The following is a 55,462-nucleotide window of genomic DNA, read 5'->3' as shown; positions in this document are numbered from 1 at the left end:
CCGGTTGCGCTGATCGAAGCATGCTTCGCTGACTCTGACCGGTTGCGCTGACCGAACCATGCTTCGCTGGCATAGGCTGGTTACGCTGACGCATCGCCCGCTTTGCACGCGATCTGCAAATAGTGGAACGCCCCATTTCACCGGCCGCGCCTGCCGCAGGGCATCGTGCTTTATCATTCGCATAGCAAAATCAGTCAGCCTCCGCGGGCTCCGCTCTTGCGCCCCCGCCCTTTGAACACCGCCATGACCACACAAGACACCCTCACCATCGCCGGGCGCGCCTATTCGTCGCGCCTGCTCGTCGGCACCGGCAAGTACAAGGACTTCGAAGAGACCCGCGCGGCGCTGGACGCCAGCGGCACCGAGATCGTCACGGTTGCCATCCGCCGCACCAACATCGGCCAGAACGCGGGCGAACCGAACCTGCTGGACTACGTCCCGCCGTCCAAATTCACGCTGCTGCCCAACACCGCCGGCTGCTACACCGCCGACGACGCGATCCGCACCTTGCGCCTGGCGCGCGAGCTGCTCGACGGCCATGAGCTCGTCAAGCTGGAAGTGCTGGGCGACCCGCACACGCTGTTCCCGAACATGCCCGAAACCCTGAAGGCCACCAAGACGCTGGTCGACGAAGGTTTCAAGGTCATGGTCTATTGCACCGACGACCCCATCCAGTGCCGCATGCTGGAAGACATGGGCGCCGTGGCCGTGATGCCGCTGGCATCGCTGATTGGCTCGGGCATGGGCATTCTGAACCCGTGGAACCTGCGTTTGATCATCGACCAGGCCCGCGTGCCGGTCGTGGTGGACGCGGGCGTGGGCACCGCCTCGGATGCGGCCATCGCCATGGAACTGGGCTGCGACGCCGTGCTGATGAATACCGCCATCGCCGCCGCGCGCGACCCGATCCTGATGGCCAGCGCCATGAAGAAGGGCGTGGAGTCCGGCCGCGAAGCCTTCCTGGCCGGCCGCATGCCCAAGAAGCTGTACAGCGGCGCGCCCAGCTCGCCCACCGAAGGGCTGATCACCGGCGGCCCGGGCGCGGCGAAATGAGTTCGCGCCAACAGGACGGCAGCGCCCGTCCCATTCCCAACGCGCTGACCATCGCCGGCGTCGACCCGTCCGGCGGCGCGGGCATCCTGGCCGACGTGAAGGCCATGAGCGCGCTGGGCGCCTACGGCTGCGCCATCATCGCGGCGCTGACCGCCCAGAACACGAAGGGCGTCACCGGCATCTCGGCCGTGCCGCCCGCGTTCGTGGGCCTGCAAATCGACACCCTGTTCGCCGACGTGCGCATCGACGCCGTCAAGATCGGCATGCTGGGCCAGTATCCGGTCATTGAAGTCGTGGCCGAAAAGCTGGCCAAGTGGACCCCGGCCCATGTGGTGCTGGACCCGGTCATGGTCGCCAAAAGCGGCGACCTGCTGCTGGAGAACGACGCCGTGGGCGCGATGCGCGAAGCGCTGCTGCCGCAGTGCACGATGTTGACCCCGAACCTGCCCGAAGCCGGCGTGCTGCTGGAAGAGCGGCCGGTTGAGACCGTCAAGGAAATGCGCCGCGTGGCCGAGCGCCTGCGCAACAAGCTGGCCCATTCGGGCGAACGCTGGGTACTGGTCAAGGGCGGCCACCTGCCCGGCAACGAGACCATCGACTTGCTGCACGACGGCGACCGCATGATCGAACTGCCCGGCCACCGCATCGAGACCGTCAACACGCACGGCACGGGCTGCACGCTGTCGGCCGCGCTGGCCGCGTTGCTGCCGCAAATCGGGGACGTACCCGAGGCCGCGCGCCGCGCCAAGGCCTATCTGACCGAAGCCATCCGCCACGCCGAGCGGCTGTCGGTCGGGTCCGGCCACGGCCCCGTCCACCACTTCCACGCGTGGTGGTGAACGCCAGCTGCGCTGGCTAGACGCGGGTGAAACGCGGCGCTCTACGGAGCGCCGCTGTCGTTTCCGGCCCGCGAATCAGACCGATTCCCGCCGTTGAAACATCTGCCGAATGGAGCCGCCGTCACAGGACGCTACGAATCGGTACAATGGCCGGCTGATTCCTCTGTTTTTTCCTGACCGTCATGAACGCTTCGACCCTGCCCGACGTAGAACAAGCCCGCTTCAATATGGTGGAACAGCAGATCCGCCCGTGGGACGTCCTGGACGCCAACGTGCTGCAAGCGCTGTTCGATGTGCGCCGCGAACAATTTGTTCCGCCGGCCCTGCGCGCCCTGGCGTTTTCCGACCTGGAACTGCCGCTGGAAATCAACGCGGTCAATACGCGTCAGACCATGCTGGCCCCCAAGGTTGAAGCTCGCCTGGCGCAAGAACTGCAACTGACCAAGTCCGACTGCGTGCTGGAAATCGGCACCGGCTCCGGCTATCAGGCTGCGCTGCTGGGCTATCTGGCCCAACAAGTGACCTCGGTCGAAATCGACAGCCGCCTGGTCACGTTCGCGCAGCAAAACCTGCAAATGAACAACGTCACCAACGTCAAGGTCGAAACCGGCGACGCCCGCAATGGCTGGGGCTCCACCGAATACGACGCCATCCTGGTGACGGGTTCGGTGCCGGTTGTGCCCGACGCGCTCAAGTACCAGCTGCGCGTAGGCGGCCGCCTGGTTGTCATCGTGGGCCAGGCCCCCGTCATGACGGCCTGTCGCATCACCCGCACCACCGCTGCCAGTTTCGAAACGGTGAACCTGTTCGAAACCGTGGTGAAGCCGCTGCGCGGCGCCACGGTATCCCAGTTCAAGTTCTAAACCCCTAGCTTGCCGCCCCGCGCCTGCCCCCAGCCGGGGCGTGGCGCATCAACGGGGTGGTCCGGCGTATCGTTGAAAATCATGCGCGTCCGATTGCTTACGGCTTTACTGGTTTTTACCTGCGCCGCAAGCGTCGGCCCGTCGCCCGCGTTTGCGCAGAACCTGATCCAGGTCTGGCAAGCCGCCCTGGGCAATGACCCGACTTACGCCGCCGCCCGCGCCAACTACCGCGCGGGCCTGGAAAAAGAGCCGCAAGCGCGCGCGCTGCTGCTGCCGCTGATTTCCGCCGAAGCCGGCGGCGCCTACCAGGAAACCCGCAGCACCCGTGGGCTGGGCGTGTCCTACAGCGGCGGGCGCGGCGTATGGGATCTGGCGCTGACCCAGCCTCTGTTCGATTGGGGCCGCTGGCAAAACTACGAGCAATCCAAGCTGATCGTGGCCGACGTCGAAGTGCAATTGCAGCAGTCCTACCAGGACCTGCTGCTGCGCGTGGCCGACGCCTACTTCAACGTGCTCTACGCGCAAGACACGCTGACCGCCACCGAGGCCGAAAAGGCCGCCGTTGCCGGGCAGCTGGAGTCCGCCAAACGCAATTTCGAGCTGGGTAATTCCACCGTCACCGACACCTTCGAGGCGCAGGCGCGCTACGACCTGGTGGTGGCGCAGGAATTGCGGTTGCAGAATGACCTGGACGTGCGCCGCGATGAGCTCGCCAAGATCATCGGCACGCAGCCGGGCGCACTGGCCGAACTGCCGTATGGCGTGCAACTGCCGTCGCCCCAACCCGCCCGCGTGAATGACTGGAGCACCCAGGCCGAGTCCTCCAGCCTGGAAGTGCTGCGCGCGCAGCTGCTGACCCGCATCGCGGGCCGTGAAATCCAGATCGCCAAGAGCGGCCACTACCCCAGCCTGAACCTGCGCGCCACCAGCGGCAGCGCCAGCGACGCCGTCATGCGTAACGCCGCGCCGGGCAAGCCGATCGACAACACGATAGGCGTGGTGCTGTCGATTCCGCTGTATTCGGGTGGCGGCGTGTCGTCGCAAGTGACCGAGAAAGTGCAGCTGGAACAGAAGGCCCGCTACGATTTTGAAACCGCGCGGCGCCAAGCCGTTCAGGCCGCGCGCCAGTACTACACCGGCGTCACCAGCGGGCTGGCGCGCATCCAGGCATTGGAAGCCGGCGAAAAATCCAGCCGCGCCTCTGTGGAAGCCAACCGCACCGGCTACGAAGTGGGCGTGCGCATCAACCTGGACGTGCTGAACGCCCAGCAGCAGCTGTACGCCACGCAGCGGGATCTGGCGCTGGCGCGCTACAGCACGGTGCTGTCAGGGCTGCGTTTGAAAGCCACCAGCGGGATTCTGGCGGAAACGGATCTGGAAGCGATTAACCGCTTGCTTCGGGAACCGCGTTGAACGCCCGTCAGGCGCCCTGAATCTTCTTCACCAGCGCCGTCGTTGACCGTTCGAATTCAAATGGAATCGCCACTGCGCGGCCGCCCCAGGTTTTGACCAGCGCGGTCTCGGGCAGCTTTTCCATGTCGTAGTCGCCACCCTTGACGATCAAATCGGGCTTGAGCTCGCCGATCAGCGCTTCGGGCGTGTCTTCGTGGAATGACGTGACGACGGTCACAAAGCCCAGCGCGGCCAGCAGTGCGGCGCGGTCTTCCATGCGGTTCAGCGGGCGCTCGGCGCCTTTGCCCAGGCGGCGCACCGATTCGTCGGTGTTCACCGCCACCACCAGCGTCGCGCCCAGTTGCGCCGCTTGATCCAGATACGTCGCGTGCCCGCGATGCAGGATATCGAACACGCCATTGGTAAACACCAGCGGCCGCGGCAAGCGGCCAGCAGCGACGGCGGCGACGCATTCATCGCGGGAAAGGACTTTGGATTCAAAACGGGCGGCGGACATGCGGCGATTATATCCGCCCGTCCGCCGCCCGATGGCAGCCTGATTGCCGGCCCGTCGGCAGCCCGATAGTCGGCAATAGCGCCTGAAACTCAGGCGCCGCCGAGGATGATCTTCTTTTCCTTGGGAACGATCAGCGCCGTCATTTCCTTGCGGTAGCGGTTCAGGTCCTTCACCGTTTCGAAGCTGCGGTCCATCAGCTTGGACAAGATGTGCAGAATGCGCGAGGCGACCTTCTGTTCCCAGATGCCGTCAAAGCGGATCTGGGTGTCCAGCCAATGCTCCAGCCAGCCCGGCTCAGGCAGACGCGACTGCACCGTGTCGTTCGGGAACAAGTCCTTGTTCACGTGCAGGTTGGTCGGGTGCAGCGCCTGCTGCGTGCGGCCGGCCGAGGCCATCAGCACGCCAATCTTCGAGAACGCCAGGCGAGCTTGCTCGCTGGTGTCCTGGCCACGGTCATGCAGCGCGCGGCGCATGTATTGCAGGTAGGCGCCGGCGTGGCGGGCTTCGTCCTGCGCCACGGTCTTGTAGATGGCCTTGATGACGGGTTCCGTGTGCCATTCGGCGGCGCGGCGGTACCAGTGGTTCAGGCGGATTTCGCCGCAGAAGTGCAGCATCAGCGTTTCCAGTTCGGGGGCCGCGTCGAATTCAAAGCGCACGTTGTGCAGCTCTTCTTCGGTGGGCACGAGATCAGGGCGGAAACGGCGCAGATACTCGATCAGCACCAGCGAATGCTTTTGTTCCTCGAAGAACCAGACCGACATGAATGCGCAGAAATCGCTGTCGCCGCGGTTGTCGCGCAGGAACATTTCTGTGGCCGGCAAAGCCGCCCATTCGGTGATGGCGTTCATCTTGATCGTTTGAGCCTGCTCGTCAGAGAGCTTGCTGCGATCGAAATCCCCCCAGGGGATGTCATGCGCCATGTTCCAGCGCACGGCTTCCATGGTCTTGAAGAGTTCAGGATAAAGCATGGGTCTGCCCTTGTATTCGTCCCGCTTGTGGGGCGATAGAAATTAATGAATGGCGCGCGCGTCTCTTCGGCGTGACGCTGCATTCATCCACCGCAGCGCTATTTTTCGCCGTCTCCCGCGAAGCTATGATGACCGTTTCATGAATGAAACATGACAAGGTTCGTCTAGATCATCGCGCCGCCTATCGGGTCAAGGCCCATATTGCGACCCCAATCGCAAGAGCCAACACCCCAACCAGCGCTGCAACCAGCCGGTTGTTCTGTTCCTGGGCGCGCCGCAGGTGAATCATTTCGGCCAGCAGGGCGGGCGAAACGTTCGGGCGGCTCAGGTGGTCATGGACCAGCCTGGGCAAAGCGGGCAGCATTTGCGACCACTGCACCGCTTCTTTTTCCAGGCTTTGCCGCAAGCCCTTGAGTCCGACACGCTGGCGCATCCAACGTTCCAGATAGGGCTTGGCGGTCTTCCAGAGATCCAGGTTGGGATCGAGCTGTCGGCCCAACCCCTCGACGTTCAGCAACGTCTTTTGCAGCAGCACCAGCTGCGGCTGGATCTCTACATTGAACCGGCGCGAGGTCTGGAACAGGCGGAGCAACACCTGCCCCAGCGAGATCTCGGACAACGGCCGGTCAAAGTACGGTTCGCAAACGGCGCGCACGGCGCCTTCAAGCTCTTCTTCGCGCGTGTCGGCGGGCACCCAGCCTGACTCGATGTGCAGTTGCGCCACACGCCGGTAATCGCGGTGGAAGAAGGCCAGGAAATTCTGCGCCAGGTAATTTTTGTCGAACTCGGACAGCGAACCCACGATGCCGAAGTCCAGCGCGATATAGCTGCCAAGCGTCCCAGGGCGATCCGACACGTAGATGTTGCCCGGGTGCATGTCGGCGTGGAAGAAGCCGTCGGTGAACACCTGCGTGAAGAAGATTTCGACGCCCGTGCGCGCCAGCGTCGGGATGTCGATGCCGGCTTCGCGCATGCGTTCAACCTGGCCCACCGGCATGCCGTACATGCGCTGCATGGTGAACACCGTGGACGCCGTGTATTCCCAGATGACCTCGGGCACGATCAGCATGTCGCCCCGGCCCGATTCAGGGCCGAAGTTGCGGCGCAGCTGGCTGCAATTGGACGCTTCGCGCACCAGATCCAGCTCGTCGTGCAGGTATTTGTCGAATTCGGCCACGACTTCGCGCGGCTTCAGGCGGCGGCCATCGTCGCCCAAGCGCTCGATGATGCGCGCCACGATCTTCAAGAGCGACAAGTCTTTTTCGATGATGCTCAGCATCCCCGGACGCAGCACCTTGACGGCCACTTCGCGGCCGTCATGCAGCACGGCGAAGTGAACCTGGGCGATGGACGCCGAGGCCACCGGGTCCACATCGAACTGCGCGAACAGTTTTTCGGGCGGCGCACCCAGCGCGGCCTCGATGCAGGCGGCGGCCTGCGCGGACGGGAACGGCGGCACGCGGTCTTGAAGCAGCGCGAGCTCGTTGGCGATGTCGGCGGGGATCAGGTCGCGGCGGGTGGAGAGCACCTGCCCGAACTTCACGAAGATGGGGCCCAGCGATTCCAGGGCCATCCGCAGGCGCTGCCCGCGCGGCTGGCGCGGCCGCGTGCCCAGGCGGATGACGCGCAACAGGCAGGTCGCCAGTGGATGGTTCAGGCTGGAGAGCACGAGCTCATCCAGGCCATAGCGCAGGGAAACAACGATGATGCGAAGCAGGCGCAGCAGGGGAAACATGGATCAGGCGCCCCGCTTTGCGCTGGCCGAAGCCAGACGGGTTTGCAGGGCGGTGGCCGAACGCGTCAAGGCATCAGTGCGAGCGTTCAGCTCGGCTAAGTCCAGGCGCCATTGTTCCAGCGCGGGGCGGCCCACCAGCACGCCGCTTTCTTCGGCCAGGTATTCCGAGACGTTTTCGGCCAGGCGCGTACCCACCGTGCGCGCCCCATTGGCCGCGGCGCGCGCGCCGCCCACGATGCGCAGTGCGGCGATATCGCCCACCACGCGGGCCAGCGCGTCTTCGGGGTCCGGGCGAAGCTGCTTGGACAGGTCCGCCACCACTTGGGCCAATGCCGCGTCGCCCGAGATATGGGTGGCTTCGGCGAAGTCAGGGGTTTCACGGTCAGCGCCCAGGCGCGGCAACGGCAGCTTTTCAGGGGCCACGGTCAGCGTCACGTCGGGCACGACGGCGGGGTCAGCCTGCGCCGCAAGGCCTTCGCTGTCGATCGTCAGGCCCAGCGTGAAACCGCCCAACGCAAAGCGCACGGTCTTGCCGGCATGCCGCGCCAGACGCTCGCGCGCCCAGTCCTCACGCCGCAACAGGGCGTTGAGCGCGCTTACAGCCAACCGCGAGGGAGTGGGCAGGAACGAAAAAGGCAGCATGACGGTCTGCAACACCGCGTGGCGGGGTTGCCGGAATTAGTAGGTAAATCGGGAGTGTAACGGGTTAGATGGGCGCGTGTTTAGTGCGAAAGGCACATGGAAAAACCGGCCCTTGTGGGGCCGGTTCAAGCGGATGCCCTTTCGGGCATCCGGCAACGGAGGACAGAGGCAGTCCCGGCCAGCCAGCGTTTAGCTGGCCAGATCCACCGGAATCTGCTGAATGCCAGCCAACAGCCAGCCGCCATTGGCAGGCTTGAACAGGTTCCAGACTTCTTCGAAGCGGAAGGCTTCGGCGCCGGGGGCCTCACGCAGCATGCCGGAGAAGCGCACGCTGGCCAGGTGGCCGTCGGACACGGATTCGATGCCCAGCATTTCGGCGTTCAACAGCACCACTTCGGTCTTGTTGGGAGCCGCGCCGCGCTCAGCCAGCTGCGGCTTGAGTTCGGTGATCAGGTCATCGGTCAGGAAGTCGCGCAGGCCATCGGTGCTGCCGCTGTCCCACACAGCCTGGATGCGAACGAACTGCTCCTTGGCTTGCTTCAGGAAGTTGGGCGTATCGAAATCACCCGGCACGAACCAGTTGTTGTCCTCGCCCGCTTTGGGCAGAACTGCCGGAGGCGCGACCGGTGCGGCGGCAGCCACAGGGGCGGCAGCAGCGGCGGGTGCGGCGGCAGCCGGCTTCAGGGCTTCACGCCACATCGGCTGCGGTTGCTGGCCCGGTGCGTTGTTGGCGCCATTGAAGGCACCTTGCGTCGCGGTACGCGGACCGGCGCCACGCAGACGGCGGATGATGAACATGACGGCGAAGACAACGGCGGCGATCAGCAGCGCGGAGCCCAGGAATTCAGCGAAGGCGCCCGACAGGCCCATGCTGGACAGCAAGGCGGCGATACCCAGGCCAGCAGCGATGCCGGCGATGGGGCCGAGCCAACGCGACGCGCCGCTCTTGGCGGCAGCGCCCGCGGCGCCGGCCGTGGCTGCGCCGGCGGCTGCCGGAGCGGCGGTGGCGCCAGCCGTGTTGTTGGCGGCGGCCGGCGGCGTGGTCGCCTGGCGCTGCTGGGTCACATTGGAGGATTGACGGCCGACGCTGCTGCCACCACCTGCACGACGGGCTTCGGCGTCAAACGACGCCGTCACCAACGCCGCGCCGGAAACGGCGATGAGCGCCGCGGCGACAAACCGCGAAAGACAGAATTTGGTCATAGAGTTTGCTCCCTCGTACTCGCGCCCCCGCTGCCCCGAGCAGCTGGGAGTCCCACGGACAGCGGGACCTAATCGCGACTTTTCTTACAGTAATCTGAACGTCGTAAGAATAACGGACAAGACGCCGCCCCACAAGTTCCCCGTGGGGTGAAGAAATATCCTGTGGACAGGCCGGGTTTCAGCCCAGGCGCACGCCCTCGTGCAAGGCGGCGATGCCGGCAGTCAGGTTGAAATACTGAACCCGTTCCAGACCGGCGGTGCGCAGCATATCGGCCAGGGTTTCCTGGTCGGGATGCATGCGGATGGATTCCGCCAGGTAACGGTAGCTGGCTTCGTCCTTGGCGACCTTCTTGCCCAACCAGGGCAGCACGTTGAAGGAATACCAGTCGTAGGCGGGCGCCAGCGGCTTGGCCACGCGCGAGAATTCCAGCACCAGCAGCTTGCCGCCCGGCTTCAGCACGCGGGTCATTTCGGCCAGCGCGCGGTCTTTGTGCGTCATGTTGCGCAGGCCAAAGGCCACGCTGACGCGGTCGAAATAACCCGTGGGGAACGGCAGGCGCTCGGCGTCGCAAACGGCGGTGGGCACCAAGAGGCCGGCGTCAGTGAGGCGGTCGCGGCCCACGCGCAGCATGGAATCATTGATGTCGGTCAGCCAGACCTCGCCGGTAGGCCCCGCGCGCTTGGCGAAAGCCTTGGCCAGGTCGCCCGTGCCGCCGGCGATGTCCAATACCTTCATGCCGGGGCGGATGGCGGCGCGGCCAATGGTGAAGGCCTTCCAGACGCGGTGCAGGCCGGCCGACATGAAATCGTTCATGACGTCGTAACGCTGGGCGACCGAATGGAAGACTTCAGCGACCTTGCGGGCTTTTTCGCCTTCCGGCACCGTTTGGAAGCCGAAATGCGTGGATTGGGCGTTGGAGTCGGCGGAATGTTGCGATTCGGAGGGGTTTTGCATGGTGAATTCCCGATATATCCTGGCAATGGTAGCCTATCGGGCGCGCGCCGGCGGGCAGAGAACCTTCCCCGGAAGCACCCTGCGGTCACATACCTGAAATATTGCGGCCATACTATCGCAATGTTCGCGCCGCGCCGGCGCTCAGAAGTGTGCCCAAATTCGCCATGTCCAGCACCATCCTCGTCGTCGAAGACGAACCCGCAATCCAGGAACTGATCGCCGTCAACCTGTCCTTCGCGGGGCATAAAGTGCTGCGCGCGTTCGACGCCGACCAGGCCCAGACCCTGATTCGCGCCGAACTCCCCGATCTGATCCTGCTGGATTGGATGTTGCCCGGCACGTCCGGCCTGGCCATGGCGCGCAAGCTGCGCAACGACGAGCGCACCCGCGCCGTCCCGGTCATTATGCTGACCGCCAAGGGCTCCGAGCAAGACAAGGTAGACGGCCTGGAAGCCGGCGCCGACGACTACATCACCAAGCCCTTCTCGCCGAAAGAGCTCATGGCCCGCATCAAGGCCGTGTTGCGCCGCCGCGCGCCCCAACTAACCGATGACGTCATCGACGTGGGCGGCCTGAAGCTGGACCCGGTCACGCACCGCCTGTCGGGCAATAGCCAGTCTTTGCAGATCGGTCCCACCGAGTTCCGTCTGCTGCACTTCTTCATGACCCACCCCGAGCGCGTGTTCTCGCGTTCGCAACTGCTGGATCAGGTCTGGGGCGACCACGTGTTCGTGGAAGAGCGCACCGTTGACGTCCACATCCGCCGCCTGCGCAAGGCGTTGGAACCCAGCGGCCACGATGCGCACGTTGAAACCGTGCGCGGCAGCGGATACCGGTTTACGGCACAGCTTCCGACGCGGTAAAACTCCCGCACGATGATCTGGCTGCGCACCCTTTTCCTGGTCGCCCTGTGGGCGGTGATTTCACTACTGGCGCAATGGCTCATAGGTGATCCATTCGGCTGGATCGTGTTTTCCGCCGCGTTGGCCGCCATGCTGCTCTGGCGCAGCTGGCGCCTGACGCTGGTTTCCCACTGGGCCAATCACCCGGACACCTCTCCTCCCGCCTCCGTCGGGCCTTGGGACGACATCCTCGCCCCGCTCTACCGCTACACCCGCGCCCGCGCCCGGGAACTGGCTGAAACCCGCGACACCATGCAAGGCATGCTGGCCGCCGCCCAGGCGCTGCCGGACGGCGCGGTCACGATGAATGAAGAATTCCAGATCGACTGGTGCAACCGCATGGCGCGCCAGCATCTGGGCCTGCGCCTGCCGGCCGACCGTGGCCACAATCTGCTGAACCTGCTGCGCGCGCCGGAATTCGTGGAATACGCGCACCGCTCGTCCTGGCCCGACCCGATCCTGGTGCGCCTGGGCCAACAAGGCCAGGAACGGCTGATGATGATGCAGCTGACGTCTTACGCCAGTAATCAGCGCCTGCTTATTACCCGCGACGTCACGCAGATTGAACGCCTGGAAACCACACGCCGCGATTTCGTGGCCAACGTCTCGCACGAGCTGCGCACGCCGCTGACCGTGCTGGCGGGCTTTCTGGAAACGCTGCGCGACATGCCGGCCGATGCCTTGCCCGAAGAACAGCGCGCGCAGTACATCGACATGATGCATGAGCAAGCCCAGCGCATGCAGGCCATCGTTGAAGACCTGCTGACCTTGTCCACGCTGGAATCGTCGCCGGGCAGCGACCCGCGCGCGATCAACATGAGCGCGCTGCTGCAAAAGGCGCGTCAGCAGATCGAAGCCTTGTCGGGCGGACGTCATGTGCTGGAATGGCACATCGACGAAACGCTGGACGTGCTGGGCGCCGAAACCGAGCTGACCTCTGCGCTGTCGAACCTGCTGACCAACGCCGTGCGCTACACGCCCGACGGCGGGACGATCACCGTGCGCTGGGAACGCGAGCCCGATGGCGGCGCGCGCTACAGCGTGCAGGACACCGGCATCGGCATCCCCGCCCGCCACCTGCCGCGCCTGACCGAACGTTTCTACCGCGTGGACCGCGGGCGCTCGCGCGCCGTGGGCGGCACGGGCCTGGGCCTGGCGATTACCAAGCACATCGCCATGCGCCACGATGCCGAATTGCTCATCACGAGCGAGCCCGGCAAAGGCAGCGTCTTTGCGCTGCGCTTCCCCTTCGAACGTATCGCTATCGACGAACCGGCCTGACCGGTTTGCTCGTACCACCCGCGCCGCACAGCCGGCGCGGGTGGTAAATTTCCGGCCATGCGCATCCTGGTCATCGAAGACGAACCCAAACTGGCCGACTACCTTAAGAAGGGGCTGTCGGAACAGAGCCATATCGTGGATCTGGCGCGCGACGGCGTCKACGGTCTGCATCTGGCGCTGGAGGGCGCGTACGACCTGATCGTGCTGGACGTGATGCTGCCCGGCGTGGACGGCTTCGGCATCCTGGCATCGGTTCGCGCACAAAAAGACACCCCCATCCTGATGCTGACGGCGCGCGACGCCGTGGAAGACCGCGTGCGCGGCCTGGAAGGCGGCGCCGACGATTATCTGGTCAAGCCCTTTGCGTTTTCGGAGCTGCTGGCGCGCGTGCAGGCGCTGCTGCGCCGGGGCCGCACGCAAGAACCCACGCTGCTGCGCCTGGCCGACCTGGAGCTGGACCTGGCGCGCCGCCGCGCCCAGCGGGGCGGCCGCCGCCTGGACCTGACCGCCAAGGAATTCAACCTGCTTGCCCTGCTGCTGCGCCGCCAGGGGCAGGTGTTGTCACGCACCACGCTGGCCGAACAGGTGTGGGACATGAATTTCGACAGCGACACCAATGTCATCGACGTCGCCGTGCGCCGCCTGCGCGGCAAGCTGGACGACCCGTTCGACGCCAAGCTGCTGCACACCGTGCGCGGCATGGGCTATGTGCTGGAGTCGCGCCCCGAGCCCAAACCGGCATGAAGCCGCCGCGCATGCGTTCGATGCAGGCGCGGCTGACGCTGCTGTTGGGCGCCATTGCATTGCTGGTATCCAGCCTGGCCGGGGCGACGTTGTTCTGGGCGCTCAAGCGCGAAGTCGAGCGCCAGGAAATCACCGAGGTCAGCGGCAAGCTGGAATTGATCGACCACCTGATCGACATGCAGAACAGCGCCAGCGGCCTGCACGATCTGGCCGCCACGTTTGACGAGATGCGCGCCGGCCAAGGCCAGTTGGGCATCTGGATCGTGGACGCGCAGGGCCACGCCGTGTACGGCGGCCCCGCCCCTGAAACGCTGGGCACGGCTGACGACGGCAGACAAGTGGTGCTGCAAACCGCCGATGGCGGGCGCATGCGCGGCTTGCGCGTGGCCATGAACGACCGCATCCTGCCGGGCGCCGAACTGACCGTGGCCGTCAGCACGCGCACCAGCTCGCAGTTTCTGTACGCCTATGGCACCGCGCTGGTGTTGATCTGTGCGCTCTGGGTGGGCGCGACCGTGGTGCTGGCCGCCTGGGCCGTGCGCCGCAGCATGGCCCCCACGCGCCGGCTGTCGGAGCAGGCCGCCCGCATCCAGCCCGACAATCTGGCGCGCCGCCTGCCGCTGGAAGACACCGACCGTGAACTGCACGACCTGGTGCGGTCCTTCAACCGCACGCTGGAACGGCTGCAATCGGCGTATCAGCAGATGGAAGGGTTCAACGCCGACGTTGCGCATGAACTGCGCACGCCGCTTGCCACGCTGATCAACGGCACGCAGGTGATGCTGTCATCCCCGCGCGACGCCGCCGAGTTGCGCGACGCGCTGGAATCCAATCTGGAAGAGCTCGAAGACCTGAAGACGCTGGTCAACGACATGCTGTTCCTGGCGCGTGCGGACCGCGGGGAACGGGCGGCGGACCTGGCGCCGGTGTCGCTCGCGGCCGAAGCCCGGCGCGTGGCGGAATACTACGAAGCCACGTTGGAAGCCCAAGGTGTGCATCTGCGCTGCGAGGGCGATGCGACGGTGGCCGCCAACCCGGGGCTGGTGCGCCGCGCCTTGGCCAATTTGATCTCCAACGCCATCAAGGCTACGCCCGCGGGGCGCGAAATCGTGCTGACGTGTTCAGCGTCGGCGGCAGGCGCGCGGGTGCAAGTGCGCAACCCCGGCACGCCCATTCCGGCCGCCGACCTGCCCCGCATCTTCGACCGCTTCTTCCGGTCTGGGCATACCCGCGCGCCGCGCAGCGAAGGGCACGGGCTGGGGCTGGCCATCGTGCGCGCCATCGCCCGCATGCATGGCGGCGATGTGGACGCGGTGTCGGATGCGTCTGGCACGGTGGTGGGCATCACGTTGCGCGGGCCGGAAACGTCCCCGCGCCCGCCGAACATTACAAAACCGTAATCCAGGCGACAGAATCGGGTCACCCCGGCTTTCCTACAGTGTCATCACGGTCACTCCTGTAAGGATTTTCGTGAAAGACGCTCTGATTCGCCTTAGCCAGGCTGCTGCCCTGGCCCTGCTGTTCACCGGCGCCGCGCAAGCCGCAGGCGGCCACGATGGCCACAACATGCCGTCCATGACCATGCCGGCCGCAACAGCCCCGATCGGCAAGCCGGGCGACGCCGCCCGCGCCACGCGCACCGTCAATATCGACATGAACGACGCCATGCGTTTCACGCCCGACCGTATCGAGGTCAAGGCCGGAGAGACCGTGCGCATCACGGTGCGCAATGTCGGCAAGATTCGGCACGAGCTGGTGCTGGGCACCGACGCCGATCTGAAAGCGCACTACGACATGATGATGAAGGACCCCGGCATGCGCCACGAGGAAGCCAACGCGGTGTCGCTGGAGGCGGGCAAGACCGGGCAGATCGTCTGGCGCTTCGACAAGGCGGGTACGGTGTCTTTCGGCTGCCTGGAACCCGGCCATTACTCGGCCGGCATGAAGGGAGCCGTGTCGGTGCTTTGACGCCCGGCACAGACTACCCATGCGCACACTTCCCCCTCTTGCCCGCCGGAGATTCGTGCAGGGCGTGGCGGCCGGCGGCGCGCTGGCGGCGCTTGGCGGCTGGCGCGCGGCGCTGGCACAATCGCCGTCGCTGTCCCCGCTGCAGTCGCCATTGCACCCTGCCTCCGCCACCGAATTACGCGGCACCGAGTTTCATCTTGAAATTGGCGAAACGCCGGTCAACTTCACGGGCGCGGCCCGCATCGGCACCACCGTCAACGGCCAACTGCCCGCGCCCATCCTGCGCTGGCGCGAAGGCGACACGGTGACGCTGCACGTCACCAACCGGCTGCGCGAGCAAACGTCCATTCATTGGCACGGCATTCTGCTGCCGTCGAACATGGATGGCGTACCGGGCCTGAGCTTTGACGGCATCGACCCGGGCCAGACCTTCACCTACCGTTTCGACGTGCGCCAAAGCGGCACGTATTGGTATCACAGCCATTCGGGCTTTCAGGAACAGACGGGCCTGTACGGCGCCATCGTCATCGACCCGCGCCGCCGCGACCCCATCGCGTCCGACCGCGACTACACCGTGCTGCTGTCCGACTGGACAGACGAAGATCCGATGCGGCTTTTCAACAAGCTGAAGGTGATGCCCGACTACTACAACGGCATTCAGCCCAGCGTGCAAAGCCTGCGCACCGACGCGGACGGCCGTGGCTGGCGCGCCGCGCTGTCTGAACGCCTGATGTGGGAACAGATGCGCATGAACCCGTCGGACCTGGCGGATGTGTCGGGCGCAACCTACACCTTCCTGACCAACGGCGCGACGCCCGCGGGCAACTGGACCGGGCTGTTCGCGCCGGGCGAACGCATCCGGCTGCGCTTCATCAACGGCTCGGCGATGACGTACTTCGACGTGCGTATTCCAGGTTTGAAGATGACGGTGGTGGCGGCGGACGGGCAGGATGTGCGCCCGGTGGACGTGGAAGAGTTCCGCATCGGCGTGGCGGAAACGTATGACGTAATCGTCGAGCCGCAAGACGACCGCGCCTACACGATCTTCTCGCAGGCCATGGACCGTTCCGGCTACGCCCGCGCCACGCTGGCCCCGCGCGCCGGCATGCAGGCAGACGTGCCGGCGCTGGACCGCGTGCAGCTGCTGGGCATGATGGACATGGGCATGGCGCACGACATGGGCGGTGGAGACCATGCCGGTGCGGGCGCGGCTGCCAATGCAGGGGCCGGGGCAGACGCAGCCGCCATGGACCACAGCGCCATGCCCGGCATGGACCATGGCATGCAGCACGGTTCCGGCGCTGGCCAGGGCGGCATGGTCGAAGTGAAGCATCCCTACCCCGCCGAGCGCGGCGTGGGCAATTCGATGCTGCCCGACGTGGTGTCAACGCGTCTGGACGATCAGGGCGTGGGCTTGCGCGACAACGGCCGCCGCGTGCTCACATACGCCGACCTGCATTCCATCCGCGAACCCGCCGACAACCGCGCGCCCTCGCGCGAGATCGAGCTGCATCTGACGGGCAACATGGAACGCTACATGTGGTCGTTCAATGGCGTGAAGTTCTCGGACGCGAAACCCATCGTGCTGCGCTACGGCGAGCGCGTGCGCTTCGTGCTGGTCAACGACACGATGATGACGCACCCCATCCATCTGCACGGCCTGTGGAGCGACCTGGAATCGCCCGACGGCGCGTTCCAGGTGCGCAAGCACACAATCACGCTCAACCCGGCGCAGCGGCTGAGCTACCGCGTCAGCGCCGATGCGCGCGGGCATTGGGCCTACCACTGCCACCTGCTGTATCACATGGAGGCCGGCATGTTCAGAGCGGTCGTGGTGGAGTAAGCGATGACGCCTAAGACAAAACGATTGGGCGCCTGCGCCCTGGCGATGATGCTGGTGGCTGCGGGTGCGCACGCGCAAACCGCAGCGACCGATCACGGCGCGATGGACCATGCCAGCATGCCGGGCATGGACCACGGCGCGACGCGTCCGGCGCCAGCCGCCATAGACCATGCCAGCATGGGTCACGGCGACTCCGCAGCATCGAATGCGCCGCCCCCCATCGGCAGCCTGCCGTCCAGCGATGGCGCGGGCGATCGCAGCTACGACAGCTACGGTATCCATCCGCACATGATGGACAACGACCCCACGTGGCAAGTGCTGTTCGACAAGTTCGGCATGTCGCGCAACCGCGATGGACAGAATGCGCTGGATTGGGATGGCCGCTTCTGGTTCGGCACGGCCACCGACCGGCTGGTCGTGAAGAGCGAAGGCGAACGCGAAAACGGTGGCGGCTCGGACGGAAAGGTTGAAGCGTTCTGGAGCCACGCGGTCTCGCCCTTCTGGGACCTGCAACTGGGTGCGCGCCGCGACATCGGCACGGGCCCCAAGCGCAACTGGGCCGCCATTGGCATTGAAGGCGTCCTGCCGTACAACATCGAACTGGAGACGACCGGCTATGTGGGTTCGTCGGGCCGCACGGCGCTGGCGCTGAAGGCCGAGTACGACCTGCTGCTGACGCAACGGCTGATCTTCACGCCGGAACTCGAAGCCAGCCTGTACGGAAAATCCGACCCCGAACGCGGGATCGGGTCGGGGCTGTCGACGGGCTCACTGTCGTTGCGGCTGCGTTATGAAGTCACGCGGGAATTCGCGCCCTACATCGGCGTATCCTTTGAGCGAAAGTTTGGCCAGACGGCAAGCTACGCCTCGGACGCTGGGGCCAGCCGCTCGCAGACGGCCGTGATGGCCGGTGTGCGGTTCTGGTTTTGACACCCCCCGCCTTTTCGACATTTACCCTACGGAGCATCATGAACGCATCCCGAGTTACGCGCCGCCTGGTTATTGCCGCGGCGCTGTTCACCCCGCTATTCGCCCCCGCGATCACGGCGGCGCAAACGCCCGTCAAGGTGGACGTCTGGAAGACGCCAACCTGCGGCTGTTGCGAAGACTGGGTCAAGCACATGCGTGACAACGGCTTCACCGTGACCACGCACGATGTGCAAGACACCGGCCCGATCCGCCGCAACGCGGGCATGGCGGACTACGGTTCCTGCCACACCGCCATGGTTGAAGGCTATGCGGTCGAAGGCCATGTGCCGGCCAGCGATGTGCGGCGTCTGCTGCTTGAAAAGCCCGACGCAGCGGGCCTGGCCGCCCCCGGCATGCCGCTGGGTTCGCCCGGCATGGACGGCCCGGAGTACGGCGGCCGCAAGACGCCGCACGACGTGGTGCTGGTCGACAAGCAGGGCGGCGCCAAGGTGTTCCAGGCGTATCGCTAGGGCGCGGGGGTGGGGGTGGGAAGGCCATTGAAACAATTCATCCACACCGTCTCAATGGCTACTCCTTGCACTGCAGCAAAAATGCGCCACAATAAATAACACGCATTTCTCACCCACCCCCTGGCAGTCATGGCAAAAATCGTCCTGTTCGAGAACATCCACCCGAGTGCCCGCGCGGTCTTCGAAGCCGCCGGCTACACCGATATCGTCACGCACGCCGCGGCCCTGCCGCCGGCGCAGATGCACGACGCCCTGCGTGGCGTGCACGTGGCGGGGATTCGTTCTCGCACGCACCTGGATGCCGCCTTGCTGGCCAGCCCCGACCTGCGCGTCGTGGGCTGCTTCTGCATCGGCACCAATCAGGTCGACCTGGATTCGGCCATGCAGCGCGGCATTCCCGTGTTCAACGCGCCCTTCTCCAATACCCGTTCCGTTGCCGAACTGGTGCTGGGCGAAGCCATCCTGCTGCTGCGCCGGATTCCGGAAAAGAACGCCCGCGTGCATCTGGGCCACTGGGACAAGAGCGCGTCAGGCGCGTTTGAAACGCGCGGCAAGACGCTGGGCATCGTGGGCTACGGCAACATCGGCTCGCAGATCAGCACGCTAGCCGAAGGCTTGGGCATGCGCGTCATCTATCACGACGTGGAAGCCAAGCTGCCGCTGGGCAACGCGCGTCCGGCCGGAACGCTGAACGACCTGCTGGAGCAGGCCGACGTGGTGACGCTGCACGTGCCGGGCGGCAAGTCCACCGAAAACATCATGAACGCAGAGACCATCGCGCGCATGCGTCGCGGGGCCATCCTGATCAACGCGTCGCGCGGCACCGTGGTCGACATCGACGCGCTGCACGCCGCGCTGAAGTCCGGCCACCTGGCGGGCGCTGCGCTGGACGTGTTCCCCACCGAACCCAAGGGCGCGGACGAGCCGCTGGCAAGCCCGCTGATCGGCCTGCCCAACGTCATCCTGACCCCGCACATTGGCGGCAGCACGCAGGAATCGCAAGAGAACATCGGCCGCGAAGTGGCCGAGAAGCTGGTGCGCTTCATGCAGGCCGGCACGACCAAGGGCGCGGTCAACTTCCCCGAACTGCCGTATCTGGAACCGGCGGGCGCCACCCGTATCCTGCACGTGCACCGCAACGCCCCGGGCGCGCTGGGCACGCTGGACAACCTGATGGCGCAACACGGGTTGAACATCGTCAGCCAGACGCTGCAAACCAAGGGCCAGATTGGTTATGTGATTACGGACGTGGAAGGCCAGGTGGATGACGTGGTGATGTCCACGCTGCGCAGCCACCCGATCACGGTGCGTTGCGACCGGCTGTAAACCGGGCGAGGTTGATCGCTTGATTGCGGATGGCGTTGTGGCTGAATTTGCCATGACGCCATTCTTGTTTATGGCACGCCTTCACCGGCTGCCGCCACCAGGCATTCCGCCATCTTTTCCCGCACGCTGCCCGCGTCGAACGGCAGCCGGCCGATGATGCCGATGTCGCGGTGAAACGCCTGGTCGCCCAACGGCACCAGGCGCAAGCCCGTCATGTCCAGCCCGCGCAGGCGCGGCAACAGCGCCACCCCCAGCCCGTGACGCACCAAATTGGCGATGGCTTCAATTTCATCGAGCTCCACCGCTTCGTGCACATTCAAGCGGTGCTTCTTCAAGAAAATATCCACCACCCGCCCGCCGAATGACGCCCGGTCATAGCGGATGAAGGGCTGCGTCGCCAGCACGTCGCGCCAAGGCGCGGCCGGCATGGATTCCGGCATGGCCAGCACCACGGGTTCACTTAACAGCGGCTGCCAGCCCAGCTCCGGCGGCAGCGTGAAAGGCGGGCGGATCAGCACGGCCATGTCCACTTCGCCCGCGTCCACCTGACCCAGCAGCGACAGCGACACCCCCGGCACAATCCGCACCCGCACATCGGGATACACCGCGCGAAAGCGGCCCAGCGCATCCACCAGCAGGCCTTGCTGCACCGAGGCGATTGCGCCAATGCGCAACGAACCGCTGACATGCCCCGCCCCCGCCGTGGTGACCATGCGTTCAGCCATGGCGACCAATTCTTCGGCCTGCGGCAGCATCTCTCGGCCGTGCGCGTTCAACACCGCGGCGCGCGCGCTGCGGTCGAACAATTCCACGCCCAGGTATTCCTCCAGGCGCTTGATTTGCGCGCTGACCGCCGACTGCGTCAGCCCAAGATGCGTGCCCGCCCCGGTAAAGGTGCCATCACGGGCCACGGCGATGAAGGTTTTGAACTCTTTGATCACGATCAATATTTTTGATGCTAAGACACAAAAAATATCGTTTTTCAATCAAAAAAACAATACCTAAACTAGGGGCTGGTGCTAGCGCTGTTTTGCACCCGCGGCAGCCCGCATGCCGATCACCCTCTTTTGAATGACCCGGAAATTCTCATGACCGCTCAAACCAACCTGCCGCCGTTCCACCTGGCCTTCCCGGTTCGCGACCTGGCCGAAGCCCGCGCCTTCTACGGCGAAAAGCTGGGCTGTCCGGAAGGCCGTAGCTCGTCCGAATGGATCGACTTCAACTTCTACGGCCACCAGATCGTCGCCCACCTGGCGCCCAGCGAATGCGGCCACAAGGCCACCAGCGCCGTGGACTCGCACAACGTGCCCGTGCGCCATTTCGGCGCGGTTCTTTCCATGGAACAATGGGAAGCCATGTCCAAGCGCCTGATCGACGCCGGCACCGAATTCGTCATCGAACCCTACATCCGCTTCAAGGGCGAAGTCGGCGAACAGGCCACGATGTTCTTCCTGGACCCGTCGGGCAACGCGCTGGAATTCAAAGCCTTCAAGAACATGGATTCCTTGTTCGCCAAGTAATCCGCCGCCAGAGGTGTCGCGCCGTTGAACGCTTCTTCCGAACCCCCTTCTCCGGCCGAACCCTCCTGGCGCATCCAGCCCCAGGGTGATCGCTGCCTGATCATCACCTTTGGCGACCGGATTGACGCGTCGGTCGGCCGGACCTGTCTGGCCGCGGCGCGCAAACTGCGCGACGCGCAATTGGCCGGCGTGACCGACGTGGTGCCGTCATTCGTCGCCGTGGCCGTGCATTACCGGCCCGACGGCGTCGGCGGCGGCCCCACCTGTTCCGCGCTGACCGCCCGCGTCAACGCGCTGCTTGCCGATGGCATCCCTGCCGACGCCTCGGCCGAACGTGACATTGATATCCCGGTTTGCTACGGCGGCGAACATGGCCCCGACCTGGACGACGTGGCGCGCGCCGCTGGCGTAACGCCCGACGACATCATCGCCCTGCACAGCGGACCGCGCAGCATGGTGTTCATGCTGGGGTTTGCGCCAGGCCACCCCTACCTGGGCCTGCACGACGAAAAACTGAACATCCCGCGCCGGCCGTCGCCGCGCACCGTGGTGCCCATCGGTTCCGTTGCGGTCGCCAACCGGCAAACGGTGATCTACCCGAACCGGCTGCCCGGCGGGTGGAACATCATCGGCGCCACGCCGCTGACGCTGTTCGACCCGACCCGCGAACCGGCCTCGCTGCTGCAACCGGGCGATTCGGTGCGCTTCGTGCCCATCAGCGCCGACGAGTTCAACCGCATCCGGAAGGCACAGCCATGAGCCTGACCGTCATCAAGCCCGGCATGCTGTCCAGCTTCCAGGACGCCGGCCGCAACGGGTATCAGCATCAAGGCATACCCGCCGCTGGCGCCATGGACGAACGCGCGCACCGGCTGGCCAATGCGCTGGCGGGCAACGCCGGTGACCCCGCCACGCTGGAAATAACGCTGACCGGGCCGACCTTGCGCTTTGATGCGCCGGCTTGCTTTGCGCTGGCCGGCGCAGACCTTGGCGCCACGCTGAACGGACAAGACATTTCCCCGCACCGCCCGCTAGTGGCCTGCGCGGGCGATACGCTGGCCTTTGGCGCGCGCCCCGCCACCGGTGTGCGCGCGTATCTGGCGGTGCATGGCGGCTTTGCCTTGCCTGCGGTGATGGGTAGCGAATCCACGTATTTGCGCAGCGGCTTTGGCGGCTTCCAAGGCCGCGCGCTGGCCAAGGGCGATTGCATTGCCCTGCGGACCCCGCTTGCCGCGCACCGGGACCTGAAGGCGCTGCGCGACGCGTTGTGGAACCTGCGCATCTATCTGCCCGGCACGCTGGGCAACACGCGCCGCGCCGCCATCCGCTTTCTGCCCGGCCTGCATTGGCACGAATTTTCGGATGCCACGCGCGACGCGTTCAGCGGCGCGGAATTTCGCGTCAGCCCGCAATCTGACCGCATGGGCTATCGTTTGACGGGCCCGGCGCTGGCGCTGGAACAGCCGCGCCAAATGCTGTCGGAAGCCGCCTGTTTCGGCACCGTGCAGGTGCCGTCGGGCGGCGAGGCCATCATCCTCATGGCCGACCGCCAAACCACGGGCGGCTATCCCAAGATCGCGCAGATTGCTACGGTGGACCTGCCCGCGTTGGCGCAGACCGCCCCCGGCGACACGCTGCGCTTTGCCCTGATCAGCCTGGACGATGCGCAGCGGCTGGATGCCGAACGCGAACGCGCGTTCACGCAATTGCACGACGCGCTGGCCCCGCTGCGCGCCTTGTTGACCCCCGCATAAAGGAACCTGCAATGACGACCCGCATCGATTTGAATTGCGACATGGGCGAAAGCTATGGCGCGTGGACCATGGGCAACGACGCGGCGGTGCTGCAATACGTCAGCTCCGCCAACATCGCCTGTGGATTTCATGGCGGCGACCCGGCCACCATGCGCAAAACGGTGGCGGCCGCGCTCAAGCAGGGCGTGGCGCTGGGCGCCCACCCCAGCTTGCAGGACCTGGCGGGCTTTGGCCGCCGCAGCATCCCGACCACGCCCGATGAAGCCTATGACATCGTGGTCTATCAGATCGGCGCGCTGGCCGGCGTGGCCGCCTCGCAAGGGGCGCGGCTGCATCACGTGAAGGCGCACGGCGCGTTGTACAACATGGCCGCAAAAGACGAAGGCCTGTCGCGCGCCATCTGCCAGGCGGTCAAGGATGTGGACGCGTCACTGATTCTGTATGGGCTGGCCGGCAGCAAGCTGATCGACGCCGCGCGCGCCATTGGGCTTGCGGCCGCCAGCGAAGTGTTCGCCGACCGCTCTTACCAGGACGACGGCTCGCTGACGCCGCGCACCCGCGCGGGCGCCATGATCGAAGACCTGGAGCAAGCGGTGGCGCAAGTCATAGGCATGGTGCGCGAAGGCAAGGTGCGTTCGGTAGATGGCCGCGATGTGCCGGTGCAAGCCGACACGCTCTGCATTCATGGCGACCAGCCCAACGCCCTGTTGTTCGCCAACGGCATCCGCCAGGCGCTGGAGCAGGCGGGCATTGAAGTCCGCACGCCTGCGCGCGGCTGAACGCGCAGCCCCTTAAAGCAAGGGGTCAGGCCCGGCCGTAACGCGGCGCCGCCTCTTGCCTTACGGGTTCAATGGCGTCGCGATACACCTGCACAATGCTCGGCAGCACTTCCAGCACGTACGTGCGCGTCAACCCCGCAGCGCGCTCAAAATCGCGCACTGCCACGGCCTGCGTGATGCCGTGGGTGTAGGTCTGGATGGTGTTGGTTTCAATCGAGCGCCGGGCCAGCAGGAAGCGCAGCGGCTCCACCTGTTCGTAGAGCTTGCTCAGCATGCTGGTCAGCGGCGTGTTGCCGGTGTAGCGGGCGCTGGCCAGATAGAACTCGCGGCATGCCGCGATGCTGGCGCGCACGTCGCGCTTGGCCATCGACGACGCAATCGCTTCGTCGTAGCTGCGCAGCTCGGCCACCAGCGGCGACAGATCCGTCACGTCGGCCAGCTGGCGCAGGCAATACGCCTCCAGCTCCGCGCGCAACATGTACAGGTGGCGGATTTGCGTTTCGGTATAGAGGGTGACCCGAAAGCCCTTGCGTTGGATATGCGTGACCAGGCCGCTCAACTCCAGCAAACGCAGTGCTTCCCGGATCGGGCTGCGGCTGGTGCCGAAACGCTGCTCTAGTTCTTGCTCCCGCAAGGGCTGCCCGGGCCGGATAGTGCCATCCACTATCAACTCACGAATCTGTTCCTGAAGGAAATACGGAATCGTGGCGGGCGCTTTGACGTCCAATCGGCTCCCCTTGTACTGCGCGAGGCATGGTATGAGACACCGAGAAGATACTAGAAATCTCTTGAAACACAAATAGGAAAATTGTTGCAGAGGTCAAAATGGGTTTGTCTCAGTCCCCGCCTTTCAATCCCAATCATCCCGATAGACGAACTTTGGCATCTGCCAGTTAAAGCGCAGAGCCAACAGACGCATGGCCAGCCCCACCGCCAACGCCAGCGGTACGGCGGCATTGGCCGACAAGCCCAGCGACTGGCCGCCCAGGTACAAGGCGCCGGTCAATACCGATACGCTGGCGTACAGCTCTTTGCGGAACAGCAGCGGCACTTCGTTGCAGAGCACATCGCGCAGCACCCCGCCTGCGCAACCGGTGATCATGCCGCTGATCAAAACGACGGTGACCGGCAGCTGCATCATCTGCGCCACCTGGCAGCCGATGACGGTGAACGCCACCAAACCCAGCGCGTCGGCCAGCAGGAACACGCTGCGCAAGCGCCGCATCACGGGCGCGATCAAGGCCGTTAGGATGGCGGCCCCGCCGGTCATCCACAGGTACTCGGGATGGATGACCCAGGTCAGCGGGTAATGCCCCAACAGCACGTCGCGCAGCGACCCGCCGCCCAGTGCGGTGACGCAGGCGATGATGCAGACGCCCATCCAGTCCATGTCGCGCCGGCCGGCCGACAGCGCCGCCGTCATGGCTTCGGCCACGATGGCGACTAAATACAGCGTGTGCAGCAAGGCGGGGGAAATGTCGGAGAACATGGAGATAACAGTTATAGAAAAAAGGGGCCAGGGAAACAGGCGCGGCCAACCCCACATTGTATTGACGCTGATATTGCGCAATCCGCCATTGCCTGGTTGCGGCGCGTCCCTTACGCTGGACCGTGCGTTGACATCGATCAATCCCCTGTCTGCGTCGCGGCGAGACAATGGGATAACGCCCTGACAGGGCAGTACAAGCCAGGCTGCGCGGACGCGGGAGTCGCCACTCTGGCCACAACCGGGAGATAACGTATGACACAGCAAACAGGCCCCATCCTTCTGGCGACTGACCTGAGCGCGCGCGGCGATCGCGCCTTGGACCGCGCGCTACAGCTCACGAAGGAACTCAATACCAAGCTGATCGTCCTGCATGTCATGGAAAGCCATGCCACGCCTGCGCGCCTGACCACGCCGGTCTGGCGGCGCCTGTCGTCCGACCACAAGTCGCTGGCCGAACGCGAGCTGGCTGAAGACCTGTCTGCGGCTGACGTGCCGTCGGAAGTGGTGGTGGTGTCGGGCGATCCGCTGACGCGCATCATGGAAACCGCCGATAGCTATGGTTGCTCGCTGATCGTCACCGGCATCGCCCGCGACGAAACGCTGGGCCGGCTGCTGCTGGGCACCACCGTTGAGAAGCTGGCCCGGCAAGCGCGCCAGCCGGTGCTGGTCGTGAAGACCCGCCCGCGCAAGCCGTATCGCGACGTGCTGGTCGCCACCGACTTCTCGCCCGGCTCGCGCCAGGCCCTGCGCGCCGCGCTGCAACTGGTGCCCAACGCCAACCTGACACTGTTCCATGCGTACGACGTGCCGTTCCAGGGCAAGTCCGTGCCTGACGACGCCGTCACGCGCAGCTTCTACAAGGGCGCGGAACAAAGCGCGCAGGAATTCACGGCGCAAACGCCGGAACTGGCTGGGCTGACGCCGCCCAAGGTGGTGCTGGAACCCGGCCAACCCGAAACCGTGCTGTCGGAATATTCGTTCAACCATCGCTCCGACCTGGTCGTGACCGGCACGCACGGCCGCACCGGCATCCTGCGCACCGCCATCGGCAGCGTGGCTGAGCGCCTGTTGGAATCCCTGCCGAGCGACGTGCTGATCGTCCGGCTGATCGACGGCGAATAAGCGGGCCGGCAGGATCAGCACGGCCCCATGAAAAAGCGGCGCTTCTGGCGCCGCTTTTTGCTGTGCTGCGATGTGTCTGGGAAACGATTACGCCTCGTCGCCCTGCTTTTCCATGGTTTCGATCGTGCCACGCAGCATTTTCAACAGCACCAGCCCCGGCACGGCAATCACCACCGTCAGCAGGAAAAACCCCGGCCAGTCCAGGTACGCCACCAGCGGCGGCGTCAGCGGCCCCGCCAGATACGTGCGCCCCACGGCAGATAGCGCCGACAGCAGCGCGAACTGCGTGGCCGAAAACCGCTGCCGGCACAACGCCATCAACAGGCCCACGAACGACGCGGTGCCCAAGCCGCCGCACAGGTTTTCGATCCCCACGCCGGTGGCCATCAGCCAGATATTTTTCGGGCTGACCGCAATCAGCCAGTACGCCAGATTCGACACCGCTTGCAGCAGCCCGAACGCCATCAGCGACCGGTACAGGCCCCAGCGCGACATCAGCGTGCCGCCGGCCAGCGCGCCCACGATGGTGGCGGCCAGCCCCAGCACTTTGTTCACGGTGCCGACTTCGGTGGGCGTGAAGCCCGCGCCGCGGATCAGGAAGGTGGTGGACAAGGCGCCCGCGAACGCGTCGCCCAGCTTGTACATCACGATGAGCAGCAGGATGGAGATAGCGCCCGGCCGCGTAAAGAATTCGACCAAAGGCTCGCCCACCGCCTGCCCCAGATTGCGCGGGGCGCGAGCGACGTGTTCCGGCTCGGGCGCCCACAGCGTGGCCAGCACGCACAGCAGCATCAACCCGCCCATCAGCACATAGGTATTGCCCCAGCCGATCCACTGGTCCGCCAGGATCAGCGCCAACCCGCCTGAGGCAATCATGGCCAGCCGGTACCCCATCACCTTCATGGCAACGCCGGCGCCGCGTTCCTCCTTGCGCAACACGTCCGTGCAATACGCGTCAAACGCGATGTCCTGGGTGGCGGACAGAAACGCCACCCCCACGGCCAGCATCGCCAGCGGCATCAGCGCGGTGGAGGGCGACATCAGCCCCATCAGCATGATGGCCAGGCCCAGCAGCACTTGCGTGACCAGCATCCAGCCGCGGCGGCGGCCAAGCAGCGGCGGCACATAGCGGTCGATGAGGGGGGCCCACAGGAATTTGATGGTGTAGGCCGTGCCTACGAGCGTCAGGAAACCGATTTCCTGGAGCGGGACGCCTTCCACGGTGGCCCAGGCTTGCAAGGTGCCGCCGGTCAAGGCCAGAGGCAATCCGCTGGCAAAGCCCAGGACCAGCAAGGGGGCCACGCGGGGGCTGGTGTAGACGTTGGATACAGCGGTAATGACGGTCTCCTGAAACGCGCCAGCACGGCGCAACAGGCGTTGCGCCGCGAGGCTTGCGGCATTTTAGGGCCTGTTCGGCCGCGCCGTCAGGGCGATCGGTGTCGGAATGTCAGGGCGTCGCGAAACGATAAACCGCCAGCGTGCTGCGCCAGCTGGGGAACAGCTTGACCTCGTGCCCTTCGTTGAACGTGGCGCGTTCAAGAATGCGCAGCTTCAGCTCGCCGGCCAGCTGTTCGAAGTCGCGCAGCGTGCACAGGTGAATGTTCGGCGTGTTGTACCACTGGTACGGCATCTGGCCCGTGACCGGCATGCGGCCACGCAGGATGGCCCAGCCGTGCGGCCAGTAACCGAAGTTGGGAAACGACACGATGCCGTGGCGCGCCACCCGCGCCATTTCGCGCAGGATGTGTTCGGTGCGGTGCATGGACTGAAGCGTCTGCGACAGCACCACCGTGTCGAACTGCTTGTCGTCAAACAGCGCCAGGCCGTCTTCCAGGTTTTGCTGAATGACTTCCACCCCGCGCCGCACGCAGGCGATCACGCAGGTGTCGTCCAGCTCAACGCCCGCGCCGCGCACCTGGCGGTTGTCGCGCAAGTGCGCCAATAGCGCGCCGTCGCCGCAGCCCAAGTCCAGGACGCGGCTGCCGGGTTCGATCCAGCCCGCGATGCGCGCCAGGTCGGGCCGCAGCGCGTTATGGGCATAGCGGGGGGTGGCAGGAGTCATGCGGAACGTCCTTCGGTCAGGGCGGTATCGCCCGCCAGCCCAAGCTCGCGCGCGATACGTTCGTAGTAGCCACGAACCACGGCATGGTAGCGCGCGTCTTCCAGCAGGAAGGCGTCGTGCCCGTGCGGCGCGTCGATTTCGGCATAGGTGACGGGGCTGGCGTTCTTCAGCAGCGCGCGCACGATTTCGCGCGAGCGCTCGGGCGGGAAGCGCCAATCAGTCGAGAACGACACCAGCAGGAAGTCGGCCTTGGCGGGCGCCAGCGCACGCGCCAAGTCGCCGCCCGTCGTGCGGGCCGGATCAAAATAATCCAGCGCGCGCGTGATCAGCAGATAGGTGTTGGCGTCGAAATAGCGGGTGAATTTCTCGCCCTGGTAACGCAGGTACGACTCCACTTCGAACTCGACGTCGTAGCCGTAGTGGTAGGCGCCGTTTTCGGCGGGCGCGCGTTGCGCACGGCCAAATTTTTCGGCCATGTCGTCATCGGACAAGTAGGTGATGTGACCAATCATGCGCGCCACCGACAGGCCGCGGCGCGGCACGGTGTCTTGCGCGTAGTAGTCGCCGCCGTGGAAATCCGGGTCGGTGATGATGGCGCGGCGCGCCACTTCGTTAAAGCCGATGTTCTGCGCCGACAGGCGCGGCGTGCTGGCGATCACAACGCAGTTGGCCACGCGGTCGGGCAAGGTAATGGCCCAGCTGAGCGCTTGCATGCCGCCCAGCGATCCGCCCATCACCGCCGCGAAGCGATCGATGCCGAAGTGATCGGCCACGCGAGCCTGCGCGCGCACCCAGTCTTCCACGGTCAGCACCGGGAACGCGGCGCCCCAGGGCTTGCCGGTTTCGGGGTTGACGCTGGCCGGACCCGTCGAACCGAAGCAGGAGCCCAGGTTGTTCACGCCGATGACGAAGAAGATGTTGGTGTCCACCGGTTTGCCGGGGCCGACCATGTTGTCCCACCAGCCGACATCGCTGGGGTTGTCTGCCGCCAGGCCCGCCACGTGGTGCGAGGCATTGAGCGCATGGCAGATCAGGACCGCGTTGGTGCGCTGCGCGTTGAGCGTGCCGTAGGTTTCCACGGCAAGTTCGTACGCAGCCAGCGACTGGCCGCTAAGCAAGGGCAGCGGCTCATCGAAGCGGATGAAGGTGGGTGCGACAAGACCGACGGAACCGGGATCAGCGGAGTCGGACGTCGTGACGGTGGCGGGGACGAACCCGCTGGCCGAATCACCGGCCAAATGTTGGGCAGGAGTGGTCATACGGACCTCTTTAGCTGGATTTATTGGAAGGCGCCCGCAAGCGGATCAGGCAAATCGGCGCCGAAATATGGGTACTGCACTCAGGTACAGCGGAAAGAATTCTAGCACTGCTTGGCGGGGCTGCTGAAGCGGGCCGCCGGTGTGACAATAGCGCTTACCGGCGGCGCGCTTCGCCAGCCCCCACCCATTTCGCGCGGCGCGCCCCCCTGACAGGAAGGATATGGCTCACATCTATCTGGACGAACTTCAACACCTGGCGGCCGCCGCCCTGGCCGCCGCCGGCGCCAATCCGGCGATGGCGGACAGCACCGCCCGCGCGCTGGTCTTTGCCGAAAGCCAGGGCATCAGTTCCCACGGCCTGTCGCGCGTGCCGTTCTACGCCGGCCATCTGCGCGCCGGCCGCGCCATCGGCTCGGCCGTGCCGCGCATCGTGCACGAGCGCGGCGGCGCAGCGCTGATCGACGCGGGTTCGGGCCTGGCCTATCCCGCCTGCGCCATGGCGGTCGAGCAAGCCGCCCTGCGCGCCCGCGAACACGGCATCGCCTTCATCGGCGTGGCCAACAGCCATCATTTCGGCGAAGCCGCCTACCACCTGGAAGCGCTGGCCGATGCCGGGCTGGTGGCGCTGGCGCTGAGCAATTCGCCCGCCGCCATGCCGGCCTGGGGCGGCAAGCGTCCGCTGTTTGGCACCAACCCCATCGCCGCCATCTTTCCCCGCCGCAATGGCGCGCGGCTGGTGATTGATTTGTCTCTGTCGCAAGTGGCGCGCGGCAAGCTGATGATCGCCGCGCGCGACCACCAGCCCATTCCGCTGGGCTGGGCATTGGACGCCGACGGCCAGCCCACCACTGACCCCAAGGCCGGGCTCGCAGGCAGCATGCTGCCCGCAGGCGGCGTCAAGGGCGCGATGCTGGCGCTGATTGTCGAACTGCTGGCGTGCGCACTGACCGGCGCGCACTTCGGTTTCGAAACGGAATCGTTCTTTGTCGACGCAGGCGGCCCCGCGCAGCTGGGCCAGGCCTTCATGGCGATCGACCCGGGCGCGCTGGCGGGCAACAACACCTACCTGGAACGTGTCGAAACCCTGGTTGACGCCATGCTGGAAGACGACGGCGTGCGCCTGCCCGGCGACCGCCGCCGCAAGCTGCGCGACGAAGCCGTGAAGCACGGGGTCGACATCCCCGACCCGCTCATGGCGCAACTGCGCGAGATGGCGGGCGTGGCCTAGCGCGCTAGGCGCCCTGGGTGAACCACAACATCAAGGGCGCCAGCAACAGGAACACGACCGTCGACACCAGCACCGCGCCAGCGGCGGTGTCGCCCAGCGTCGTATAACGCTTGGCGTACATGTAGCTGACCACGGCGCACGGCATGGCCATTTGCAGGCTCAGCGCGCCGGCCAGCACGGGTTCCAGGTCCAGCGCCCACACCACGGCCAAACCTGCCGCCAGGCCCACCACCAGCCGGATCGCCGCGACTTTCGCGCCATCGCGCAGGCCGTTGGACGGAATCAGCGCCAGCGCATGGCCCAGGCTCAGCAGCATCAGCGGCACCGTCACCGCGCCCAGCATGCGGGCCGTTTCAATCATCCATTCCGGGACGGGGATATGCAGCATGCGCAACGCCACCGCCACCATCGACGCCAGCAGAATGGGGCTTTTCCAGCTGCCCTTGGTGTTCACGCCCGGCAGCAGCCGCACGGCGATTGTGTGCATGACAAAGGAATTCACGGCAAAGAATGCCACGGCCACCGACAGGCCCGCATCGCCAAACGCCAGTTGCGAAATGGGCAGGCCCAGGTTGCCGGCGTTGGGCAGGAAGGCCGTGGGCAGCAGCGTGCGCACCGGCAACTTCCACAATTTCAGCAGCAGCGCGCCAACCGCGGCGCACAGCAGCAGCGCCAGCAACGTGGCCGCCGCCACGTCGGCCAACGCGCGATCGTCCAGGTGGGTCGTGACAAAGGTGTGGAACACCAGGGCCGGCGTGGTCACGGAGGTGACGAGCGTGGTGATGAACGCCCCGCCAAAAGGGATATCGCGCTTGCCCCACAACACCCCGATGCCGACGCACGACAACAAAGGCAGCATCAGCACAATGGCTGACAGGTAAAACTGGGCAATGGCAAACATACAACTATTCCGTCAGAGATAAAGAGATTGATGCGCCAAGGCATCAATGCTTGCCCAGGGGCGATGTGGGCCGCAGCATGGGGGCACCTTGTCAACTACAGGGCGCACCGCCCATTGCCGCCATGTCCGTCAATCGTCCGCTGTCCGCATATTGCCCCGACCTGTTGCCCAGCAACCCGCCCTTGTCCCGCTTGCACCCGCCGATTTCGCCGCTGACCTCGCTGTCGGCGCCCTTGCCCAGCGAGATGTCGGCCGCCAAGCCCCTGTCAGACCGCCAGGCCATCTGCCTGTTCTGGTCGGCCGCAGGCAAAACCAGCTGGGAAACGGCCCGCATCCTGGATGTCAGTGAAAGCACCGTGAATTTCCACCTGCGCAACGCCTGCACAAAGCTCGGCGTCCGGGGCCGGCGAGCCGCCGTGGTGGCGGCAATACGCCAGGGGCTGCTGGACACCGTCATGGTTTGACGGGTTTGGCCGGGTTCACCACTACCGACCGCAGGAATTCCCGCGCGCGTTCGGCGGGCAGGCTTTCCGTCGTGCCCGCCGCCACCGCTTCGATCAGCATGGCGTCAGTGACCCAGACCTTCGCCTGCAACCATCCCGGCTTGCCCATGGCTTTGCCGTGCACCTCGATTTCCTGGCCATAGGGCGGCCACGCCATGGGCGGGGGGGCCTGCATGTTGGCGTACAGCGAATGCATCAGCGCCACGCCCAACGCCTGCTTGGCCACCGGGTCCGCCGCAATGTCGGGCGGCAGCGGCGCGCTGCCGATGGCAAACACGGCTTCACCCACCGTGGCCGTGGCCAGGGTAAAACGCAAGGTATGGGTATCCAGGCGCAAGTCGCGGGTTTCCGTCGACACGCGGTCGGGGAACGCGGCGCGCACATGCCCGTCGGCCACGTCCACTTCGCGCCAGTTGTACCGGGGCGAGCAGGCGGCTACCAGCAGCGCCAACCCCACAATCACGCCGGCTTTCTTGAACATGAAACGAAACAGCGATGAAATCGTCATTACCCGAGGCCCGTGACGCCTAATCATTTCGAGGAATCTGGAAATTGTCGCCGATTTCGATGACCCCTGCGCCTGACGGCACGCCACTGGCCAATTATCTTTGGCCCGCCGCCCCCAATGCGCCCCCGCCGATTACCGGCGCGGGCACCCCCGGCATCTACCTGCTGCACGGGCTGAGCGAACACGCCGGGCGCTATGACCGCCTGGCCCGCTGGCTGGCCGCACGCGGCTGGACGGTGGGCGCGCACGACCACCGCGGCCACGGCCGCTCGGGCGGCGCCCCCGCCACGCTCGCCCACCAGGAAGACCTGGTCACTGACGCCGTCGAACGGCTGACCGCCTGGACGCAAGCCCAAGGCCGCCCGCCCATCGTGCTGGCCCACAGTCTGGGCGCGCTGGTGGCGGTGCGCATTGCGCTGCGCCGCATGGCCGAACTGGATGCGCTGGTGCTCAGTTCGCCGCCTTTCGTGGTCAACGTCCCGCTATGGGTGCGCCGCACGCTGACCTGGATGTCCCTGCATGCCCCGGACCTGCGCGTGCCCCACGGGCTGGCGCCCGCCCGTATCTCGCATGACCGGGCGGTCGTCAAAGCCTACCGGTCCGACCCGCTGGTGCGGCGCCGCATGACAGGCAGGCTGGCGCGCTTCGTGGACGAAGGCGGCCAGGAAGCCCTGCGCGAGGCCGGGCTGCTGCCCTGCCGCACCCTGCTGATGGTGGCGGGCGACGATTCCATCGTCGCGGCCGAAGGCAGCCGCCAATTCGCACAGCGGGCGCCCGCCGAATTGCTGACTCTGCGCTGGTACGACACCGCCTGGCACGAGATTTTCAATGAAACGGCCCCTATTTCCGATCCGGTTTATGCTGACCTGGACGAGTGGCTGGCGCGTACGGCTCAGGCATTGTCCCTGCGCCCAGTATTGGCTCCCTCGGCACAGGAAGCCGGCACCCCGTAAAATCCGGCGACAGACCCATACGAGAAGAATCCGTGACTGATACCGCCGCCAACCGCCTCTCCCGCCTAGAGGCCAACCGCTCGCTGCTGACCCAGACGCTGCGAGGCATTGAGAAAGAAGGCCTGCGCGTGGACGAACAGGGCATCCTGTCGCGCACCCCGCACCCCGCTGGCCTGGGTTCGGCACTGACCAACGAACACGTCACCACCGATTATTCCGAGTCGCTGCTCGAACTGATCACGGGCACCCACACGGATGTGGACGCGCTGCTGGCCGAGCTCACCAATACCCACCGCCACGTTTACAGCGTGCTGGACCACGAGCTGATCTGGAATCAGTCGATGCCGGCCACGCTGCCCGCAGAAGCCGACATTCCCATCGCCTGGTACGGCAAGTCGAACACCGGCATGCTCAAGCATGTTTACCGCCGGGGTCTGGCCGAACGCTATGGCAAGACGATGCAATGCATCGCCGGCGTGCATTACAACTTCTCGCTAGCCGAAGACTTGTGGTCGGTGCTGGATACGCAGCCTGGCTCGGTGCAAGACCGCCGTTCGCGCGGCTACATCGGGCTGATCCGGAACTTCACGCGCTATTCCTGGTTGCTGATGTATCTGTTCGGCGCGGCCCCCGCGCTGGCCAGTGACTTCCTGCGCGGCCGCGAGCATCCCTTGAATCGCCTGGGCGACCACACGCTCTACCTGCCGCATGCCACCAGCCTGCGCATGAGCGACCTGGGTTACCAGAACAAGGCGCAGTCGCAGTTGAAGCTTTGCTACAACGACCTGGACACGTTCCTGGGCCGTTTGTACGACGCCGTGACGCAGCCCTGGCCCGATTACCAAAAGCTGGGCACGCATCGCAACGGCGAATGGATTCAGTTGAACACCAACGTGCTTCAGATCGAAAACGAGTACTACTCCAGCATCCGCCCCAAGCGCGCCACCGGCCGCTGCGAACGCCCCATCACGGCGCTTGCGGAACGCGGCGTGCAGTACGTGGAAGTGCGCTGCCTGGATATCGACCCTAGCTCGCCCGTGGGCATCGACGCCAGCACCAGCCGCTTCGTCGACGCCTTCCTGCTGTTCTGCACCACGTCCGACAGCCCGTTCTTCCCCGCCAGCGGCTACTGCCAACGCAGCGCCGACAACTTCTCGACCGTCGTCAAGGAAGGCCGCAAGCCCGGCCTGATGCTCGACCGCGAAGGCCAGGCCGTATCGCTCACGCAATGGGGCCACGAACTGCTGGACCAGATCGCGCCGTACGCCGCGTTGTTCGATTCCGCGCTGGGCGGCAACGCCTATGCCGAAGCCTTGTCCGCGCAGCGCGCCAAGCTTGATCACCCCGACACCACGCCGTCGGCGCGCTTGCTTGAAGCGCTGACGCAAAGCGGCTTGTCGTTCCATGATTATTCGCTGCAACAAAGCCGCCAACACGCAGACACGCTGCGCGCGCAAGCGCTGCCGTCGGATCTGGCGGCCGCCTATGAGCAAGCCGCCGCGCAGTCCACGGTGGAACAACAACGCCTGGAGCAATCCGACACGGTGGATTTCGACACCTATGTCGCCCGCTACCACGAGGCGCTGAAAGCGCCGCGCAAATAAGGCGTATCGTTAGGGTTTGGTTTTGCGGCGCCCGTTCCTGGGCGCCGCGAATCACGTCAGTCACTCAGGAGGTTTTTTCCATGCGCCGCACTGCAACACTCTTGCTGGCCTTGGCAGCCAGCATGGCGGGTATCGCCCATGCCGCGCCGCCCGCCATGCAGACCGTGGAATCGGTAGACCTGAAACGCTACGCAGGCATGTGGTACGAGATCGCGAATTTTCCGATGTTCTTCCAGCGCAACTGCGTCGGCGACACCACGGCGGAATACACCGCGCATCCCGATGGCACGATAGGCGTGAACAATCGCTGCCGCACGAAGGATGGCGATATCGATTCGGCCTCTGGTACCGCCACTGTCGTGGAAGGCAGCAACAACGCCAAGCTAGAAGTCACGTTCGTCAAACCCTTCAAGGGCGACTACTGGGTCATCGGCCTGGACCCGGAATACCGCTGGGCGGTGGTGGGCACGCCCGACCGCAAGTACCTGTGGATTCTGTCGCGTTCGCCGCAACTGCCCAAGGAAGAATTGGACAAAGCCCTGGCCGCGGCCACGGCTCAGGGCTATCAATTGGATGAACTGCGCTACACACCGCAGAAGTGACGCAGCACTGACGCAGCTGTAGCTCAGCAGCCGCTCAGCAGTCTCTCAGCAATGACACAACCGGCGCATGATTGCGCCGGTTGTCATTTGGCCAGGTATCAGCCCACGACAGGTCAGCCCGCGTAGTCTCGCGCCAGACGCACGACCGTCACGCCGGGCTTCAACTGCCGCAACGACGGCATGATCAGCGTGCAGTGATCGTACGGCGTCACGATGGGCTGGCCATCTGCCCAGCCGATCACCGAACCCGCTGCTTCCAGCGTTTCCAGCCCTGTCCAGCCCTGCGCAAATTGCACGTCCATTGACGGTGCAACGACGGCATTCGTCACTTCCAGCACACGTTGCACGGCAGGATCAGGCATCAGCCAGCCCGCCGGCAGGTCAGCCGCATCCAGCACGCCCGACTCCACCAGCATGCGCGCCACCATGTCGCGCGCCACGTCGCGCGCGGCCAGCTCGCCGTGGAAACCGCATTCGATCAGCAAGGCGCAGGCGTCTTCGCGCGCCGGGTCGCCGAACTGCGCAAAGTCACGCATGCGCACGCCGTCCTTGTGGCCCGCATCCACGATCACGTGTTGCGGCGCCTTCAGGCGGCGCGCCAACGCGATGTTGCGCGGCAAAACGCCCGTCAACAACAAGGGCGCGCCCGGCTCATGCATGGAATGCAAATCCAGCAGCCAGTCCGCGCGCTCCACGAAGGGGCGCAGGGCCGCGCCGCGTTGGCGGTCGGGCGTGGTCGGGTTGTCCAGGCGCTCGGCGCTCCAGACGCGGTTCATGTCTTCGGCCACGAAGCGCGAGGCATCGTGGTTGGCATGATCAAAGCGGTCGAACGCGTCCAGGTTGCAAAACGCCAGCGTCAGGCTGCCGCGGCGCGGCTTCACGCCAGCGGCCAGCAAGTCTTTCAACGCCCACGCGCCGCACAGCTCGTTGCCGTGCACCAGCGCGGACACCATGAGCGTGCGTCCCGGCACGCCCGAATCAAAATGCCACACGCCCGGCGTGCCAGTGTTGCCGGCGCGCTCGGCGCTCAGGTCGGGAACGGGAAGCTTGAATTCCATGGTGTGATCCGCTGTGTTGCCTGGTGATGCGATGGGGTTGATGGCTGTGGATTTAGTGCACGTCTACTGGACGTTTACTCTGCACGTTTACTGTGCTTCGATCTTGGCGGCCTTGACCAGCGCGCCGTACTTCTTCGTCTCTTCGGCCTGATAGGCCACCATGTCCACGCCCGGCTTGGCCACTTCGCCACCTGCGTCCTGCATCTTGTTGCGGAACGGTTCGGACTTCAGCGTTTCATCCAGCACGGTGCGCAGCTTGGTGACCACCGGCTCCGGCAAACCCGCCGGGCCATACAGCGCGAACCACAGGTTGATATCGACGGATTCAAAGCCCGGGGTAGCGGCCAACGGCGCGATCTCGGGCGCGGCCGGCGAACGCTTGTTCTCGGTCAGCCCCAGCGCCACGATGTTGCCGCTGCGCACTTGCGGCAGGCCCGAAGACAGCACCAGCATGCCGTAGTCCAGCTGGCCGCTCATCAGGTCCGTCACCAGCGGCGACACACCGCGGTACGGCACGTGTTCGGCGCGCGTGCCGGTGGCCTGGTTGATCATTTCGCCCGCCAGATGCAGCGTGGTGCCCACGCCCGACGAGCCGTAGTTGAACGTGCCGGCGTCAGCGCCGCGCAGCTTCTTCAGATAGTCGGCGGCAGTTTTCACGCCGGAATTCTTGCTGGCGGCCAGCAGCATCGGCTGCGAGGCCACGAGGCCCAGCGCCGTGAAATCCTTGGCGCTGTCGTACTTCACCGCCGTGTTGATCATGCGGGCAATCACCATTTCATTGGTCGAGCCCAGAAAGATGGTGTAGCCGTCGGGGGCCGCACGCGCCACGCGTTGCGCGCCGATGGTGCCGCCGGCGCCGCCCACGTTTTCGACCACCACGGTCTGGCCCAGGCGCTTGCCCAGCTCTTCGCCCAACAGGCGCGCGGTCAGGTCCAGGCTGCCGCCGGCGGGGTAGCCGACGATCAGCGAAATGGTACGGGCGGGGTAATCCGCGGCAGACGCGGCCGGGGCGGCAGCCAGGGCCGAGGCGGCACACAACGCAACAAGCGCTGCACGCAGCGGATGCAGAATGGACTTCATGGTTTTCTTCCTTGGGGTGCTGGGGGTGGACGGCGTGGCCGTCTCATTTGAGGTTTAGGCTCACATTTTCGTGGCGCGCACGTACGTCATCCGTGCCAAAACGGCACATCTTCGTGCTTATCTTGTTTTTCGATAATGATGGGCAGCCGCAGAACGGCGATCAGGCCTTGCGATTGGCGGTGGCTTCCCAGGCGGCTTCCGCCAAATCCGTCAAGCGCGCGCGCGGCCGGTACAAGCGCACTTCAAAAGCGATTTCCTCGCTGCGGCCACCCAGCGCGGCCAACACGCCTCGCCGGCAATCCGCCGCCACCATCGACCACGGCAACCACGCCACCCCCACCCCCTTGGCAACCGCACCATGGGCGGCGTCCAGCGAATCGCTGCGCACGAACGGCGTCAGCGCATAAGGCGTGGTTTCCAGGCGGTCGCCGACGATGCGTTCCATCGCCAGCCCGCCCGTATAGGTAATCAGCGGCACCGGCGGCCCGCCATCTTGCAGCGTGTAGCGGGCGCGGCCGCGCGTATCCACCTGGCTGACCGGCACCAGCTTGTCGGTGGCCAGCGTCATGTAGCGATAGCGCGCCGGGCTCAGCGGCACGGACAGCGCCGGATGCTCGTAGCAGCACAGCAAATCCACCTTGCCCTGCTCCAGCCGCACCACCAGATCCTGCGCCTTGCCGGTGGACAGCTCCACTTGCGTGCCCTCGGTCAGCACCTTGGGCGTGCGATGCCGCAGCCGGGCAATCCAGTCCGCGACCAGGGTGCGCGCCAGGCTGCGGCCGGTGGCGATGCGCAACACCGCTTCACCGCCCGCCCCTGAACTGCGGATGCGATGGCGCACCAGCCCCATCTGCTCGACCACCTGGGTGGCCGTCTTCAGCAGGGCTTCGCCTTCGGGCGTCAGCGTGACGGGCAAATGCTGGCGTTCGACCAGCGGCGCGCCGGCCCAGACTTCCAGCGCGCGTATGCGCCGCCCGAAAGCGGGATGCGTGACGTGGCGCAGCTCGGCCGCGCGCACAAAGCTGCCGGTACGCGCCAGCGCGATCAGGTCTTCAAGGAGTTTCAGGTCGGCCATAAGGCGAGCGTACGAAAGCACAAGGCAGTAGCTTAAGCGATTGACCGTCCCGTTTAAGCGATTGACCGTCCCGTAGATTGGCTGGCCCTTGGGTTGACCGGCCAATCAGACCGTCGCTCAGCGCGCCGCCAGCCCCATCATCGCCAAGGTCGCACGCGTCAGGTCGCTGTCCGGGTCTTCAAGCTCGTTGACCAGATCGAAGTGATTGCAATGCGGCATGGGGATGCGGGTGGACGCCAGACCCGCGGCGTTCCAGGCCGCTTCGAACGCGGAAGTCTGATTCTTGAACCCTTGCGTCTCCAGGCCGCCCACTGCCAGCAGCATCGGCCCCGCGTGTTCGGGCAGATTGAAGATCGGGCTTTGATGCGCGGCTTGCTCGGGCGTCAGGCGCAGCCACGTGTTCGGCAGGATGTCGCACAGCGGCCGCAAGTCGAACAGCCCGCTCAGCGCCAGCGTGCCCTTGATGACGTCGTCCGGGACGCCATAGCGCGCGGGCCAGCCGGGCGCGACCAGCATGCCGGCCAAATGGCCGCCTGCCGAGCTGCCGCCCACATAGATGCGGTCAGGGTCCACGCCATAGGCCGCCACGTTCTGGTACAGCCACGCCACGGCGGAACGCACTTCGCGCACCACTTCGCCCAACGTGGCTTCCGGCACCAGCGTGTATTCCAGCGTGGCCACGGCGGCGCCGGCGGCGTTGAAGGCTTCGGCCATGACCGGCGCATCTTCCTTGCGCTGCGCACGCCAGTAACCGCCGTGGATGAACACAAACAGCGGCGCCGGGGCGCGCGACGCGGCAGGCAGGAACAAGTCCAGCCGCTCGTCCTGGCCCATGCCGTAGCGCAAGTCCAGCACGCCGGGGCGGCGCGTGCGCACGCGCGCGGACGATTCCGCGTAGCGCCGCACGCAGGCGTCAAAATCCGCCACCGATTCGCGCGCGTTGTATTGCACCTCGCGCTCGGCGATGGTGGGAAAGAAAAGGTCGATGTCGGCGTTATGCATGTCGTGCCTGCGAGTCGGGCTGTGAAATGATCCGTTCGATGAATTGCGCGGTCTTGCGGTAGTGGGCCGCCAGCATGGCGACGGAACGATCCGCGTCGCGCGAGATCGCCGCGTCAAGCAATTGGCGGTGTTCGTCATCCACGTTGCGTTCCGGCCCGTAGGCCGTGGCGCCCGCGCGCGCAGGGCGGCGGTAACGCTCGGTTTGCGCATACAGCTGCGTGGACAAGTCCAGCAGCCAGTGCGACCGGCACGCGCCGATCAAGGCATGGTGGAAATCCAGATGGCGCGCTTCGAGCAGTTCTTCCCGTTCTTCCGACGGCGGCGAGGCCTCGCCCGCGCGCTGCGCCGCCAGCGTCAGCGCGTGATACGCCCCCACCAGCCGCGTTTCCCAGGCATCGTCCGCATTGGCCAGCGAGCGGCGCAGGGCATCGCAATCAATCAGGATGCGCGTTTCACAGGCGTCCCACATTTCCTCGACCGACAAGGGCGCGATGCTGAAACCGCGCGATGTGGTGTTCACCACCATGCGTTCGCTGCGCAAGCGGTTGAGCGCTTCGCGAATGGGCGAAAAACTGCTGCCGTAGCGCTGCTTCAGCAACTCCAGCCGCAGCGACTGGCCCGGCGCGAACGCACCGCTCATGATGTCGCGCCGAAGCAGGCGATACACCTGCTCCGACAGCGTAATTTCTTCCACGTCAGCATTCCCGTCCGATCCGGGATCGTCCTGGCGGGAAGCTTTGATTCTTGGCTTCAACATGCTCTCCAGATGTCAGCGGCTTGTCCGCCGATCCGCGCACAGGCGGCCCATTCTACCCGCGCGGCGTCGCCGTCAGATGCCCAGATACCGATGCGCCAGCTCGGGCTGCGCAGACAGCTCGGCCGGCTTGCCCGACCAGGCCACGCGCCCCTTGTCGACGATGTAATGGCGGTCGACCAGCGTCGCCATCTCGGGCAGGTTCTTGTCGATGACCAGAATGGTCTGTCCCTCGGACTTCAGCGCGCGCAGGCAGCGCCAGATTTCCTGGCGAATCAGCGGCGCCAGCCCTTCGGTGGCCTCGTCCAGAATCAGCAGCTTGGGGTTGGTCATCAGCGCGCGGCCCACCACCAGCATCTGCTGCTCGCCGCCCGACAAGGTGCGCGACGACTGCCCACGCCGTTCCTTCAAGCGCGGGAACAAGGTGTAGACCCGTTCCAGGTCCCACCCGCCCGGCGCCGCGCGTGACGTCGCCACCAGGTTTTCCTGCACCGTCAGCGAACCGAACACGCGCCGCCCTTCCGGCACCAGCCCCACGCCCAGGCGGGCCACGGTGCTGGGCGCAGACCGGCCCAATGTCTGCCCGCGAAACTGCACCGCGCCACCCGTTGCCGGCAACATGCCCATCACGGTTTTCACCGTGGTGGTCTTGCCCATGCCGTTGCGGCCAATCAGCGAAATCACCTCGCCTTCGCTGGCTTCGAACGACATGCCGAACAGCACCTTGCTCGACCCGTAGCCGCCCGTCAGCCCATCAACCTTCAACATGTTCTTCTCCCAGATAGGCCGCGCGCACATCCGGATGGCGGCGCACCTCGTCGGGCGGCCCGCTGAACACCACGCGCCCATACACCAGCACGCTGATGCGGTCGGCCAGCGCAAACACGGCGTCCATATCGTGCTCAACCAGCAAGATGCCGTAGTCGCCCTTCATGCCTTGCAGCAGCCGCGTCATGCGCGCCGATTCCTCGGGCCCCATGCCGGCCATGGGTTCGTCCAACAGCAACAGCCGAGGCGAACGCGCCAGCGCCACCGCCAGTTCCAGCTGCCGCTTTTCGCCATGCGCCAGGTCTGCCGACCGTACATGGCGGCGGTCTTCCAGCCCGACGTGCGTCAGCCATTGCATGGCTTCGGCCTTCAGCCCGGCATCGCGGCGCGGATCAGACCACGCGCCAAACGCGCGGCCGTCTTTCAACATGCGCGACAGAATCACGTTTTCCAGCGCGGTGTATTCGTGGCAAAGCTCAGTGATCTGAAACGAACGGCCCAGGCCCAGCCGCGCGCGTTCAAAAGCGCGCAGCGCGGTCACGTCGCGCCCGTCCAGATGAATCGTGCCCGAGTCCGGCCGGATCTCGCCACAAATCTGCGCAATCAACGTCGACTTGCCCGCGCCGTTAGGGCCGATGATGGCGTGGATCTCGCCTGCCTGTACGTCCAGGTCGACGCCGTTGGTGGCCACCACCGCGTCAAACGCTTTGCGCAGCTGCGTCAGTTGCAGCAGGCTCGTGCGGGGGTCAGTCGGCATGGCGCGTCTCCAGCAGTTTTCCGAACAGGCCCTTCTGCCCCCACAACACCACCAGCACCAGAATCGGCCCCATGTACAGCAGCCAATGCTCGGTCAGCGACGACAACATCTGCTCCAGCCCCAGGAACACGGCAGCGCCCGCAATTGGCCCCAGCAAGGTGCCCACGCCGCCCAGAATCACGATGGCCATGAGCTCACCCGACTTGGTCCATGCCGCCATATCCGGCGTGACAAGCCCGGCGTAGTTGGCCCACAGCACGCCCGCCAGGCCTGTGCCCACCGCTGACAGCACAAATGCGCTCAGCCGGTACGGCGTCGGCGCAACGCCCAAGTTCAGCGCGCGCCGCTCGCTCTGGCGCAACGCTTGCAGCACCATGCCAAAGCGCGAGTTGGTGACGCGGATGCACAGCAGCGTCCACGCCGTCAGCAACGCCAGACACACGTAGTAAAAGGCCATGGGGCTTTCCAGATTGACGCCCGGCAGCACGTTGCGTTGCGGAATCATCAAGCCGTCGTCGCCGCCGTAAAACTGCAACGACACCAGAATGAAATACACCATCTGCCCGAACGCCAGCGTGATCATGATGAACTGCACGCCGCGCGTACGCAGCGCCAGATAGCCGAAGATCCAGCCAGCCAGCGCGCACACCGCCAGCGCAATCGGCCACACCACCAGCGCCGCGTTGCTGCCCGCCCAGCCGAAGATCGGGCCGGCCTCGGCCGTATGAAACGCGATGATGCCCACGGCGTAACCGCCCAGGCCGAAGAACATGGCGTGGCCGAAGCTGACCATGGCGCCGTAGCCAATGACAAGATCCAGGCTGACCGCGGCCAGCCCGTAGATCAGAAAGCGCGTCACCACGCCGATCAGGAACGGCGAGCCCGACGCCACAGCGGCCGCGGGCAGCAGGATCAATACCACCAGGCCGCCCAAGCCCCAGCGGGCGCGATTTGAAAGCGTGTTTGTCATCATCATCCTCGCGCCGGAAACAAGCCGCCGGGCTTGGCGATCAGCACGATCGCCATCAACACATAGATACTGGCCGAGGCCATGCCGGCCGCCAGCGGGTCTGCCGTGGCGGGCGAGAACATCGTGGACAGCAGTTGCGGCAGGAACGCGCGCCCCAGGCTGTCGACCATGCCCACCAACAAGGCGCCCGCCAGCGCGCCGCGCACCGAGCCCACCCCGCCAATCACGATGACGACAAAGGTGGTGATCAGGATGCGTTCGCCCATGCCGATTTCAACGGCCAACAGCGGCGCGGCCATCACGCCGGCCAACCCGCACAGCAAAGCGCCCAGGCCGAACACCAGCGTGTAGAGCTTGCGGATGTCAACGCCCAGGGCGTCCACCATCTCGCGGTCGTCAGCGCCTGCGCGGATCAACATGCCGATGCGCGTGCGGTTGACGAGCCACCACAAGCCCACCGCCACCAACGCGCCAATGGCGATGAACGACAGGCGGATCAGCGGATACTGAAAGCCCGGCGCCAGCGTCACCGCGCCTTCCAGAAAAGACGGAATGCCCACCAGCGGCGGACGCCGGCCAAAGATCAGGCTGACCGCTTCGTTCGAAAACAGCAGCAGCCCAAAAGTTGCCAGCACCTGGTACAGGTGATCACGCTTGTACAGCTTGCGTATCACCAGCACTTCTACCGAAATGCCATACAGGCCCGCGCCTAGCAGCGCAGCCAGCACGCCCGCCAGAAACGAACCCGTGGTGCCGATGGCGTAGGCCGCGCAGTACGCGCCCACCATGTAGAAGGAACCGTGCGTCAGGTTCACGACGCCCATGATCCCGAAGATCAGCGTCAGTCCGGCCGCCAGCATGAAAAGCATGGCGCCGAACTGCAAGCCGTTGAGCAGCTGTTCAAACAGAAGCGTCATGATGGCATCTTGCAAAATTGGGCGTAGGCATCCTTATCGTCAGACACCAGCTTGCGCACCAGATGCGGCGACAAGCCGCCCGCGCTGTCCTTTTCGATACGCATCAGGTACAGGTCCTGAATGGGATGCTGATTGGTGTTCATGCTGAACTTGCCGCGCAACGACGTGAACTCGGGCTTGCGCAATGCCGCACGAAATTCCGCTGCCTTGGACAAGTCGCCACCCGTTGCCTTCAGCCCCACGCCAATCAGTTGCGCGGTGTCGTAGGCTTGCATCGCGTAGTCGGTGGGCACGCGTCCGTAAGCATCCTTGAACGCCTTCACGAAGGCCTGCGATTGCGGGTTATTGAAGTCTTGCGACCAGATGCCGGTGGTGTAAGACCCGGCGGAAGCGTCGCCCGTTGCCTGGATCATCCGCGCATCCATCGAGAAGCTGGGCATCAGCATCGGGATGGTTTTGTTCAGGCCCGCCGCCGCATATTGCTTGACGAAGTTGATGCCGGTGCCGCCGGGATGAAACTGGTAGATGGCTTCCGGCGCCAGCGATCGCAGGCGCGCAAGCTCCACAGAAAAATCAGACTGGTCGAGCTTGGTGTAGATCTCGGCCACGACCTCGCCCTTGTACGTGCGCTTGAAGCCTTCGATGGCGTCGCGCCCGGCCTGATAGTTCGGCGCCAGCAGCACCACACGTTTGTAGCCCAGCTCATTGGCGGCCACGCCGCCCGCCGTGTGGAACGCATCGTTCTGATACGACGCCACGAAATAGTTCGGGTCGCACTTTTCGCCCGCGAAGTTCGACGGGCCGGGGTTCAAGCTCACGTAGAACGCGCCCGACTTCACCACGCTGGGCACCACCGCCGCCAGCACGTTGGAAAAGTTCACGCCGGTAAAGAGCTTCACGCCCGATTGCAGCAGCCGGTCGGCGGCCTGCTTGGCGTTGGCGGGCTTCAATCCATCGTCTTCGATGACCAGCTGCACAGGCACGCCGCCCAGCTTGCCATCGCCCTGCTTGATCGCCAGGTTGAACGCATCGCGCTCGTCTTCGCCGATGTAGCCCGCCGGCGTGGACAAGGTGGCGATGAAGCCGATCTTGACGGGTTCGGCGGCAACTGCCGTGCCCATGGCAACGGCGACGGACAACACAGCGGCCACGCCGCCCAGTGTTTGTTTCTTGATCATGTTTTCCCCTTGAAGACTGCGTTGCCCGCCTTGCGGCCGGGCGTTGCCTACACCGCCACCACCGGATGACGCAGCGTGCCGATGCCTTCCACGCACGCCACCACCACATCGCCCGGCCACAACCATTCCTGCGGCTTGCGGCCCGCGCCCACGCCTTCGGGCGTGCCGGTGGCGATGATGTCGCCCGGCTCCAGCGTGATGCCGGCGCTGATGTCCGAAATCAGGAACGGCACCTTGAACAGCATGTGGCGCGTGTTGGAGCCCTGCTTCTTCTCACCGTTGACGGTGAGCCACAAGTCCAGCACCTGCGGGTCCGGGATTTCGTCGGCGGTGACGATGCACGGGCCGAACGGCGCGTACGTGTCCTGGCCCTTGGAATAGATCCACTGGCCCGCGCGGCGGCAATCGCGCGCGCTCATGTCCAGCATGACGCTGTAGCCGAACACATAAGACAAGGCGTCGGCCTCGGCCACGCGGGACGCGCGCCGGCCCATGATCACGGCCAGTTCCACTTCCCAGTCCAGCTGTTGCGTGATCTTGGCGTTGTGTTCGATGGCGTCGCCCGGGCCGATGACGGTGGTGGGCGGCTTGGAAAAAATCACCGGCTGCTTGGGCAAGTCGGCGGACGTGTCCAGCGTGCGGCTGGATTCCGCGACGTGCTCCACATAGTTCAGGCCGATGCCGAAAATGTTCTTGCGCGGGCGCGGAATGGGCGCCAGCAGCTTCACGTTTTCCTGCGGCAGCGCCGTGCCAACGGGCCATTCGCCGCGATACGCGTCCATCAGGCGCGTGGCTTGCGCAACGGCCACGGGGCCTAAGTCGATGAACGCCAGCATGTCGTCGGGCAGGTCCACGCCGCCCGCTTGCCCCAGCAAAGCCAGGTCAATCACATAGCCTTCGGCCAGCGCGCCAAGCCTTGCGGCGGCCGTGGGATGAGCGCGAAAAGTCACCAAGCGCATAGGAACTCCATTGAATCAGGACGAGTTGAGCCAACGCGCGAGCCAGGCCCGCGCGGCGAATAAAAAAATGAAAAGGGGAATCAGGCGACGCTAGATCAGCACTTGATGGCCGTCGTTTTCCTTGACCGCTTCTTCGCGGTACAGCGCCAGCGAACGCATCACGGGCAGGTCGTTGAAGCAGAACAGGCAGGCGTCGTCGTTGGACGACAGGTTGACGTGTTCGTGGATGGCCCACGACGGCACACAGAAAATGTCGCGTTCAGTCCAGTCGTAGCGCTTGCCATCAATGATGGAAAAGCCGCTGCCCTTGGCCACTTGATAGATGAAGCTGCCGGTGTGCCGATGCGCCTTGGTGTGCTCGCCGGGGCGCAACAGCTGCATGCTGGCGCCGATGGTCGGCATGACCGAACCGCCTGTCGCCGGGTTCACGTATTCCAGCAGGATGCCGTCAAAGGGGCTGCCCGCGGTGGTGCGCGCGTAACGGCGCAGCGCGTCGTAGGTGGGTTCCCATTCGTACTTGAAGAGCGGCGAATACGGCTTCGTCCAGCCCGACACCTGCGGGCGCAATGCCGCGTTGCCCCATGCGGCGCTGGTGTCATCCACGGGATAAGTCACCGTCTGGTTCAGGTCGGGATGCACGGCGTAGAAGCCCGCTTCCAGCGCGTTGACCAGCGGAATGTCCAGCCCGTCTTGCCAGATGCAGGTGGTGCCGTCTTCGGCCACGCCGTGCTCGTGCCAGGTGCCGTTGGGCGTCAACACGAAATCGTTCGCGCCCAGCGTCATCTTGTGGCCGTCGACGACGGTGTACGCGCCCTGGCCTTCCATGATGAAGCGCAACGCCGAATGCGAATGCTTGTGCGCCGAGGCCAGCTCGCCGGGCTGCATCACCTGCAAGCCCGAATACAGCCAACCCACGGCGGCAGCCACATCACGCCGGCCGGGGTTGTTCAGATAGATGACGCGCCGGCCGGCCTCTTCGGGCGACACCAGTTCGGCCGAGCGCAGCACATGGCCGCGCAACTCCTGGTAGCGCCACACCACTGGCACCGACGCCGAGCGCGGCGCCCAGGGCTCAATCTTGTTCGCCACCGTCCACAAGGCGCCCGTTTCCAGGCGCGCAAGCTCCTGGTAATAGGCGATGCGCTCAGGCGAGTCGGCCACATTGGCGCGGCCTGCGGTGTCCTCGCGATAGGCGTCGTACCGGTTCGCTTCCATCCCTTGCCTCGTTTTTTATAAAACTTTGTGGATTTTCGAAAATATTAGAGGTGGGCCAGAATTTGAGCAACGATTGCCCGCTAGGGGTTTTCCCGTGCGAAGGATTTTGTTGGCGCAACGTCAAAAAATACTGTACAAAAACACAGTGCGACGTGATACATTTCGCTCGCCCGAAAAACTGTCGTCCAGGGAGAATCCTGTGTCCGAAGCCGCTCATCTCGTTCAGTACATCGTCGTTCCCTATCGCGCCGCCGCCAATGGCGTGGCGCCCGGGGAAATCCGTCCGGCCAGCAGCGAATTCGGAGCCATCCGAATCGCCAATTCCATGGCCTCCAAATTCGCAGGCGTCGCCGCTTACGAAGTCTGGATCGACAAAGAAACCGGCGACATGGAGTCGCCGCGCATCCTCACGCAAATCGGCACGGTGCCGTCGCTGGATGATTGATCTGCTGTTGCGTTGATTGCCGGGTTTGCGTTGATCGCTGATTGGTAATCTTTGCGCTGATGGCGTTGGTTGTGCTGTTTGCGTTGTTTGCGTTGTTTGCTTGGATTACGCCCGCTGCCGTTCAAATCCGGAAGCGGGCGTTGTCATTTTCGCGCACGACCACGCACGACCGCGCACGGCTATTGCGCGACGAGAAAACTCAGCGCGTGATTTTTTCTTTTTGAATATCGGGAAATATTGCCAAGAGGCTGGCTGGCCGTTGCGCGTAAAACCATCAGAGGCTGGTTTCAAGTGGCGCGCCCGACAGGAATCGAACCTGTATCAAGAGCTTCGGAAACTCTCATTCTATCCATTGAACTACGGGCGCAGCGCAAGGAGGCGACATTGTACCTAGTTTTCGCTAGCGTGCATGAAGTGGATCAAAACCTCCTGCAATCTCATCGAAAACCCCGGCAGAGGCATTGGACGTGCGTCCCTGACACCGTTATATAATCCAGCGTTTGCTTGCAGGCGGATGCGTCAATGGTCCGCCGATTTGTGCAGTTACTGATTTTCTGTTGCCGCCGCCAGGCGCCCCACCCGTTAGCAGGATTTGGTCATGAGCAACGAGCAGGAACACATAGAAGAGCACTCCTCCCCCATCAAGACCCCCAAGCAACTGGTCGTCACGATCGTTCTATCTTTCGTGATCCCAATCGCCATCATCATCCTCCTGGTGAACATGGTGGTCTCCGGCAATAAGGTCGGCGCCGGCTCTGACACGCTGACGCAAGAAGCCATCACCAAACGTATTGCACCCGTCGCGGGTTTTGAACTGGTTGACGCCAACGCGCCCAAGGTCTTCAAGACGGGCGAGCAGGTCTTTGCCGCGGTCTGTACGGCCTGTCACACCGCCGGTGTGGCCGGCGCACCCAAGATGGGCGACAACGCGGCCTGGGCGCCCTTCATCAAGTCCGGTTACGACACGATGTTGAACGTGGCGTTGCACGGCAAGGGCGGCATGCCTGCCAAGGGCGGCAACCCCACGCTGTCCGACTACGAAGTCGCGCGCGCCGTGGTCTATATGGCCAACAAGTCCGGCGCCTCGCTGCCCGAACCCGCCGCTCCCGCGGAAGAAGGCGCGAAGAAGGAAGCGGATGCCGCGCCTGCCGCTGCAACTGCTCCGGCTGCCGCAGCGCCGGCCGCCGCAGCAACGGCTGCCGCAGCTCCGGCTGCCGCAGCTCCCACGGCGGCGGCTCCTGCTGCTGCCGCGCCTGCCGCGCCCGCTGCCGCCGCCGCGCCTCAACAGGCCGCCGCCGTCAACCCGGCTGGTGAAAAGCTCTACAAGAGCGTCTGCTTCGCCTGTCACGCAACCGGCGTGGCCAACGCGCCCAAGTTCGGCGACAAGGCCGCGTGGGACCCGTACATCAAGACCGGCATGGACGCCATGGTGAAGGTCGCCATGCAAGGCAAGCCGCCGATGCCCCCGAAGGGTGGCGCGGCCAACGCCTCGGAAGACGACATCCGCGCCGCCGTGCAATACATGGTGGACGCCGCGAAATAAATCCGGCGCTCAAACAAAAAGCCCCTTGATTGCTCAAGGGGCTTTTTTTATCGCCGCAGAATGTTCAGCGCTTATTCCGCCGACGACTTCAGCAGCGACATGCCCAACTGCACGCGGCGTTGCAGCCACAGGCTGGGGCGATAGCGGGGGTCGCCCGTCACGCGCTGCATGCTCTTCAGGATTTCCAGAATGCGCTCAGCGCCCAACTTGTCGCCCAAGGCCAGCGGGCCAACCGGATAGCCCAAGCCCAACGTCACGGCCTGGTCGATGTCTTCGGGCGTGGCGATCTGCTGCTGCGCGATGTCGCTGGCGATGTTGACGATCATGGCCACGATGCGCTGTGCGACAAAGCCCGGCGAATCCTCGATCACCGTCACCGGCACGCCATCGGCGGCCAGCAGCGCGTGGGCGGCGTCGCGCCACTTGGTGTCGGTAGCGGGCGACACCATGATGGTGCGGCGCTTGGCGCTATCGAATGCGTACAGCGTGTCCAGACCCACCGTGCGGCCCGCGTTCAAGCCTTGTGCGGACACCGACGTCGACACGTCGTCGCCAAACGGCGTGACGATGATCAGCGCGTCGGCATCCGGCGTGGCGCCGGTGACGAGCGTTGCGCCCAGCTTTTCGACCAGCGCCGACGCACGCGCATACCCTTCCGCGTGCTTGGGGCTGACCCAGACCTTCAGGCCTTCCGGCAGCGCCGGCACGGGCGGCTCGGCCGGCACCTGCTTCTGGCCGTCGGCGTAAACGTAGAAACCTTCGCCCACCTTGCGGCCGATCAGGCCACCGGCCAGACGCACGGTCGTGATCGGCGACGGGCGGAAACGCGGCTCGTCGAAGAACTGGCGGTAGATGGATTCCATCACCGGGTGCGACACGTCAAGCGCCGTCAGGTCCAGCAGCTCGAACGGGCCCATGCGAAAGCCCGCCTGCTCGCGCATGACGGCATCCACTTGCGCAAAGGTCGCGACCGATTCCTGCGCCACGCGCAAGCCTTCGGTATTCATGCCACGGCCGGCGTGGTTGACGATGAAGCCCGGCATGTCTTTGGCGCGCACGGGGGTATGGCCCATGCGGCGGGCCAGCTCGGCCAGCGCGTCGCCGACTTCCGGCGCGCTGCGCAGGCCGTCGATCACCTCAACCACCTTCATCAACGCCACGGGGTTGAAGAAGTGATAGCCCGCCACCCGGCGCGGATGCTTGCAGGCAGCGGCAATGGCGGTGATGGACAGCGACGACGTATTCGACGCCAGGATGCAGTCTTCCGACACCACGCCTTCCAGCGCGGCGAACAAGTCGCGCTTGACGTCCAGGCGTTCGACGATGGCTTCCACCACCAACTGGCACGCCGACATGTCGGTCAGCGCCGTGGCGGATTCCACGCGTTCCAGCGCGGCTTGCGCGTCGGCGGCGGTCAGCTTGCCCTTTTGAGCCAGCTTGTCCCAGGTCTGGCGCAACGACTCGCGCGCGGCGGCAACCGCATCGGCGCTGGTGTCGTACAAGCGCACGCGCAGGCCGGCTTGCGCCGCGATCTGCGCAATGCCGCGCCCCATGGCCCCGGCGCCTACGACGCCGATGGTTTGAATCTCCGTCATCAACTCTCTCCTGCCTGTATTGGAATGGATCGTGCGCGCCGTGGCGGGGCGCAAGGAAAACGGGGCGGCGCCTGGCCGCCCCGTTTCCGGTCAGGGCTGGGTCTGCGCCAGCGCCTGGATTTCTTCGGCCGACAGGCCCAGCTTTTCAGCCAGGACCTGTGCGGTGTGTTCGCCCAGCATGGGCGGCGGACGGCGGTATTCCACCGGGCTGTCCGAGAACTTCAGCGGGCTCGACGCCATCGGTACGCGGCCGGCGGCCGGATGCGGCAGCTCGCGCTTCATGCCGCGCGCCAGCACGTGCGGGTCTTCATAGACCTGGTCCAGCGTATTGATCGGGCCGGCCGGCACGCCAACGCCTTCCAGCGCAGCCAGCCAGTGGTCGCGCGCGCCAGTGGCCATGCGCTCGGCCAACAGCGGCACGAGCTCGGCGCGGTTCTTCACACGCTGCGGGTTGGTTGAAAAGCGCGGGTCCGCCGACAACTCTGGCAGACCGATCGCACCGCAGTAATTGCGGAATTGGCTGTCGTTGCCGACCGCCACAATCAGGTGACCATCGGCCGCCGCAAACACCTGATACGGCACCAGGTTCTGATGCGCGTTGCCCGCGCGCTTGGGCGCGACGCCGGACGTCATGAAGTTCAGATTCTGGTTGGCCAGCATCGTGACCTGGCAGTCCAGCAAAGCCATGTCGATATGCTGACCCTGGCCGCTGTTGGCGCGCTCAAGCAGCGCAGCCAAAATGCCCACGGTGGAATACATGCCGGTCATCAGATCGGCCACGGCCACGCCCGCCTTTTGCGGGCCGCCGCCAGCCAGGTCATCGCGTTCGCCGGTGATGCTCATCAGCCCGCCCATGCCCTGGATCATGAAGTCATAGCCGGGGCGGCTGGCGTAGGGGCCGGTTTGGCCGAAGCCGGTGATCGAGCAGTAGATCAGGCGCGGGTTGATGGCCTTCAGGCTTTCGTAGTCCAGCCCGTATTTTTTCAGGCCGCCAACTTTGAAGTTTTCAACAAGGATGTCGCTTTGCAGCGCCAGTTCGCGCACCAGCTCGGCGCCACGCGGCGATGCGATGTCCAGCGCCACCGACATCTTGTTGCGGTTGGCCGACAGGTAGTACGCCGCTTCGGTGGTGTCGTTGCCCGCTTCGTCCTTCAGGTACGGAGGCCCCCAGGCGCGCGTGTCGTCACCCGAGCCGGGGCGTTCGATCTTGATCACCTCGGCGCCAAGATCGGCCAGGTTTTGAGTGCACCAGGGGCCCGCCAGCACGCGGGTCAGGTCCAGCACGCGTATGCCGGTAAGGGGAGCGGGACGTTGCGACATCTGTGTTCTTTTCGCTAGATGAGAAATGAAAACGGCGGACCGCTAGGGTCGCGCCCGGAGCACCAATTCGTCAATCCGGATATTAGCCGTTTGGACACTAAACCCGGATTTCCGCGTGCTGCCGCCTCAGGAATGCGCCTTGATGGTCTCGCGGGCGATCACCAGCTGCTGAATTTGCGAGGTGCCTTCAAAGATGCGGAACAGGCGCACATCGCGGTAGAAGCGTTCAACGGCGTACTCGGACATGTAGCCCGCGCCGCCGTGGATCTGCACGGCGCGGTCGGCCACGCGGCCCACCATTTCGGTCGAGAACAGCTTGCAGCATGCAGCTTGCATGGTGGTGTTCTCGCCGCGGTCACGCATGCGGGCGGCGTCCAGCACCATGCAACGTGCGGCATAGAGTTCGGCCTGGCTGTCGGCGATCATCGCCTGGATCAGCTGGAATTCTGCAATGGGCTGGCCGAATTGCTTGCGGTCCATGGCGTATTTGACGGCGTCCGACAGCAGGCGGTCGGCAATGCCCACGCACAGCGCCGAGATATGCAGACGGCCCTTGTCCAGCACGCGCATCGACGTCTTGAAGCCATTGCCTTCTTCGCCGCCCAACAAGGCGCTGGCGGGCACGCGGCAGTTGTCGAACACGACGTCGCTGGTCAAGGCGCCGGCCTGGCCCATTTTCTTGTCGGGCTTGCCGATGATGAGACCGGGCGTGCCCGCTTCAACCAGGAAGCACGAAATCGAATTGGCGCGGCGCTCGGGTGCGGTGCGCGCCATGACCGAGAACAAGCCGGCGATGGGCGCGTTGGTGATGTAGCGCTTGGTGCCGTTCAGCACGTAGCTGTCGCCGTCGCGTTCGGCGGACAGGCGCAGCGCCATGGCGTCGGAACCGGCGTCCGGCTCGGTCAGGGCGAACGAGCCAATCAGTTCACCGCTGGCCAGCTTGGGCAGGTAGCGCGCGCGTTGCTCGTCGGTGCCTGCCAGCACGATGGCTTGCGAGCCGATGCCGATGTTGGTGCCGGCCAGCGAACGGAACGCGGGCGAGGTCTGGCCCAGTTCGAACACCACGCGCACTTCCTCTTCCATCGTCAGGCCCAGGCCGCCAAAGTCAGGCGAGATCGACAGGCCGAACAAACCCAGTTCGCGCATTTCGTTGACGATGGCCGGCGGAACCTGGCCGCTCTCGGCAAGCTCGTCTTCGGCGGGGATCAGGCGTTCGTGCACAAAGCGGCGCACGGCGTCCAGCAACAGGTTCAGGGTTTCGGTGTCGAGGGCCATGATGGAAGTCTCAGGAAGAGGAGCGAATCGGGGGGACAGGTACGGAAGGTTCAGTACGGAACATGGGCGGCGGCGCGTCAGGCGCGCATGCCGCCAACCAATAAATCGAAATAACCGGCAGCAATGGTTTCGGCGCTGTCGCCCTGGCCGGGCTTGTACCAGCGCACCATCCAATTCAGCATGGACAACACGGCGCGGCCCGTGGCGGCCACATCCAGCGGCCGGAATACGCCGTCGGCCACGCCCTGCGCAATCAGTTCGCGCAGGCGCTTTTCGTAGCCGTCGCGCAGCCGGGCCGCGTCTTCGCGTTCGGGCAGCGCCATGCCGGAATAACCAATCAGCATCGTGACGAATTCAGCATGGTGCTGTTCGAAGTAGCGGGCGTGACCCACCATGAAGGCGCGCAAGCGCGCGGCGGCGCCGTCGGCAGCGGCCACATCCTGGCCCACGTTCTGGGTCAGCCCACTTAGCACGCCCAGGATGATGGCGTCGTAAATGTCCTGCTTGGTGGTGTAGTAGTGATAGATGGCCGCTTTGGACACGCCAATGGCGGCGGCCAGATCCGACACGGAACTGCCGTCGTAACCGCTTTGGGCGAACAGCTTGGCGGCTTCTTCCAGAATGCGTTCGCGCGGCGCGACCAGCGTGGGGGGCCGGCCGGCGCGGGCGCGCTTTTGGGCGGGAGGGGCGGAGGTCGCCATGACAGCCTTTACAGGGGGCTGCGACGGAAGCGGTCAACCAGCACGCGGCGTGGATTGACAGCGGTTCGGCGCATGCCGTTAAATAAAGATTAATTAATTACCGGACGGTCGGTAGGTAATTATAGGCACATCCGCCTTGGGTGCTCAAGCCTGAATGCAGGCCCGCCTTTTCTGGACTGACCTGGACACAACGCGACGACGCTATGCCCCACTCTCTCGTGACAGATTTGTATGGCCAGATGTCCCTGCCGGTCATCAGCGCCCCCATGTTCATCGTCTCCAACCCGAAACTGGTCATCGCCCAGTGCACGAGCGGCATCGTCGGGTCATTTCCCGCGCTGAACGCGCGTCCGCAAAGCCTGCTGACCGACTGGCTGGATGAAGCCCAGGCGGGTCTGGCCTCGCACCGCGAAGCCAACCCCGGCACCGTTGTTGCGCCGTTTGCCGTCAACCAGATCATTCACCAGTCCAACGACCGCCTGGAGCAAGACCTGGCCGTGTGCGCCAGCCACCGCGTGCCGCTGATCATCACCAGCCTGCGCGCGCCCGGCGACCTGGTCAAAGGCGTGCACGATTGGGGCGGCAAGGTATTCCACGACGTCACCACCCTGCGCCACGCCGAAAAGGCGCTGGAAGCGGGGGTCGACGGATTGATCCTGGTGTGCGCAGGCGCCGGCGGCCACGCAGGCACGCTGAGCCCGTTCGCGCTGGTGTCCGAAGTGCGCCGCTTCTACGACGGCCCGCTGATCCTGTCGGGCGCCATCACCACCGGCGAGCACGTGCTGGCCGCGCTGGCCATGGGTGCGGACTTCGCCTATATGGGTACGCGCTTCATCGCCAGCGAGGAAGCCAACGCCAGCGAAGGCTATAAGTCAGCCATCGTCGAGGCCAGCGCG

56 protein-coding genes, 1 tRNA gene and 1 riboswitch (1 of these 58 cut by a window edge) are annotated in these 55,462 nt (G+C 65.2%); of the genes, 26 read left to right on the top strand and 31 right to left on the bottom strand.

Annotated features, from left to right (window positions below; all coding sequences use genetic code 11):
* The first annotated feature begins 243 nt into the window (after nt 1-243).
* The 4 genes from AC1DB0_RS10220 (at nt 244) to AC1DB0_RS10205 (ending at nt 4,168) form a co-directional block, all read left to right on the top strand.
* The gene (locus AC1DB0_RS10220) at nt 244-1,053 is read left to right on the top strand and encodes a thiazole synthase (protein ID WP_054421294.1); all 810 of its coding nucleotides are present in this window, start codon (nt 244-246) and stop codon (nt 1,051-1,053) included.
* The gene (gene thiD / locus AC1DB0_RS10215; protein ID WP_054421293.1) at nt 1,050-1,892 is read left to right on the top strand and encodes a bifunctional hydroxymethylpyrimidine kinase/phosphomethylpyrimidine kinase; all 843 of its coding nucleotides are present in this window, start codon (nt 1,050-1,052) and stop codon (nt 1,890-1,892) included. The genes AC1DB0_RS10220 and thiD overlap by 4 nt, the downstream gene beginning before the upstream one ends.
* Before the next feature lie 182 nt (nt 1,893-2,074).
* Nucleotides 2,075-2,755 carry a protein-L-isoaspartate O-methyltransferase family protein gene (locus AC1DB0_RS10210; protein WP_054421292.1) on the top strand — a complete coding sequence of 227 codons (681 nt, stop codon included), beginning with the start codon at nt 2,075-2,077 and terminating at the stop codon, nt 2,753-2,755.
* 81 nt (nt 2,756-2,836) lie between these two features.
* On the top strand, nt 2,837-4,168 hold the full coding sequence (locus AC1DB0_RS10205; protein ID WP_054421291.1) for a TolC family outer membrane protein: 1,332 nt from the start codon (nt 2,837-2,839) through the stop codon (nt 4,166-4,168).
* A 7-nt stretch (nt 4,169-4,175) separates the two neighbouring features.
* Here the strand turns inward: AC1DB0_RS10205 and AC1DB0_RS10200 are convergent, their stop codons facing one another.
* The 6 genes from AC1DB0_RS10200 to ubiE form a co-directional block, all read right to left on the bottom strand.
* Nucleotides 4,176-4,664, bottom strand: a complete 489-nt coding sequence (locus AC1DB0_RS10200; protein ID WP_315139681.1) for an adenylyltransferase/cytidyltransferase family protein — start codon at nt 4,662-4,664, stop codon at nt 4,176-4,178.
* A gap of 89 nt (nt 4,665-4,753) precedes the next feature.
* Entirely contained in the window at nt 4,754-5,632 is an 879-nt protein-coding gene (locus AC1DB0_RS10195; RefSeq protein ID WP_054421289.1) for a ferritin-like domain-containing protein, read from the bottom strand.
* A gap of 181 nt (nt 5,633-5,813) precedes the next feature.
* Complete coding sequence (gene ubiB, locus AC1DB0_RS10190) at nt 5,814-7,367, bottom strand: ubiquinone biosynthesis regulatory protein kinase UbiB (protein ID WP_054421288.1); 1,554 nt, start codon at nt 7,365-7,367, stop codon at nt 5,814-5,816.
* A 3-nt stretch (nt 7,368-7,370) separates the two neighbouring features.
* Nucleotides 7,371-8,009: a ubiquinone biosynthesis accessory factor UbiJ gene (locus AC1DB0_RS10185; protein ID WP_054421287.1), complete on the bottom strand. Its 639-nt coding sequence runs from the start codon at nt 8,007-8,009 to the stop codon at nt 7,371-7,373.
* 189 nt (nt 8,010-8,198) lie between these two features.
* Nucleotides 8,199-9,212 carry a Tim44 domain-containing protein gene (locus AC1DB0_RS10180; RefSeq protein ID WP_054421286.1) on the bottom strand — a complete coding sequence of 338 codons (1,014 nt, stop codon included), beginning with the start codon at nt 9,210-9,212 and terminating at the stop codon, nt 8,199-8,201.
* A gap of 178 nt (nt 9,213-9,390) precedes the next feature.
* Nucleotides 9,391-10,167 carry a bifunctional demethylmenaquinone methyltransferase/2-methoxy-6-polyprenyl-1,4-benzoquinol methylase UbiE gene (ubiE, locus tag AC1DB0_RS10175; protein WP_054421285.1) on the bottom strand — a complete coding sequence of 259 codons (777 nt, stop codon included), beginning with the start codon at nt 10,165-10,167 and terminating at the stop codon, nt 9,391-9,393.
* Between the two features lie 164 nt (nt 10,168-10,331).
* On the opposite strand from ubiE, the gene phoB reads away from it, so the two are divergent.
* The 9 genes from phoB to serA all read left to right on the top strand — a co-directional run bounded on the left by phoB (nt 10,332) and on the right by serA (nt 19,670).
* Nucleotides 10,332-11,030, top strand: coding sequence for a phosphate regulon transcriptional regulator PhoB (phoB, locus tag AC1DB0_RS10170; protein WP_006227196.1), 699 nt, complete (start codon nt 10,332-10,334; stop codon nt 11,028-11,030).
* Between the two features lie 12 nt (nt 11,031-11,042).
* Nucleotides 11,043-12,350, top strand: a complete 1,308-nt coding sequence (gene phoR, locus AC1DB0_RS10165) for a phosphate regulon sensor histidine kinase PhoR (RefSeq protein WP_054421284.1) — start codon at nt 11,043-11,045, stop codon at nt 12,348-12,350.
* 57 nt (nt 12,351-12,407) lie between these two features.
* On the top strand, nt 12,408-13,094 hold the full coding sequence (locus AC1DB0_RS10160) for a heavy metal response regulator transcription factor (protein WP_476758651.1): 687 nt from the start codon (nt 12,408-12,410) through the stop codon (nt 13,092-13,094).
* Nucleotides 13,091-14,494 (top strand): heavy metal sensor histidine kinase, encoded by a 1,404-nt coding sequence (locus AC1DB0_RS10155; RefSeq protein WP_175170536.1) that lies wholly within the window; start codon nt 13,091-13,093, stop codon nt 14,492-14,494. The genes AC1DB0_RS10160 and AC1DB0_RS10155 overlap by 4 nt, the downstream gene beginning before the upstream one ends.
* A 70-nt stretch (nt 14,495-14,564) precedes the next feature.
* Entirely contained in the window at nt 14,565-15,062 is a 498-nt protein-coding gene (locus AC1DB0_RS10150) for a cupredoxin domain-containing protein (protein ID WP_476757441.1), read from the top strand.
* A 19-nt stretch (nt 15,063-15,081) separates the two neighbouring features.
* Nucleotides 15,082-16,905 (top strand): copper resistance system multicopper oxidase, encoded by a 1,824-nt coding sequence (locus AC1DB0_RS10145; protein ID WP_476757440.1) that lies wholly within the window; start codon nt 15,082-15,084, stop codon nt 16,903-16,905.
* 3 nt (nt 16,906-16,908) lie between these two features.
* Nucleotides 16,909-17,835 carry a copper resistance protein B gene (locus AC1DB0_RS10140; RefSeq protein ID WP_476757439.1) on the top strand — a complete coding sequence of 309 codons (927 nt, stop codon included), beginning with the start codon at nt 16,909-16,911 and terminating at the stop codon, nt 17,833-17,835.
* Nucleotides 17,836-17,873: 38 nt separating this feature from the next.
* Nucleotides 17,874-18,344, top strand: coding sequence for a DUF411 domain-containing protein (locus AC1DB0_RS10135; protein WP_476757438.1), 471 nt, complete (start codon nt 17,874-17,876; stop codon nt 18,342-18,344).
* A 129-nt stretch (nt 18,345-18,473) separates the two neighbouring features.
* Nucleotides 18,474-19,670 (top strand): phosphoglycerate dehydrogenase, encoded by a 1,197-nt coding sequence (serA, locus tag AC1DB0_RS10130; RefSeq protein ID WP_054421278.1) that lies wholly within the window; start codon nt 18,474-18,476, stop codon nt 19,668-19,670.
* A 68-nt stretch (nt 19,671-19,738) separates the two neighbouring features.
* Here serA and AC1DB0_RS10125 read toward each other — a convergent pair whose 3' ends face one another.
* Nucleotides 19,739-20,611: a LysR family transcriptional regulator gene (locus tag AC1DB0_RS10125; RefSeq protein ID WP_054421412.1), complete on the bottom strand. Its 873-nt coding sequence runs from the start codon at nt 20,609-20,611 to the stop codon at nt 19,739-19,741.
* A gap of 147 nt (nt 20,612-20,758) precedes the next feature.
* Here AC1DB0_RS10125 and AC1DB0_RS10120 point away from each other — a divergent pair, with 147 nt between their 5' ends.
* Genes AC1DB0_RS10120 through AC1DB0_RS10105 form a run of 4 tightly spaced genes read left to right on the top strand, consistent with a single transcriptional unit; the run spans nt 20,759 to nt 23,723 of the window.
* Nucleotides 20,759-21,190: a VOC family protein gene (locus AC1DB0_RS10120; protein WP_054421277.1), complete on the top strand. Its 432-nt coding sequence runs from the start codon at nt 20,759-20,761 to the stop codon at nt 21,188-21,190.
* 24 nt (nt 21,191-21,214) lie between these two features.
* Complete coding sequence (gene pxpB / locus AC1DB0_RS10115) at nt 21,215-21,949, top strand: 5-oxoprolinase subunit PxpB (RefSeq protein WP_054421276.1); 735 nt, start codon at nt 21,215-21,217, stop codon at nt 21,947-21,949.
* Entirely contained in the window at nt 21,946-22,944 is a 999-nt protein-coding gene (locus tag AC1DB0_RS10110) for a 5-oxoprolinase subunit C family protein (RefSeq protein WP_476757437.1), read from the top strand. Before pxpB ends, AC1DB0_RS10110 begins: the two co-directional genes overlap by 4 nt.
* A gap of 11 nt (nt 22,945-22,955) precedes the next feature.
* A complete protein-coding gene (locus AC1DB0_RS10105) occupies nt 22,956-23,723 on the top strand; it encodes a LamB/YcsF family protein (protein ID WP_175170543.1) in 768 nt (255 codons plus the stop codon).
* Between the two features lie 25 nt (nt 23,724-23,748).
* Here the strand turns inward: AC1DB0_RS10105 and AC1DB0_RS10100 are convergent, their stop codons facing one another.
* Together AC1DB0_RS10100 and AC1DB0_RS10095 are read right to left on the bottom strand one after the other, a co-directional pair.
* Nucleotides 23,749-24,450, bottom strand: a complete 702-nt coding sequence (locus AC1DB0_RS10100) for a GntR family transcriptional regulator (RefSeq protein ID WP_054421273.1) — start codon at nt 24,448-24,450, stop codon at nt 23,749-23,751.
* Between the two features lie 123 nt (nt 24,451-24,573).
* Complete coding sequence (locus tag AC1DB0_RS10095) at nt 24,574-25,212, bottom strand: trimeric intracellular cation channel family protein (RefSeq protein ID WP_054421272.1); 639 nt, start codon at nt 25,210-25,212, stop codon at nt 24,574-24,576.
* Nucleotides 25,213-25,464: 252 nt separating this feature from the next.
* On the opposite strand from AC1DB0_RS10095, the gene AC1DB0_RS10090 reads away from it, so the two are divergent.
* Entirely contained in the window at nt 25,465-26,334 is an 870-nt protein-coding gene (locus tag AC1DB0_RS10090; protein WP_054421271.1) for a universal stress protein, read from the top strand.
* Nucleotides 26,335-26,421: 87 nt separating this feature from the next.
* Here AC1DB0_RS10090 and AC1DB0_RS10085 read toward each other — a convergent pair whose 3' ends face one another.
* From AC1DB0_RS10085 to metX, 3 genes are all read right to left on the bottom strand, one after another.
* Nucleotides 26,422-27,705, bottom strand: a complete 1,284-nt coding sequence (locus tag AC1DB0_RS10085; RefSeq protein WP_428980508.1) for a muropeptide transporter — start codon at nt 27,703-27,705, stop codon at nt 26,422-26,424.
* Between the two features lie 76 nt (nt 27,706-27,781).
* Nucleotides 27,782-28,396 (bottom strand): methionine biosynthesis protein MetW, encoded by a 615-nt coding sequence (gene metW / locus AC1DB0_RS10080; RefSeq protein WP_476757436.1) that lies wholly within the window; start codon nt 28,394-28,396, stop codon nt 27,782-27,784.
* On the bottom strand, nt 28,393-29,655 hold the full coding sequence (metX, locus tag AC1DB0_RS10075) for a homoserine O-succinyltransferase MetX (protein WP_054421269.1): 1,263 nt from the start codon (nt 29,653-29,655) through the stop codon (nt 28,393-28,395). The genes metW and metX overlap by 4 nt, the downstream gene beginning before the upstream one ends.
* Nucleotides 29,645-29,726, bottom strand: a riboswitch (SAM riboswitch). Its footprint overlaps the gene before it by 11 nt.
* A gap of 149 nt (nt 29,727-29,875) precedes the next feature.
* On the opposite strand from metX, the gene AC1DB0_RS10070 reads away from it, so the two are divergent.
* The gene (locus AC1DB0_RS10070; RefSeq protein ID WP_054421268.1) at nt 29,876-30,883 is read left to right on the top strand and encodes an Ldh family oxidoreductase; all 1,008 of its coding nucleotides are present in this window, start codon (nt 29,876-29,878) and stop codon (nt 30,881-30,883) included.
* Between the two features lie 4 nt (nt 30,884-30,887).
* Here the strand turns inward: AC1DB0_RS10070 and AC1DB0_RS10065 are convergent, their stop codons facing one another.
* Entirely contained in the window at nt 30,888-31,784 is an 897-nt protein-coding gene (locus tag AC1DB0_RS10065) for an AEC family transporter (protein ID WP_476757435.1), read from the bottom strand.
* A gap of 245 nt (nt 31,785-32,029) precedes the next feature.
* Here AC1DB0_RS10065 and AC1DB0_RS10060 point away from each other — a divergent pair, with 245 nt between their 5' ends.
* A complete protein-coding gene (locus AC1DB0_RS10060) occupies nt 32,030-32,248 on the top strand; it encodes a LuxR C-terminal-related transcriptional regulator (RefSeq protein WP_054421410.1) in 219 nt (72 codons plus the stop codon).
* Here the strand turns inward: AC1DB0_RS10060 and AC1DB0_RS10055 are convergent.
* Complete coding sequence (locus tag AC1DB0_RS10055; RefSeq protein WP_476757434.1) at nt 32,238-32,795, bottom strand: hypothetical protein; 558 nt, start codon at nt 32,793-32,795, stop codon at nt 32,238-32,240. The two genes, AC1DB0_RS10060 and AC1DB0_RS10055, sit on opposite strands and share 11 nt — an antisense overlap.
* A 59-nt stretch (nt 32,796-32,854) precedes the next feature.
* Between AC1DB0_RS10055 and AC1DB0_RS10050 the strand changes: the two genes are divergently transcribed.
* The 3 genes from AC1DB0_RS10050 (at nt 32,855) to AC1DB0_RS10040 (ending at nt 35,954) form a co-directional block, all read left to right on the top strand.
* Nucleotides 32,855-33,748, top strand: coding sequence for a lysophospholipase (locus tag AC1DB0_RS10050; protein WP_476757433.1), 894 nt, complete (start codon nt 32,855-32,857; stop codon nt 33,746-33,748).
* A 32-nt stretch (nt 33,749-33,780) separates the two neighbouring features.
* Nucleotides 33,781-35,352, top strand: a complete 1,572-nt coding sequence (gshA, locus tag AC1DB0_RS10045) for a glutamate--cysteine ligase (RefSeq protein ID WP_054421265.1) — start codon at nt 33,781-33,783, stop codon at nt 35,350-35,352.
* Nucleotides 35,353-35,432: 80 nt separating this feature from the next.
* On the top strand, nt 35,433-35,954 hold the full coding sequence (locus tag AC1DB0_RS10040) for a lipocalin family protein (protein WP_054421264.1): 522 nt from the start codon (nt 35,433-35,435) through the stop codon (nt 35,952-35,954).
* Between the two features lie 113 nt (nt 35,955-36,067).
* Here the strand turns inward: AC1DB0_RS10040 and AC1DB0_RS10035 are convergent, their stop codons facing one another.
* The 12 genes from AC1DB0_RS10035 to AC1DB0_RS09980 all read right to left on the bottom strand — a co-directional run bounded on the left by AC1DB0_RS10035 (nt 36,068) and on the right by AC1DB0_RS09980 (nt 47,687).
* Nucleotides 36,068-37,012, bottom strand: a complete 945-nt coding sequence (locus tag AC1DB0_RS10035) for a M14 family metallopeptidase (protein ID WP_175170547.1) — start codon at nt 37,010-37,012, stop codon at nt 36,068-36,070.
* Between the two features lie 87 nt (nt 37,013-37,099).
* Nucleotides 37,100-38,092 carry a Bug family tripartite tricarboxylate transporter substrate binding protein gene (locus tag AC1DB0_RS10030; protein ID WP_175170548.1) on the bottom strand — a complete coding sequence of 331 codons (993 nt, stop codon included), beginning with the start codon at nt 38,090-38,092 and terminating at the stop codon, nt 37,100-37,102.
* Nucleotides 38,093-38,252: 160 nt separating this feature from the next.
* Complete coding sequence (locus AC1DB0_RS10025) at nt 38,253-39,167, bottom strand: LysR family transcriptional regulator (RefSeq protein ID WP_054421261.1); 915 nt, start codon at nt 39,165-39,167, stop codon at nt 38,253-38,255.
* Nucleotides 39,168-39,284: 117 nt separating this feature from the next.
* Entirely contained in the window at nt 39,285-40,169 is an 885-nt protein-coding gene (locus AC1DB0_RS10020; protein ID WP_476757432.1) for an alpha/beta hydrolase, read from the bottom strand.
* Nucleotides 40,162-40,923 carry an FCD domain-containing protein gene (locus AC1DB0_RS10015; protein ID WP_054421409.1) on the bottom strand — a complete coding sequence of 254 codons (762 nt, stop codon included), beginning with the start codon at nt 40,921-40,923 and terminating at the stop codon, nt 40,162-40,164. Before AC1DB0_RS10015 ends, AC1DB0_RS10020 begins: the two co-directional genes overlap by 8 nt.
* A gap of 75 nt (nt 40,924-40,998) precedes the next feature.
* Complete coding sequence (locus tag AC1DB0_RS10010; RefSeq protein WP_054421259.1) at nt 40,999-41,691, bottom strand: ABC transporter ATP-binding protein; 693 nt, start codon at nt 41,689-41,691, stop codon at nt 40,999-41,001.
* The gene (locus tag AC1DB0_RS10005) at nt 41,678-42,448 is read right to left on the bottom strand and encodes an ABC transporter ATP-binding protein (RefSeq protein WP_054421258.1); all 771 of its coding nucleotides are present in this window, start codon (nt 42,446-42,448) and stop codon (nt 41,678-41,680) included. Before AC1DB0_RS10005 ends, AC1DB0_RS10010 begins: the two co-directional genes overlap by 14 nt.
* Nucleotides 42,438-43,424, bottom strand: a complete 987-nt coding sequence (locus AC1DB0_RS10000; protein WP_441371423.1) for a branched-chain amino acid ABC transporter permease — start codon at nt 43,422-43,424, stop codon at nt 42,438-42,440. The genes AC1DB0_RS10005 and AC1DB0_RS10000 overlap by 11 nt, the downstream gene beginning before the upstream one ends.
* On the bottom strand, nt 43,421-44,335 hold the full coding sequence (locus AC1DB0_RS09995; protein ID WP_054421256.1) for a branched-chain amino acid ABC transporter permease: 915 nt from the start codon (nt 44,333-44,335) through the stop codon (nt 43,421-43,423). The genes AC1DB0_RS10000 and AC1DB0_RS09995 overlap by 4 nt, the downstream gene beginning before the upstream one ends.
* A complete protein-coding gene (locus AC1DB0_RS09990) occupies nt 44,332-45,513 on the bottom strand; it encodes an ABC transporter substrate-binding protein (RefSeq protein ID WP_175170551.1) in 1,182 nt (393 codons plus the stop codon). The genes AC1DB0_RS09995 and AC1DB0_RS09990 overlap by 4 nt, the downstream gene beginning before the upstream one ends.
* Before the next feature lie 47 nt (nt 45,514-45,560).
* Nucleotides 45,561-46,472, bottom strand: coding sequence for a fumarylacetoacetate hydrolase family protein (locus AC1DB0_RS09985; protein WP_054421254.1), 912 nt, complete (start codon nt 46,470-46,472; stop codon nt 45,561-45,563).
* Nucleotides 46,473-46,562: 90 nt separating this feature from the next.
* Complete coding sequence (locus AC1DB0_RS09980) at nt 46,563-47,687, bottom strand: cupin domain-containing protein (protein ID WP_175170552.1); 1,125 nt, start codon at nt 47,685-47,687, stop codon at nt 46,563-46,565.
* Between the two features lie 199 nt (nt 47,688-47,886).
* Between AC1DB0_RS09980 and AC1DB0_RS09975 the strand changes: the two genes are divergently transcribed.
* Entirely contained in the window at nt 47,887-48,132 is a 246-nt protein-coding gene (locus AC1DB0_RS09975) for a hypothetical protein (protein WP_006217094.1), read from the top strand.
* Between the two features lie 292 nt (nt 48,133-48,424).
* Here AC1DB0_RS09975 and AC1DB0_RS09970 read toward each other — a convergent pair.
* A tRNA-Arg gene (locus AC1DB0_RS09970) sits at nt 48,425-48,499 on the bottom strand.
* 231 nt (nt 48,500-48,730) lie between these two features.
* Here AC1DB0_RS09970 and AC1DB0_RS09965 point away from each other — a divergent pair.
* Nucleotides 48,731-49,675 carry a c-type cytochrome gene (locus AC1DB0_RS09965; RefSeq protein ID WP_476757431.1) on the top strand — a complete coding sequence of 315 codons (945 nt, stop codon included), beginning with the start codon at nt 48,731-48,733 and terminating at the stop codon, nt 49,673-49,675.
* 71 nt (nt 49,676-49,746) lie between these two features.
* Here AC1DB0_RS09965 and AC1DB0_RS09960 read toward each other — a convergent pair whose 3' ends face one another.
* The 4 genes from AC1DB0_RS09960 to AC1DB0_RS09945 all read right to left on the bottom strand — a co-directional run bounded on the left by AC1DB0_RS09960 (nt 49,747) and on the right by AC1DB0_RS09945 (nt 54,566).
* The gene (locus AC1DB0_RS09960) at nt 49,747-51,270 is read right to left on the bottom strand and encodes a 3-hydroxyacyl-CoA dehydrogenase (protein WP_476757430.1); all 1,524 of its coding nucleotides are present in this window, start codon (nt 51,268-51,270) and stop codon (nt 49,747-49,749) included.
* Nucleotides 51,271-51,360: 90 nt separating this feature from the next.
* The gene (locus AC1DB0_RS09955) at nt 51,361-52,590 is read right to left on the bottom strand and encodes a CaiB/BaiF CoA transferase family protein (protein WP_054421249.1); all 1,230 of its coding nucleotides are present in this window, start codon (nt 52,588-52,590) and stop codon (nt 51,361-51,363) included.
* Nucleotides 52,591-52,716: 126 nt separating this feature from the next.
* Nucleotides 52,717-53,865 (bottom strand): acyl-CoA dehydrogenase family protein, encoded by a 1,149-nt coding sequence (locus AC1DB0_RS09950; RefSeq protein ID WP_054421248.1) that lies wholly within the window; start codon nt 53,863-53,865, stop codon nt 52,717-52,719.
* 77 nt (nt 53,866-53,942) lie between these two features.
* Nucleotides 53,943-54,566, bottom strand: coding sequence for a TetR/AcrR family transcriptional regulator (locus tag AC1DB0_RS09945; RefSeq protein WP_346553419.1), 624 nt, complete (start codon nt 54,564-54,566; stop codon nt 53,943-53,945).
* Nucleotides 54,567-54,769: 203 nt separating this feature from the next.
* Between AC1DB0_RS09945 and AC1DB0_RS09940 the strand changes: the two genes are divergently transcribed.
* On the top strand, nt 54,770-55,462 hold the 5' portion of the coding sequence (locus AC1DB0_RS09940; RefSeq protein ID WP_476757429.1) for an NAD(P)H-dependent flavin oxidoreductase. It continues 279 nt past the right edge of the window; the window shows 693 of its 972 coding nt (coding positions 1-693); the start codon lies at nt 54,770-54,772; its stop codon lies off the right edge, out of view.

Source organism: Achromobacter sp. 10T422 (assembly GCF_056394065.1).
The sequence above is the reverse complement of the archived record's forward strand: the minus strand, read 5'-3'. Positions and strand labels throughout refer to the sequence as shown.

Coding starts and splice junctions, on each gene's coding strand:
- AC1DB0_RS10145 (WP_476757440.1), top strand. CDS start 15,082: ATGCGCACACTTCCCCCTCTTGCCCGCCGGAGATTCGTGCAGGGCGTG.
- AC1DB0_RS10040 (WP_054421264.1), top strand. CDS start 35,433: ATGCGCCGCACTGCAACACTCTTGCTGGCCTTGGCAGCCAGCATGGCG.
- AC1DB0_RS10060 (WP_054421410.1), top strand. CDS start 32,030: ATGTCGGCCGCCAAGCCCCTGTCAGACCGCCAGGCCATCTGCCTGTTC.
- ubiE (WP_054421285.1), bottom strand. CDS start 10,167: ATGCAAAACCCCTCCGAATCGCAACATTCCGCCGACTCCAACGCCCAA.
- thiD (WP_054421293.1), top strand. CDS start 1,050: ATGAGTTCGCGCCAACAGGACGGCAGCGCCCGTCCCATTCCCAACGCG.
- AC1DB0_RS10210 (WP_054421292.1), top strand. CDS start 2,075: ATGAACGCTTCGACCCTGCCCGACGTAGAACAAGCCCGCTTCAATATG.
- AC1DB0_RS10035 (WP_175170547.1), bottom strand. CDS start 37,012: ATGGAATTCAAGCTTCCCGTTCCCGACCTGAGCGCCGAGCGCGCCGGC.
- metW (WP_476757436.1), bottom strand. CDS start 28,396: ATGACTCCTGCCACCCCCCGCTATGCCCATAACGCGCTGCGGCCCGAC.
- AC1DB0_RS10105 (WP_175170543.1), top strand. CDS start 22,956: ATGACGACCCGCATCGATTTGAATTGCGACATGGGCGAAAGCTATGGC.
- AC1DB0_RS10135 (WP_476757438.1), top strand. CDS start 17,874: ATGAACGCATCCCGAGTTACGCGCCGCCTGGTTATTGCCGCGGCGCTG.
- ubiB (WP_054421288.1), bottom strand. CDS start 7,367: ATGTTTCCCCTGCTGCGCCTGCTTCGCATCATCGTTGTTTCCCTGCGC.
- AC1DB0_RS10110 (WP_476757437.1), top strand. CDS start 21,946: ATGAGCCTGACCGTCATCAAGCCCGGCATGCTGTCCAGCTTCCAGGAC.
- AC1DB0_RS10195 (WP_054421289.1), bottom strand. CDS start 5,632: ATGCTTTATCCTGAACTCTTCAAGACCATGGAAGCCGTGCGCTGGAAC.
- AC1DB0_RS10140 (WP_476757439.1), top strand. CDS start 16,909: ATGACGCCTAAGACAAAACGATTGGGCGCCTGCGCCCTGGCGATGATG.
- phoB (WP_006227196.1), top strand. CDS start 10,332: ATGTCCAGCACCATCCTCGTCGTCGAAGACGAACCCGCAATCCAGGAA.
- AC1DB0_RS09960 (WP_476757430.1), bottom strand. CDS start 51,270: ATGACGGAGATTCAAACCATCGGCGTCGTAGGCGCCGGGGCCATGGGG.
- AC1DB0_RS10180 (WP_054421286.1), bottom strand. CDS start 9,212: ATGACCAAATTCTGTCTTTCGCGGTTTGTCGCCGCGGCGCTCATCGCC.
- metX (WP_054421269.1), bottom strand. CDS start 29,655: ATGACCACTCCTGCCCAACATTTGGCCGGTGATTCGGCCAGCGGGTTC.
- AC1DB0_RS10055 (WP_476757434.1), bottom strand. CDS start 32,795: ATGACGATTTCATCGCTGTTTCGTTTCATGTTCAAGAAAGCCGGCGTG.
- AC1DB0_RS09945 (WP_346553419.1), bottom strand. CDS start 54,566: ATGGCGACCTCCGCCCCTCCCGCCCAAAAGCGCGCCCGCGCCGGCCGG.
- AC1DB0_RS10070 (WP_054421268.1), top strand. CDS start 29,876: ATGGCTCACATCTATCTGGACGAACTTCAACACCTGGCGGCCGCCGCC.
- AC1DB0_RS10005 (WP_054421258.1), bottom strand. CDS start 42,448: ATGCCGACTGACCCCCGCACGAGCCTGCTGCAACTGACGCAGCTGCGC.
- AC1DB0_RS09950 (WP_054421248.1), bottom strand. CDS start 53,865: ATGGCCCTCGACACCGAAACCCTGAACCTGTTGCTGGACGCCGTGCGC.
- AC1DB0_RS10010 (WP_054421259.1), bottom strand. CDS start 41,691: ATGTTGAAGGTTGATGGGCTGACGGGCGGCTACGGGTCGAGCAAGGTG.
- AC1DB0_RS10120 (WP_054421277.1), top strand. CDS start 20,759: ATGACCGCTCAAACCAACCTGCCGCCGTTCCACCTGGCCTTCCCGGTT.
- AC1DB0_RS10050 (WP_476757433.1), top strand. CDS start 32,855: ATGACCCCTGCGCCTGACGGCACGCCACTGGCCAATTATCTTTGGCCC.
- AC1DB0_RS09980 (WP_175170552.1), bottom strand. CDS start 47,687: ATGGAAGCGAACCGGTACGACGCCTATCGCGAGGACACCGCAGGCCGC.
- AC1DB0_RS10220 (WP_054421294.1), top strand. CDS start 244: ATGACCACACAAGACACCCTCACCATCGCCGGGCGCGCCTATTCGTCG.
- AC1DB0_RS10065 (WP_476757435.1), bottom strand. CDS start 31,784: ATGTTTGCCATTGCCCAGTTTTACCTGTCAGCCATTGTGCTGATGCTG.
- phoR (WP_054421284.1), top strand. CDS start 11,043: ATGATCTGGCTGCGCACCCTTTTCCTGGTCGCCCTGTGGGCGGTGATT.
- AC1DB0_RS10200 (WP_315139681.1), bottom strand. CDS start 4,664: ATGTCCGCCGCCCGTTTTGAATCCAAAGTCCTTTCCCGCGATGAATGC.
- AC1DB0_RS09990 (WP_175170551.1), bottom strand. CDS start 45,513: ATGATCAAGAAACAAACACTGGGCGGCGTGGCCGCTGTGTTGTCCGTC.
- AC1DB0_RS10205 (WP_054421291.1), top strand. CDS start 2,837: ATGCGCGTCCGATTGCTTACGGCTTTACTGGTTTTTACCTGCGCCGCA.
- AC1DB0_RS09995 (WP_054421256.1), bottom strand. CDS start 44,335: ATGACGCTTCTGTTTGAACAGCTGCTCAACGGCTTGCAGTTCGGCGCC.
- AC1DB0_RS10000 (WP_441371423.1), bottom strand. CDS start 43,424: ATGATGATGACAAACACGCTTTCAAATCGCGCCCGCTGGGGCTTGGGC.
- AC1DB0_RS10090 (WP_054421271.1), top strand. CDS start 25,465: ATGACACAGCAAACAGGCCCCATCCTTCTGGCGACTGACCTGAGCGCG.
- AC1DB0_RS10155 (WP_175170536.1), top strand. CDS start 13,091: ATGAAGCCGCCGCGCATGCGTTCGATGCAGGCGCGGCTGACGCTGCTG.
- AC1DB0_RS09965 (WP_476757431.1), top strand. CDS start 48,731: ATGAGCAACGAGCAGGAACACATAGAAGAGCACTCCTCCCCCATCAAG.
- AC1DB0_RS10095 (WP_054421272.1), bottom strand. CDS start 25,212: ATGTTCTCCGACATTTCCCCCGCCTTGCTGCACACGCTGTATTTAGTC.
- serA (WP_054421278.1), top strand. CDS start 18,474: ATGGCAAAAATCGTCCTGTTCGAGAACATCCACCCGAGTGCCCGCGCG.
- AC1DB0_RS10030 (WP_175170548.1), bottom strand. CDS start 38,092: ATGAAGTCCATTCTGCATCCGCTGCGTGCAGCGCTTGTTGCGTTGTGT.
- AC1DB0_RS10020 (WP_476757432.1), bottom strand. CDS start 40,169: ATGCATAACGCCGACATCGACCTTTTCTTTCCCACCATCGCCGAGCGC.
- AC1DB0_RS09955 (WP_054421249.1), bottom strand. CDS start 52,590: ATGTCGCAACGTCCCGCTCCCCTTACCGGCATACGCGTGCTGGACCTG.
- AC1DB0_RS09985 (WP_054421254.1), bottom strand. CDS start 46,472: ATGCGCTTGGTGACTTTTCGCGCTCATCCCACGGCCGCCGCAAGGCTT.
- AC1DB0_RS10185 (WP_054421287.1), bottom strand. CDS start 8,009: ATGCTGCCTTTTTCGTTCCTGCCCACTCCCTCGCGGTTGGCTGTAAGC.
- AC1DB0_RS10025 (WP_054421261.1), bottom strand. CDS start 39,167: ATGGCCGACCTGAAACTCCTTGAAGACCTGATCGCGCTGGCGCGTACC.